Raw genomic sequence first — 57,103 nt, forward strand, 5'->3', positions numbered from 1 at the left:
CACCTGGCCCGGATGCACGAGGCCCTGGACGCGTTCCCGGTCAACGTGCTGCTGCTCGGCAAGGGCAACACGGTCTCCGCCGAGGCGCTCTGGGAGCAGTTGCGGGCCGGTGCCGGTGGGTTCAAGCTGCACGAGGACTGGGGCACCACCCCGGCGGCGATCGACGCCTGCCTGCGGGTCGCGGACGCCTCGGGCGTGCAGGTGTCCATCCACACCGACACCCTCAACGAGGCCGGGTTCGTCGCGGACACCCTGCGGGCGATCGGCGGTCGGGCGATCCACTCCTACCACACGGAGGGGGCCGGGGGCGGGCACGCACCGGACATCATCACCGTCGCCGGGGAACCGAACGTGCTGCCCTCGTCGACCAACCCGACCCGCCCGTACACCCGCAACACGCTGGCCGAGCACCTCGACATGCTGATGGTCTGCCACCACCTGAACCCGGCGGTGCCGGAGGACCTGGCGTTCGCAGAGAGCCGGATCCGACCGTCCACCATGGCCGCCGAGGACCTGCTGCACGACCTGGGCGCGATCTCCATCATCGGCTCGGACTCGCAGGCGATGGGCCGGGTCGGCGAGGTCGTGCTGCGGACCTGGCAGAGCGCCCACGTGATGAAGGCGCGGGTGGGGGCGCTCGCCGGTGACGGTGCCGCCGACAACCACCGGGCCCGGCGGTACGTGGCGAAGTACACCATCTGCGCGGCCATGGCCAACGGGCTCGACCACGAGATCGGCTCGGTCGAGCCGGGCAAGCTCGCCGATCTGGTGCTGTGGGAGCCGGCGTTCTTCGGCGTCCGACCGCACCTGGTGATCAAGGGTGGCTTCATCGCGTACGCCCAGATGGGGGACGCGAACGCCTCGATCCCGACGCCGCAGCCGATGCTGCCCCGACCCATGTTCGGCGCGTACGGCGTCGCGGCCGCCGCCACCAGCCTGGCGTTCGTGGCACCCGCCGCGCTCGACGCCGGGCTGCGCCTGGACGTGCGTCGCCGGGTGGTGCCGGTCGCCGACGTGCGCTCCCGCGGCAAGACCGACCTGCCGGAAAACGGTGCGCTGCCGCGCATCGAGGTCGACCCGGACACCTTCACCGTCCGCATCGACGGCGAGGTGGTCGACCCCGACCCGGTGACCGAGTTGCCGATGGCCCAGCGTTACTTCCTGTTCTGATGACCGCGCCGACCATGCTGTTGCTGCTCGCCGACGGGCGGTTCCCGGCCGGGGCGCACGCCCACTCGTCGGGCCTGGAGGCGGCCGTCGCAGCCGGGCGGGTGACCGACCTGGCCACGCTGGGGGAGTACCTGCGCGGACGGCTGGCCACCGCCGGGCTGGTCGCGGCGGCGTTCGCGGCGGCGTCCCGGCGGGCGGCCCGAGCGGCCGGACGCCGGGACCTGCTGGCGCGGCTCGACGCCGAACTGGACGCCCGCACCGCGTCGCCGGCCCAGCGGGCGGTGTCCCGACGGCAGGGCCGGGCACTGCTACGGGCCGGACGCGAGATCTGGCCCGGCGACACCTTCGACGACCTGCCCGCCGTGCCGCCCGGCCCGCACCAGCCGCTGGTGCTGGGGCTGGTCGGCGCCGCCGCCGGTCTGGACCCGGCGCAGGTCGCCACCGTCGCCGCCCACGCGACGGTGACCGGTTCGGCAAGCGCCGCCGTACGTCTGCTGGGCCTCGACCCCTACCGGGTGCAGGCCCTGCTGGTGCGGCTCGCGGTCGCCTGCGACGCCACCGCGGCGCGGGCGGCCCGGGCCGCCGAGGAACCACCGGAGCGGCTGCCGGCCGCCGCCGCTCCGCTCGCCGACATCCATGCCGAAGTCCATGTCACCTGGGAGGTGCGTCTCTTTGCGTCCTGAGACCGATCACGACGAGTCCGTTCCCCACACCCATCCCGAGCCCGGAGTCGACCCGCACGCCCCGCTGCCCGCCGCGTCGCGGGCGCTGCGGGTCGGCATCGGTGGCCCGGTCGGCTCCGGCAAGACGGCGCTGGTCGCCGCGCTGTGCCGGGCCTTCGCCGACGAGCTGCGGTTGGCGGTGGTGACCAACGACATCTACACCACCGAGGACGCCGACTTCCTCAAGCGGGCCGGTGTGCTCGACCCGGACCGGATCCGGGCCGTGGAGACCGGCTGCTGCCCGCACACCGCCATCCGCGACGACATCGGCGCCAACCTGGACGCGGTCGACGAGCTGGCCGAGGCGCTGGGCCCGTTGGACCTGGTGCTGGTGGAGAGCGGTGGGGACAACCTCACCGCGACCTTCAGCCGAGGTCTGGTCGACCGGCAGATCTTCGTGGTCGACGTGGCCGGCGGGGACAAGGTGCCGCGTAAGGGCGGCCCGGGCGTGACCGCCGCCGACCTGCTGGTGATCAACAAGACGGACCTGGCCCCGATGGTCGGGGCCGACCTGTCGGTGATGGACCGTGACGCGCGAGCCCGCCGGGGCGACCTGCCCACGGTGTTCCAGTCCATCACCGAGGATCCGCTGGCCACCCGGGTCGCCGGGTGGATCCGGCACGAGCTGGCCCACCATCGGGGCGCGACGGCTTCTCCCGTCGGGCCCGAGCACACCAGGCCGGTCGCCGTGGTGCCCGCCGGGCAGGCCTGATGCGCGCCACCGCCCGGCTGGTGGCCCGCGCCGACCGGCACGGCCGCACCGTGCTGGCCGAGCTGCGGGGGGAGAGCCCGCTGCTGCTGCGGCAGGTGCCGGCGTCGGGCGGTGGCGTCACGGTGTACGTCGTCGGCGGTGCGGCCGGTCCGCTCGCCGGCGACGACCTGCGGCTGGATGTCGAGGTGGGACCCGGTGCGGTGGTCGACGTCCGGACCGTGGCGGCCTCGATCGCCCTGCCCGGCCGCCCCGGCGCGGTCTCCCGGATGCTGGTCCGGGCGACCGTCGCCGCCGACGCCACGCTGCACTGGCTGCCGGAGCAACTCGTCGCGGCGGCGGGCTGCGCGCACGTGGCCGACGCCCAGGTGGACGTCGCCGAGGGTGGCACCCTGCACTGGCGCGACGAACTGATCTGCGGCCGACACCGGGAGTCACCCGGCAACGCCGAGGTCGTCACCCGGGTCGACCTCGGCGGTCGACCGCTGCTGCGACAGTCGCTGGCGGTCGGGCCGGACGCACCCGGCTGGGCCGGACCGGCGGTGCTCGGCGGCGCTCCCGCCACCGGCTCACTGCTGCTGGTCGACCCGACCGCACCGGCCGAGCCTGCGGCGGTACGGGGCACGGTCGCCCGGCTACCGCTGGCCGGCGGTCCGGCCACCCTGTGGACCGCCACCGCCCCGGACGCGCACACCCTGCGCACGTACCTCACCCCAACGCCGACGGTGTTCCCGGCCGACGACCGGATGCCCCGAGCCGGGTGAGGCCATCCCGGAGGCCGTTCCGCTCCACTCTGGAGTGAGGTCCAGCGGAGGATGGGTGGGTATGGCAGGGTGTGTCCGGTGCCGGCGATCCCGCCGGTGGCACGCCGGACCAGAGGAGTGGCAATGGCCGAGCAGATGAGTCGTCGGGCCGCGATCGGGATCGGAGCCGCTGCGGCGGCCCTGGTGGCGACACCCGCCGGTGCCGCCGCCGCGCCGAGCACGCCGGCTGCCGGGGACGCGTCTGGCCGTGGTGGAGCGCAGGCGCTGATCCGGCGTACCTATCGTCAGCAGAAGGCGCGCGCGGGCGGCGTGTGGCACTCGCACGTGGCGATGGTGGACGGCTCCGGCGCACTGCGGACCGTGGTGGCCGACGACGCCGACCGGGTCACGCACGGGTACAGCGTGCAGAAGCTGGCCGTCGCGGTGGCGGTGATGGACAAGATCGACCGGGGTGAGCTGGCACTCGGCCAGCGCCTCGACCTGACCGGCGACATCATCCTCGGCGGCAGCGGCATCTATTTCCTGCACACCGTGTGGGGCGACGAGATCACGGTGGCGAACTTCCTCACCGCGATGCTGCTGGTCTCCGACAACACGTCGGTGCGAATGTGCGGGCGGGTGGTGCCGGCGCTGGAGATCAACGAGATCCTCGCCGCCAAGGGCTTCACGCACACGCGGGTCGAGCCGGTGGCCAACCCGAACCGCTTCTTCCTCGGCGTGACCACTCCGCGTGAGACCCACGACCTGCTCTGGCGGCTGGCCAACAAGACCCTGCTGTCGACCCGGTCGTGCGACTTCCTGCTGGGCATCCTGCGCTGGGTGAACGGCTACCACGACGGGATCCGTCGCGACATGTCGTCGGCGGAACGCAGCCGGGTGGCCACCAAGTACGGCGCGGACTACGACACGCTGGGCGCGGCCCGGCACGAGGCCGGGATCATGTTCGACCCGACCGGCGCGCCGACGCTGACCTACGCCTTCTTCGCCGACTCCCTCGGCGACCTGGACAACTACGGCGGCACCCACCCCGCGGTACGCGCCCACGCGACCCTGGGCCGGGTGATGTTCGACGCCGTCGGGCCGGTCACCAACAGCGCGGCACGGGCCCGCCACTCCGTCAACCGGTTCCGCCCGGTCAACGGCGGCTGACCTGACGTCACCGGCACCGTGGCCGGCCGGCGACGGTGACCCGCCCGCCGGCCGGTGGCGGCCTCAGACCCGGGTGGAGGCCGGGCGGCGGTCCGGTTCCAGTCGTCCGATCAGGTCGTCCAGGTGCCCGGCCAGGTCCGCGTCGCCTGAGGCGCTGAGCCCGGACAGGTCGGTGTGGATCTGCGCGGCGATTCGTTCGTGCTCGCCTCGCCCTCGGTCGGTCAGGTACGCCCGGATGCGCCGCCGGTCGAACGGATCGACCCGCCGGAACACCAGGTTGCGGTCCACGAGCTGGTCGACCAGCTTGGTCAGGGTGCCCGGTGGCAGGGACGCCGCGACGGCGACCTCGCTCATCGGGTGCCCCCGACCGTCGGCGAGCAGGCAGAGCACCCGCCACGCCTCGATGGTGAGCGACTCGACGGCGAGCACCGTGCCGACCCGGCGGGCGAGCAGCCGCTCGGCGCGGGTGAGCAGGGGTAGCAGGTCGGCTGCGGAGCCGGGAAGGTCTGACATGGCACTCCCGCCTGGCGGTTGCCGGGTCATCGTACCGAGACGTCCCGTCTGCTGGGGAGGTCTGGTCATCATCCTCGGCTGCGGCCACGATGTGTTCATGTCCGCGCCGGCACCGGGGTACGGGCGTCCGCAGGCGGGGGAGAGGCTCGCCGCCGGGGCGTCCTGGCTCACCGTCGACCGGGGCGTGGTCAGCATCGCGCTGGTGTATCCGATGCGTGGCCCGGCCGGCATGTTCGGCCCGAGCTGTGAGCAGTGCGCCCAGCTCGCGGTGGAGGAGGTCAACCAGCGCGGCGGGGTGCTCGGACGCGAGCTGCGGCTGGTGCCGGTCGACGGTGGCGCGCCACCGGCCGAGGTGGCCGCCGAGGTGGAGGCGCTGGTGTCGACCGGCGCCGTGCAGGGCGTCACCGGCTGGCACATCTCCTCGGTGCGACAGGCGGTCGCGCCGCGCATCGCGCACCGGGTGCCGTACGTCTACACCGCCCTGTACGAGGGCGGGGAGCGGACCGAGGGTGTGTTCCTGACCAGCGAGACGCCGGACGCGCAACTGTGGCCGGCGATGCGGGTGCTCGCCGCCGACCTCGGAATCCGGCGGTGGTTCGTGGTCGGCAACGACTACGTCTGGCCCCGCCGGACCACCCGCGCCGCCTACCGGTACGCGCTGCGCAGCGGCGGCCGGGTGGTCGGGCACCACTTCCTGCCGTTGGAGACGCACGACTACGTCGAGGTGCTGCGGCGCATCGAGCGCAGCGACGCCGACGCGGTGCTGATGCTGCTGGTCGGGGCCGACGCGGTCCGGTTCAACCGGGCCTTCGCACGGTCCCGGTTGGACCAGCGCTGCCTGCGGTTGAGCACGCTGATGGACGAGAACATGCTGCTGGCCAGTGGCGCGACGAACACGCGGGGCCTGTTCAGCACGGCCGGCTTCTTCGCCGGGCTGGTCACGCCGGAGAATCTCGACTTCCACGGCCAGTTCGCCCGCCGCTTCGGGTTGGAGGCGCCGCCGCTGGGCAGCCTCGGTGAGTCCTGTTACGAGGGCGTGATGCTGCTGTCCGCCCTCATCGCCAAGGCCGGCACGCTGGACGTGCGGGCGGTGGAGGCGTCCGCCGACGTGGTGTCGTACGACGGGCCGCGTGGTGAACTGCGGCTGCGGCGTCGGCACGTACGCCAGCGCATCTATCTGGCCGAGGCCGACGGCCTGGACTTCACCGTCCTCGCCGAGCTCTGAAGCGGTCGGCGGCCGGCACCTGCGGGCCGAGGACCCAGCGGTCGGCGCGGTCGAGCGAACGGCGGGGGGTCGATCGGCGGCGTGACCCGACCGTGCCTTGACAGGATCGCGCACCGGCCACATAAGATACTTCCTGCGTGAAGTATCCGGCCTGCGGGCGGGATGCGACCACCCACCCGACGGTGATCGGAAATTGCCGCCGTCGCGGTCCATATTCGTGTGCCGGTGCCATTCCGCCGATTCTCGCGGCGGGGCTCCGGCATTTTCTGCATCCGCGCCTGCGATCGGCAGTAGCCTGCGGAAACAGTCTATTGAGGATCGGGAAACATTCGCGCAACGAAGCGGATCGAAGCTTTCCCTGCCCGATATCCGAATCGGTGCCCGGACCGACGTCCACCCGCCGTGCCGGGCAGCGCGACATGTTCCGACGGACCGCACCGCACCCGCAGAATCCGCACTTCTCGACCCGGGACCGACGCTCGTTCCCGGGCACTGACTCCACGCCCAGGCGCGAAGCAGGGAGCATTGATGACACTGATCCGGGGCCGCCGCATCCTGGCGGGTGCCATGACCCTGGTCGCCGCAGCCGCACTGGCCGCGTGCGGCAGCAAGACCACCGATGGGAACACCTCTGCCGGCGTCAGCGCCGACGTCTCCGGCGACACCGTCAAGGTGGGCCTGCTCAACTCCCTCTCCGGCACCATGGCCATCAGCGAGGTGACCGTCCGCGACGCGATCACGCTGGCGATCGAGGAGATCAACGGCGCCGGTGGCGTACTCGGCAAGAAGATCCAGCCGGTCGGCGAGGACGGCGCCTCGGACTGGCCGACGTTCGCCGAGAAGGCCGAGAAACTAATCCGTGAGGACCGCGTCGCCGCCGTCTTCGGATGCTGGACCTCGGCCAGTCGCAAGGCCGTCAAGCCGGTCTTCGAGAAGAACAAGGCGCTGCTGTTCTATCCCGTGCAGTACGAGGGACTGGAACAGTCGCCGTACATCTTCTACACCGGCGCGACCACGAACCAGCAGATCGTTCCCGGCCTGGAGTATCTCAAGGCGCAGGGTGCCAAGTCGCTTTATCTGGTCGGGTCCGACTACGTCTTCCCGCGCACCGCGAACAAAATCATCAAGGCGTACGCGCAGGCCAACGGAATGACCGTGCTGGGGGAGGACTACGCCCCGCTCGGGTCCACCGAGTTCGGCACGATCACCAACAAGGTGAAGTCCGCCGGGGCGGACGCGGTCTTCAACACCCTCAACGGCGACAGCAACGTGGCGTTCTTCAAGGAGTACAAGTCCGCCGGGCTGACCGCCGCCGCCATGCCGGTGGTCTCGGTCTCCATCGCCGAGGAGGAGGTCAAGAGCATCGGCACGCAGTACCTGGAGGGCCAGCTCACCGCCTGGAACTACTACCAGACCACGCCGGGCGCGGCGAACGAGAAGTTCGTGGCCGCGTACAAGGCCCGCTTCGGCGCGGACAAGCCGACCAGTGACCCGATGGAGGCCGCGTACGTCTCGGTCCACCTGTGGAAGGCGATGGTGGAGAAGGCCGGCACGTTCGACGTGGAGAAGGTCCGGGAGGCCTCCGACGGCATCACCTTCGAGGCGCCGGAGGGTCTGGTCACCGTGGACGGTGCGACCCAGCACATCGCCAAGACGGCCCGGGTCGGCAAGGTCGGCGCGGACGGGCTGATCGCCGAGGTCTGGAACTCCGGCCAGCCGATCACGCCGGACCCGTACCTCAAGAGCTACCCCTGGGCCGGCGGCCTGAGCTGACCGACGCCCCGGTCCCACGGCCCGGGCGGGACCCGTCCCGCCCGGGCCCCCATCCGCAGTTCGGAGTACCCACCGTGACAGTTCTCATCGGTCAACTCTTCACCGGCGTCAGCATCGGCGCGGTGCTGCTGCTGATCGCGCTGGGCCTGGCGCTCACCTTCGGCCAGATGGGCGTGATCAACATGGCGCACGGCGAGTTCATCATGGCCGGCGCCTACACCACCTACGTCCTGCAACAGGTCATCACCGCAGCCGGGTGGTCGCTGCTGGTGGCGCTGCCGGTCGCCTTCGCGGTGGCCGGCACGATGGGCGTCCTGCTGGAGATCCTGCTGATCCGCCGGCTCTACGCCCGGCCGCTGGACACGCTGCTGGTCACCTGGGGCGTCTCGCTGATCCTGCAACAGCTCGCCCGGGACGTCTTCGGCAGCCCCAACGTGCAGACCCGAGCCCCGGAACTGCTCACCGGCAACATCGCGCTGCCGGGCGGGATCACCGTCGCCAACAACCGGCTGTTCATCCTGGCCCTGGCCGGTGGCGCGGTGCTCGCGCTGACGCTCGCGTTGCGCCTCACCCCGCTGGGTCGCCGGATCCGCGCCGTGGTGCAGAACCGCGACCTGGCGGCCGTCTCCGGCATCGCCACCGCCCGGGTGGACCGGATGACCTTCTTCATCGGGTCCGGCCTGGCCGGCATCGCCGGAGTCGCGCTGACGCTGCTCGGCCCGATCGGTCCCACCATGGGCACCAACCTGATCATCGACGCCTTCCTGGTCGTCGTGGTCGGTGGCATCGGCCAGCTCAAGGGCACCGTGATCGTCGCCTTCGCGCTGGGCGTGCTCCAAGCCTCCGGCGAATACCTGACCACCCTCAGCGTCGCCAAGGTGATGGTGTTCGTCGCCATCGTCGCGTTCCTCCAGTGGCGACCCCAGGGCCTGTTCACGCTGCGTACCAGGAGTTTGGCATGACCACCGTGGCCAGAGATCCCGTCACCGCCGACGCACCCGTGCCTGCACCGGCCACCCCCGCCGCCGGCCCGTCCCGGCACCGGTTCCGGGCCGCCGCCGGGTTCGCGTTCGGCGCGGCCCTGCTGTTCGCCGTCGCCCCGCTGCTGCTCTCCGACTTCCGGCTGTCCCTGCTGGCCAAGTACCTCTGCGTGGCGATGGTCGCGGTCGGCATCGGCCTGGCCTGGGGACGCGGCGGCATGCTCGCCCTCGGCCAGGGCGTCTTCTTCGGTCTCGGCGGCTACGCGATGGCCATGCACCTCAAGCTCGCCGACGCGGGTCCGGGCACCATGCCCGACTTCATGATGCTGTACGGGCAACTCGACGAGTTGCCACTGTGGTGGCGACCGTTCGCCAGCCCGTGGTTCGCACTGCCCGCCACGGTGCTGCTGCCGATGGCGGTCGCCTTCGTCCTCGGGTCGCTGGTGTTCCGCCGCCGGGTCCGGGGCGCCTACTTCGCCATCCTCAGCCAGGCCCTCGCCGCCGCCATGGTGATCCTGCTGATCGGTCAGCAGGGCACCACCGGTGGCACCAACGGCCTCACCGACATCCAGGGCTTCTTCGGCTACGACCTGGACGACCCGGTCAACCAGCGGATGGTCTACTTCATCATCGCCGGCACCCTGTTGGCGCTGCTGGCCCTGACCCGGCACCTGATGCAGAGCCGCTACGGCGAACTGCTCGTCGCGGTCCGCGACGGCGAGGAACGGGTCCGCTTCCTCGGCTACGACCCGGCCACCGTCAAGCTGGTCGCGTACGTGGTGGCGGCGGGGATGGCCGGGCTGGCCGGGGCGCTGTTCGTCCCCGCGGTCGGCATCATCTCGCCGGCGCTGATCGGGATCGTGCCGTCCATCGAGTTCGTCATCGGTGTCGCCATCGGCGGTCGGGCCACCCTGCTCGGGCCGGTCCTCGGCGCGGTCGCGGTGGCGTGGGCCCGGACCGCCCTGTCGGAGCAGTTCCCGGGCACCTGGACGTACCTGCAGGGTCTGTTGTTCGTGGTGGTGGTGGCCTTCCTCCCCGGCGGCCTGGCGTCGCTGGTCGGCCTGGTCCGCCGCCGCGACGACGGCGACGAACGCCCCGGCCGGTTCGGCCGGCTGCGGCGGCGGAAGGCGGAGGCGACCTCGTGACCGGGCAACTGCACGGGCTCACCGTGCGCGACCTGCGGGTCAGTTTCGACGGCTTCACCGCCGTGGACGGCGTCAGCCTGGACGTCGCACCCGGGGACATCCGGTTCCTCATCGGACCGAACGGCGCCGGCAAGACCACCCTGGTCGACGCCGTCACCGGGCTGGTCCGGGCCGGCGGCTCGGTCCGCTTCGGCGACCGGGAACTGCTCGGGCGGCCGGTGCACCGGATCAGCCGCCTCGGCGTGGGACGCACGTTCCAGACCTCGACGGTGTTCGAGGAGCTGACCGTGGTGCAGAACCTCGACATCGCGGCCGGTGCGCGGCGGAACTGGGCGACGCTGCTGCGCCGCCGGCACGGGGTGCCCGACGAGGTGGCCGAGGCGCTCGACGTGATCGGCCTGGCCGACCGGGCCGAGCAGCTCGCCGGCACCCTCGCGCACGGGCAGAAGCAGTGGCTGGAGATCGGCATGCTGCTCGTCCAGGACGCCCGGCTGCTGCTGCTCGACGAACCGGTGGCCGGGATGAGCCACGAGGAACGCGACGCCACCGGTCGCCTGTTGGAGAAGGTCGGCCGGGACCGCACGGTGGTGGTGATCGAGCACGACATGGACTTCCTGCGCCGCTTCGCGCGGACGGTCACCGTGCTGCACGCCGGTCGGGTGCTCAGCGAGGGCACCGTGGCGCAGGTGCAGGCCGACCCGCGTGTGCAGGAGGTCTACCTCGGTCACCCGGTCGACGCCGGGGCGGCCCCGACGGCTACGGAGGCATGATGCTCAGTCTGCGCGGCGTGCACGCCGGTTACGGCCGCAGCCGGGTGCTGCACGGCGTCGACGTCGAGGTGCCCGACGACGGGGTGGCGGCGGTCCTCGGGCACAACGGCGCGGGCAAGTCCACCCTGCTGCGGGTCGCCGCCGGTCTGCTGCGTCCCCGCGCCGGTCGGGTCGAGCTGGACGGGGTGGACATCACCCGGCTGGCCCCGCACGAGCGGGTCGCCCGGGGCATCGCGTACGTGCCGCAGGGCCAGCAGTGCTTCCCGCACCTGACGGCGGCGGAGAACCTGCGGCTGGTCGCCGACGGTCGGCGTGACGGCGCGGCGGCCACGGCCGAGGTGCTGGACCTGTTCCCCGCGCTGCGACCGTTGCTGCGCCGTCGGGCGGGACTGCTCTCCGGCGGTCAGCGCCAGCAGTTGGCCATCGCGCGGGCCCTGATCACCCGGCCCCGGCTGTTGATGCTCGACGAGCCGACCGAGGGCATCCAGCCGTCGGTGGTGACCGAGATCCAGGAGCGGATCGTGGCGCTGATCGCGCAGCGTGGGTTCAGCGTGCTCCTGGTCGAGCAGCACCTCGGGTTCGCGCTGCGGGTGGCCGACCGCTACCACGTGCTGGAGTCGGGGCGGGTCACCTCGGCCGGCGAGGGTGGGGCCACGGCCGAGTCGACCGTACGGCAGGCGCTCGCGGTCTGAGCCCGCCGCAGGCTCCGGGACCCCTGCCCCACCCGCCCCCGGGTGAGGCAGGGGCCGTCCGGTGTCGCGACGCCACTCCGGACGGCCCCGCGCGGCCCGGGCCTGGAGTGGGCCGCGTCCTGGGTGTTCGCGCCGCCTAGGCCAGCCGGATGGCGTCCCCGTCGACGGAGACGTTCGCGGCGGGCAGCGGGGACCCCGCCGGTCCGCTGCGCACCGAACCGTCGGCGATGTCGAACACGCTGTTGTGGCAGGCGCAGACGATGGTGCCGTTGGTGACCGAGGTGACCGTGCAGCCCTGGTGGGTGCAGGTCGACGAGTACGCCTTGATGGTCCCCGGCGTCGGCTGGGTGATCACCACCCCGGCGTCGCCGTAGATCTGTCCACCACCCACCGGGATGTCGGCCAGGGTGGCCAGGGCCGGCGGGCCGCCACCGGCGTCCGGCGCGCCCGACGCGGACGGGTCGGCACTGGGGTTCCCGGCGGGCGGCGGTGGTGGCGGGGGCGCCGAGGTCGGCTGGCCGTACGTGGCGCATCCGGTCAGCGCGGCCACGCCCACCGCACCGGTGCCGGCCAGCATGGCCCGTCGCGACCGGCAGCAGCCGGCCTGCTCGTGGTTCATCCGAGGTGCCTTTCCGTCAGAGCTGGAAACCGAACGTGGTGAAGTACCAGACCGACGAGGTCAGGAAGACACCGATCAGGGCGACGAACACGACTCCACCGATCACCGGCAGCACCCACCCGGCGAGACCACGCTTGGGCAGGGTCAGCATCTTGGTGGCGAACACGCCGAAGAAGAAGCAGCCCAGCAGGGAGTGCATCAGCACCCGGGTGTCGAAGTCGGCGAAACCGAGCGCGTACAGGCAGTGCACCGCGACCGGCACGGTGAGCAGGAAGGCGATCCGTCCCGACCAGCGGTGCACGGCACCGGCCCAGGGCGGGGAGAACCCGCCGAGCCGGCCCCACATGGACAGCGCCGAGAGCAGTTGGACGACGGCGAAGAACGCCGCGCCCGTGCCCAGCCACACCTTCACCGTCAGCGGCGACGAGAACCCCGCCACGTTGACCGCGATGCCGGTCGGGGTGTGGGTGCGGCCGTACACCCCCAACGCCACCGCGACCCCCGCCCCAACCAGCAGCGGGACCACCATCGAGGGACGCGGCGCCGGAGCGCTCGGCGGCGGGCCGTCGAAGTCGCGCATCACCTCCATGGACGGATCCCGGGGGCGGCGGGGCACGGTCCGCACGCTGCCGTGGCGGTGCTGGGACATCACCGTGCTCCGGGGACGACCGGCGCGGCGGTGATGGTGACCCCGTTGACCTTGGTGGTGAAGAAGGCCGGGTCCAGCGGTGGTGCCGGGATGGGCTTGCCGTTCCAGGTGACGATCCCGATCTGGGTACCGTCCGGCAGCATGATCCAGCCACCGTCGATGCCGGCCGCACGGATGTCCTCGGTCGCCCGGTAGATCGCCGGGGCGGTGCCGGAGCCGGACTTGACCACCGGGCTGTCGTCGGTCTTCTGCTCGGGCCGGGCGGTGAACTTCCACCGGCGTACGCCGACGATCATCTCGCCGCTGGCCACGTCGCCCCGGATCACGCCGGAGAGCTTGGCGTCCTTGCCGGTCAGCTCGATCTTGCCGTCGCGGACCGTGCCGGAGAGCCAGACCTCCATCTCCCGACCGTCGCAGACGTACGCCTCCGCCTTGCCGTTCTTGACGGTGATCGCGATGGTGGCGCCGTTCTCCAGCTCGCCGATCCAGTTCTGCTCCACCGAGTTGACCTCGGTGCCGGCCGACGACGGGTCCCGGTCGGCCGGTGGCGAGGTCACGCCCGGCCGTGCGCCGTCCGGGGCGTCCGGGTCCACCTCCGGCTCGGCGGGGTCGTCCACCTCGTCCTCGACGTCGGCCTCGACGTCGTCCTCGATCCCGGTCGACGGTGCCGGCGCGGCGGCCGGCGGTCCGTTCCCGGCGGCGGGCTGGGTTCCCGGCGGGGATGCCTGCGCACTCATCGTGAACAGCACGGCGGCCGTCACCGCCCCCGAGAGGAGGGTGAGCAACGGGGTCATGCGCTTCATGGGCCACTCCCTTCGCCCAAGACGTACGGCCGACGGCGGTGTATCGGTTCAATCGGCGCGGGAGAACCTTTGCCGGACGGCCCGGGGCGGTGTCCGAGGTGGTCCGTTCGGACAGGTGTCGATCACCCTGAGCGGTCGGTCGGCCCACCGTCGGCGACATTTGCGCGCGGGGAGCCTGTCTCACGACATCGATAACGACTACCATTACACCGCTCGGGAGGTCCTCAACGGACCGACGACCGCCGACGAGACGGGGTGGGCGATGGCCGCCGGGACCGACACGGACGCCGGTGGTGGCGGCCGCGAACTGCTCCGATCACTGGTACGCGCACAACGAGGCCGACTCACCTCGGCCGTGCTGCTCGCCGTCGCGGCGGTGGCGTTCCAGCTCGTGCCCTACCTGATGGCCTACCGGGTCGCGGTCGAGCTGGTCACCGAGGCGGATCCCGACGGCGGTTCCCTGATCCGGTACGCCGTCGTCGCACTGGTCGCCATCGCGGCCGGCACCGCGCTGATGGGCGGAGCCCTGGCGATCAGCCACGTCTGCGCGTACTGGCTGCTGCACCGGCTGCGCCAGCGCATCGCCGAACGCGTCTCGGTGCTGCCGCTGGGCGAGGTGACCCGGCGCGGCAGCGGCGGGGTCGGCAAGCTCGCCATGGAGGACGTCGAACGCATCGAGGTCTTCGTCGCACACATGCTGCCCGACGCGGTCGCCGCGTTGACCGTGGTCGCGGCGACCACCGTCTGGCTCTTCGTCATCGACTGGCGGCTGGCGCTGGCGGCGGTGGCGGTCGTCCCGCTGGCCATGCTGGCGATGCGGCACGCCACCCGGGGCTCCGGCGCATGGGTGGCGCAGTGGCACGGCGCCGGAATGGCGATGAACCAGACGGTCACCGAGTTCCTGCACGGCATCAAGGCCGTCAAGGTGTTCAACCGGCAGACCGACACCGTGGCCCGGGCCACCGACGCGGTCCGCCGGTACGTCGACTCGGAGACCCGCTGGGGGCTGGCCTTCCTGCCCGGCGGGGCGGCGTACTTCACGATCATGGCGGCCAACGTGGCCGTCGTCGTACCGGTGGGGCTCTGGCTCTATCGCGACGGCGCGGTCGACGTGCCCACCCTGCTGCTGTTCCTGCTGCTCGCCCTCGGCTACACCGCGCCGCTGACCAAGCTCACCGGCTACAGCTCACAGTTGCGCCAGGTGCGGTTCGGCGCCGACGAGATCGCCGCCCTGCTGAACAGCCCGGCGCTGCCGGACACCGGTCGTCGGGTGCCGCTCGGTCCGGCCTCGGTCGAGCTGGCCGACGTCTCGTTCGGTTACACCCCCGACCGGCTCGCCCTCGACGGGGTGAGCATCCACGCCGAGGCGGGCCGGGTCACCGCCGTCGTCGGCCCCAGCGGCTCGGGCAAGAGCACCGTCGCCCGGCTGGTCTCCCGGTTCTTCGACGTGGATGCCGGCAGCGTACGGGTCGGCGGTGTCGACGTCCGGGAGATGGCCGTCGACCAGCTGATGGACACGGTCGCGGTGGTGTTCCAGGACCCGTTCCTGTTCCACGACACGGTCCGGGCCAACCTGACCCTGGGCCGCCCCGACCTGGACGACGAGACCGTGCACCGGGCCGCCCGTGCGGCGCGCTGCCACGACTTCATCCTCTCCCTGCCCGAGGGCTACGACACCGTGGTCGGCGAGCGGGGCGCCACCCTCTCCGGGGGCGAGCGGCAGCGCATCTCGATCGCCCGTGCCCTGCTCAAGGACGCGCCGGTGGTGGTGCTGGACGAGGCGACCGCCTCCACCGACCCGGAGAACGAGATCGCCATCCAGCAGGCGGTGGCGAACCTGGCCACCGGGCGCACCCTGCTGGTCATCGCGCACCGGCTCAGCACCATCCGGGACGCCGACCGGATCGTGGTGCTGACCGACGGCCGGGCGGTCGAGACCGGCCGCCACGACGACCTGGTGGCCGCCGACGGCACGTACGCGCGGCTCTGGGCCGACGCCACCACCAGCGCCCGATGGAGTCTCGGCGCCAGCGACGAGCGGAGCGGAGCGCGCGGATGAGCACCCTGACCTCACCCCTCGGCGGTCAGCAGGACGCCCCGCCGGTCAGCACGGTGGCCGGACGCACCGTGGCGCTGATCCGCCGGCTCTGGGAGCTGTCCGATCCCCGGCTGCGTCGTCAGCAACTGTGGGGGATCGCCGCCCGGATGGCGGCGGCGGTCTGCATCGCGGTGCCCATCTGGCTGCTCGTCGTGGTCCTGCAACGACTCCGCGAGGCCAACCTCGGCGGGCCGCCGATCAGCCAACGCGAGGTGCTCCTGTGGAGCGCCGCCGTGGTGGCGGCGACCGTCGGCCAGTTCGGCTTCGACCTGCTCGCCCAGCGGCAGAGCTGGGTGGCCTCCTTCGAACTCCTCGGCGAGCTGCGTCTGCGGGCGCTGGAACACCTGCGCCGGCTCCCGCTCGGCTACCACACCAAACGGCAGACCGGTGACCTCACCGCCCTGGTCACGCACCATCTCAGCGAGCTGGAGCCGGTGGTCTTCGGTGCCGTGCCCACCATCATCGGCGCGGCCCTGCTGCCGCTGGTGATCGCGGTGGGCCTGCTGGTCGAGGACTGGCGGATGGGCCTGGCCGCGCTGGCCACCATCCCGCTGGCGATGCTGGTCTACGCCTGGTCGCAGCGGACCTTCGCCCGGCTCGCGGCGGAACGCGCCCAGGCCAGCGGCCAGGCCGCGGCCCGTTTCCAGGAGTACGTCTCGGGCATCGCGGTGGCCCGCGCGCACGGTGCCACGGGTGAGCGCTCCAGTCGCCTCGCGCAGGCCCTGGTCCGGCACCGGGAGGCGAGCATCGGGCTGGTGAACAAGCTGGTCGTCCCGCTGGTGCTCTTCCTGACCGTGATCGAGCTGGGGCTGCCGGTGGTGCTCCTGGCCGGGGCCTTCCTGCTGATCGGCGGCGACCTGGCGCCGGCCACCTTCCTGGTGTTCGCGGTGCTGTCGCTGCGCATCCACGGGCCGCTGCGGGCGATGGGCGAGCAGACCGAGAGCCTGCGGGTCGGCGAGGCGGCCGTGGACCGGCTCGGCGCGCTGCTGGCCGAACCGGTGCCGGCGGAGGTCCGGGCCGGACCTCCGCCACAGGGCCACGACGTCGAGTTCGACCGCGTCTCCTACGCCTATCCGGGGGCGTCCCGCCCGGCGCTGCGGTCGGTCAGCTTCGAGGCCACCAGCGGCACGGTGACCGCGCTGGTCGGCAGCAGCGGCGCCGGCAAGACCACCTGTCTGCACCTGCTGGCCCAGTTCTTCGCGCCGGACTCCGGGACGATCCGGATCGGCGGGGTCGACATCCGGGAACTGGACAGCCGGACCCTCTTCGACGCGGTGACCGTGGTCTTCCAGGACAGCTATCTGTTCAGCGAGTCGGTGCGGGACAACATCCGCTTCGGTCGGCCGGAGGCCGACGACGACGAGGTGGACCGCGCGGCGGCGCAGGCCCGGGTGGACGAGATCGTGGCCCGGCTGCCGCAGGGCGCGGACACTCTGGTCGGTGAGGGCGGGGCCACGCTCTCCGGTGGGGAGCGGCAGCGGTTGTCGCTGGCCCGGGCCATCCTCAAGGACGCACCGATCGTGCTGCTCGACGAGCCGACCGCGGCGATGGACGCCACCAACGAGCGACACGTCCAGCAGGCCCTGTCCGGCCTGATCCGGGACCGTACGGTACTGGTGGTCGCGCACCGGCTCGGCACGGTGCGGCACGCCGACCGGATCGTGGTTCTCGACGGCGGCGAGGTCGTCGAGGTGGGACGGCACGACGAACTCCTGGCCCGCGACGGGCGGTACGCGCGGATGTGGGCCGAGCAGGAGGCGACCCGCTCCTGGCGGCTGTAGTCGCCGGACGGGCGGCCGACGGCCGCCCGTCCGGCGGGTGACGCTCTCCGGGGGTCCCGGCCGGAGCCGGGACAACCTCAGGCGGCGATCCAGACGTTCTTCGGCCGCAGGAACTCCCGGACGCCGGCCTCGCCGCCGATCCGGCCCCAGCCGCTCTGCCGCATCCCGCCGAACGGGGCCGACGGCAGCACGCCGGGCACCCCGTTGACCCAAACGCTGCCCGCCGCCACCGCGCGACTGACCCGGTGCGCCGTGCGCAGGTCGGTGGTGTGCAGGTACGCCCCGAGCCCGTAGCGGGTGCCGTTGGCCAGCCGGATCGCCTCCTCCTCCGTGTCGAAGGAGGTGAACGCCAGCACCGGCCCGAAGATCTCCTCCTGCGCCAGCTCGCTGTCCGGGTCGACCTCCCCGAACACCGTCGGCGCGATGAAGTACCCGTCGCCCAGATCGCCGCCGAGCCGTTCACCGCCGGTCACCAGCCGCCCCTGGCCCTTGTCCCGGGCCCGGTCCACCACGCCCAGGATCCGGTGGCACGCCTGCTCGCTGACGACCGGGCCCATCATGGTGCGCTCCTGCGCGGGATCGCCGAGCGGCACCCGGGCCAGCCGGGCGGCGACGGTCCGCAGCACCTCGTCGTAGACGGACGAGTGCACCAACACCCGGGTGCCGTTGGCGCAGCCCTGGCCGCTGAGCGCGACGACGCCGCTCATCGCCAGCCGGGCCGCCATCCGCACGTCGGCGTCGGCGAAGACGACGTGGGCCGACTTGCCGCCCAGCTCCAGGCCCACCGGCAGGAGCCGCTCGGCGGCGGTGGCGAGGATCCGCCGGGCGGTGCTGCCGCCGCCGGTGAAGTGCACCTTGTCCACGCCCGGGTGCCGGACCAACGCCTCGCCGCCGGCCGCCCCGCCGGGCACCACGTTGAGCACGCCGGGTGGGAAACCCGCCTCCAGCGCCAGCTCACCGATGCGCAACGCGGTGAACGGCGCCAGCTCGGAGGGTTTGAGCACGATGGTGTTGCCGGCCGCGAGCGCCGGGCCGAGCATCTGCGCGACCGACACGAGCGGGCCGTTCCAGGGAATGATCAGGGCCACCACGCCGTACGGCTCGTCAAGCGTGTAGTCGACGGCCCGGATCGGCCACGTCGGGACGACCTCGCCGCCGACCTTGTCCGCCCATCCGGCGTTGTACCGCAGGTGGTCCACGGCGACGCGGGGCATCACCGAGGCGAACTGTCGAGGGCAGCCGTTCTCCAGCGTCTGCAACGCACTCAGCTCGGTGGCGTGTCGCTCGACCAGGTCGGCCAGGGCGAGCAGCAGGTCCCGGCGTACGTTGCCGGCAGTGGCCCGCCAGCCGTCGAGGGCCTCGCCTGCGGCACGGACCGCCGCGTCCATCTCGGCGGCGCCGCCCAGCGGCACGGCGGCGGTGACGCGTCCGTCGGCGGCGTACACGTGCTCGTGCACGCCGCCGGTGGTGGTGGCCGTGCGAACGGCGCCGATCAGGGCGGCGGTGTCCGGGATCAGTTCGGTCGGAGCGGCGGTGACGGGCACGTGGTGACACCTCTTCCGGCTCGGCGCGCCATCCGATGGCGACGGTCAGCGGAGTATGTTGGGTCGAATCCTAGTGTAGTTTGTTGCGTTAGATAGCCCCCGTCCGGACGGTCGGTCGGGTGGCGCACCGGATCGTTGGACCGAGGAGGCCGGTCGTGTCAGGACAGCTGTCGTACTTCGAGTTCGGGGTGCCGGACGTCGCGGTGGCCAGCAGCTTCTATGCCGAGTTGTTCGGCTGGAAGGTGCAGGCGCAGGAACACGGTGGGTCGATCGACACCGGGGAGGCGGCGGTGCCGGGCGGCTTCCACCGCGACCCCGGGCCGCCGCAGCACTACCTCTACTTCCGGGTGGACGACATCGACGCCGCCATCAAGCGGGTGCAGGAACTCGGCGGCGAGGTCGAGCCGATGCGCCCGGCCACCGAGGAGTGGGGTGCGTTCGCGGAGTGCCGGGACAACCAGGGGCTCGCCTTCGGCCTGCACGTACCGCCCAAGCCGAAGGGCTGACCACGGCGCGGGGGCCGGCTGTCCGATCGGACACCCGGCCCCCGCGCGGTCTCCGGCGGGTCACCCCGCCGCGTCACTGCTCGTCGGTGAGGAACCGGCCCGGCACGTATCCGGTCCGAGCGGTGGAGAGCCCGCCGTCGACCGTGACCACCGCACCGGTCACGTACGACCCGGCGCGGCTGCACAGGTAGATGGCGGTGCCGACGATGTCGTCCGGTCGCCCGATGCGCTGCAACGGCGTCACCGCGGCGATCTCCTCACCCATCGCCTCCAGCACGCCGGCCATCATCCGGGACGGGAAGCTGCCCGGCGCGATCACGTTCGCGGTCACCGTGGGCGCGAAGTCGTGCGCCAGCATCCGGGTGATGTGGTGGATCGCCGCCTTGGCCGCGGCGGCCGAGTAGGTCGGCATCTCCGGCACCCGCTGGGCGTCCGCGCTGCCGATGTTGACGATGCGGGCCGGATCCTCGGCGGTGCCCGCCGCCCGCAGCAGTCCGGCCAGTTCCCGCACCAGGAACAGCGGTGCCTTCAGGCCCAGGTCGAGCACGCTGTCCCAGGCGTTGGCGGGGAACTGCTCCACCGGCGCGGTCCAGGCGGTACCGGCGTTGTTGACCAGGATGTGCAGCGCGGACTCCCGCTCGCCGATCTCCCGCGCCAGCCGGACGCACTCGGCCTCGTCGGAGAGGTCGGCGGGGATCGCCACGCACGTCCCACCGCCGGCCGAGAGCTCCTGGGCCACGTCCTCGCAGTCGGACTTGGTCCGCGCGGTCAGATAGACCCGCACACCGGCGGCGACGAAACCCTCCGCGATCATCCGGCCGATGCCCTGGGTGCCGCCGGTGACCAGTGCCGTCTTGCCGGCGACCGAGAACAACTCACTCATTGGAACCTCCACAGACGATGTGCTCTCCACGGCGCCGGTCCACGGCCGGCCCCGCGACGACTCGGGTCAGCGCGGCCCGGCGGACGTCTCCTCGTCCACCGCGAGCGCGCCCAACGTGGCGTACGAGTCGCGACCCGCCACGAAGTGCTGGGTGGCGGTACGCATGTCCCGCATCCGCCGTTGCAGCGGCGAGGTGTCGTACACCCCGGTACCGCCGGACAGCGTGTACGTGGCGTCGACGACCTGTGCGCAGAGGCTGGTCACCTGGGCCGCCGCCGCGCGCAGTCGGGCCCGGCCACCCGGCGACGCGGAGTCGGGTGCCGTCGTGGCCTCGGCCGCCTCCGCGTACAGCAGCGCCCGGGCCGCGCGGTGCATGGTTTGCGCCTCGCCCAGCCGGTCGAGGAAGACCGGCGAGTCGGCGAGCCGCCGCGCGCTCAGCGCCGGACGTTTGCCGTCGGCGGCCAGGCGCACCAGGTCGGTCAGCGCGCCGTCGGCCAGACCGACCGCCACCGCGCCGATGATCAGGCTGGACTGCGCGATGCGGTGTGCGGCGTCATCGTCCTGCGGGGCGACCGCGAGATGCTCCGGCACCCGCGCGTCGTCGACCGTCACGTCGTGGCTGGCGGTGCCGCGTAGGCCCAGCACCTGCCAGGTGTCGAGGACGCGCACGTCGCGGGCCGGGACGAACAGGATGCGGGTGGCGGGTGCGCCGTCCGGGCCGACCGGCACGCTGCGCCCGGACACCAGCACGCAGTTCAGATAGAACCAGGCGGCCCGGGGACACCCGGTGACGAAGGGCCAGCGGCCGGTCACCCGCCAGCCGTCGTCGCCGGTACGGGCCCGGCCCTTGGGCGCCACGGCACCGGCGACCAGGGTGTCCGCGCCGTCGGCGAAGACCTCGTCCAGCGCGGCGGCCGGACCGCACCGCACGATCAGGTGCGACAGCGCCACCTGACCCACCGTCCACGAGGTGGCCGCGTCGGCACGGGCGAGTTCCTCCAGCACGGCGAGCACGTCGGGCAGGTCGAGCTGGTCGCCGCCGTGACTGGCGGGGGCGAACATCCGGAAGCAGCCGGCCGCGCGGAGGTCGTCCACGAGGTCGTCGGGGAGGCCGCGCCGCTGCTCGATCTCCTCGGCGTGCTTCGCCACTCGGGACGCCAGCTCGCGTACCCGGGACAGCGTTGGGTTCACGTCGGCCCCCTCCTGTGTTCGGTGTGTCGTGTTCGGACGCTATCTCCCGCCGCCGGGTGCTGTCCATGGCGCGCCCGCGTGGATAGAGTGTGTCGAGAAAACAACACACACATATGTCGCCGGAGGGGATACCGATGACGACTCCCGTCGACCCGCAGGCTCGGGTCTTCGCGGTCCGGATGTGGACCTCGCTGCTGGCCACCCAGGAACTGCTCGCCACCTATCTCGGTGTCCGCCTCGGGCTCTACGACGACCTCGCGGCCAAGGGGCCCGGCACGGTGGGGGAGATCGCCGCGCGGGTCGGGGTCGACCCTCGGTACGCCCGCGAGTGGCTGGAACAGCAGGCGGTGGCCGGTGTCCTGACCGTCGACGACGCCTCGGCCCCGGCCGACGAGCGGGTGTTCACGCTGCCCGCCGCGCACGCCGAGGTGCTGACCGTCTCGGACAGCCCGCTGTCCATGTCGGCGTTGGCCGTGCTGCCGCTGGGCGGGGTGGCGGCGGCGCTGCCGGCGCTGCTCGACGCGTACCGCAGCGGCGCCGGCGTGGCCGACGCGGTCTACGGCGTCGACTGGCGGGAGGGGCACGCCGGGGCGAACCGGGCGATGTTCACCCACCAGATGGCCGGCTGGCTGCGCCGGCACGCTCCGGACATCCACACCCGACTGGTCGGCACCCCGGCCCGGGTCGCGGACGTGGCCTGCGGTGCGGGCTGGGCGGGCATCGGGTTGGCCCGGTCCTTCCCCGGGATCACCGTTAACGGGTACGACATCGACCCCGAGGTGATCGCGGACGCCACCGGGCACGCCGCCGACGCCGGGTTGAGCGACCGGGTCTCCTTCGCCGCCCGGGACGCCGCCGATCCCGACCTGGCCGGCACGTACGACCTGGTCTGCCTCTTCGACGCGCTGCACGAGATCGCGCGCCCGGTGGAGGTGCTGCGGGCCTGCCGGCGGCTGTGCGCCGACGGCGGCAGCGTGCTGGTGCTCGACGCCCGGGTGGCGGAGCGGTTCGCCGCACCGGCCGACGAGATCGAACGCTTCCAGTACGCCACCAGCGTGCTGCACTGCCTGCCGGCGAGCCGCAGTCAGCAGCCCTCGGCCGGCACCGGCACGGTGCTGCGCCCGGACGTCGTCCGGGACCTCGCGACCGAGGCCGGGTTCGTGGCGGTCACCCAACTGCCCATCGACGACCGCTTCCACCGGCTGTACCGGCTGATCGGCTGAGGACGCCGCCCGCCGACGTCTGGTGCGGCGGGTCGGACGAGAACGGCCGGCCACCCCGAAGGGTTGCCGGCCGTTCTCGTCCTCCGAGGATCAGGCCCCGGCGTCACGCTCCGCGATCCGGCGTAGCACGTGCTCCTGCACCGCGCCGAGGGAGGTGATCGACCGGGCCGTCTTCTCGTCGATCGGTTCCAGGTCGAACTCGTCCTCCAGCGCGAAGGCGAGTTCCATCAGGGCCAGCGAGTGGAAGCCGAGGTCCTGGACCAGGGCCGTCTCCTCCCCACGCAGGCCGTCGGGGTTGGGCGCCAGGTCGAGCACGATGGCCTGGACCTGAGCGCGGATCTGCTCGTCGGACTGCTTCGGCCCCACGACCGTCGGGGTCTGCTCACTCATGGTCGCTACTTCCTTCCGGATCGCCCGGCTCACCGGAGCTGTGCGGGTTGATGGACGGGAACGGGTTCCGCGGGTCGGTGCGGTCCCACAGACGGGGGCTGGCAACTACGCAGCACGGCGGCGAGCACCGGCACCGCGGCCGTGGTCCATCCGGCGACCGCCGCGTCGAGGTCGCCGAACTCCTCCTCGAGCACCGCCAGACCGCGGACCGGCACCACGGCGCCCAACTCCACCAGCAGTGGTCGAAGCTGGGCGTCGGCGACGTACCGGTGCTGCGCCCAGCCGGCGGTCGTCACCGGTACGGCGACCGTGCCCGGACGCAGGCCCTCGCGGGGGAGCATGTCGAGGAAGAGCTTCAGCAGGCCGGTGTAGGAACCCTTGAAGGTCGGGCTCACCACCACCAGCAGGCCGGGTCCGCGGACCCGGGCGACCACCCGTTCCAGGGGCGCGTGGGCGGCGGTGCCGGCGATCAGCCGGGACGGCAGGTCCGCGCCGAGCTCGGCCAGGTCGACCAGGTGCGGCTCGCCGAGGTGTACGCCGAGGTCGGCCAGACCGTCACGCAGCGCGCCGGTCACGTGCCGGGCGACGGTGAGGGTGCGCGAGCCCCGGCGCGGGTTGCCGATCAGGACGGTGGTCGGTACGGACCGGGGATCCGTCGGAGGGATCATCCGCTCGGGCGCGTGCTGCCGCAGGTCGGTCACCGGTCTCCTTCCGGTTCGGCCAGCAGTCCCCGCCTGCGGAGGATCGGCAGCACACCCTCGCCGAAGGTGTACGCCTCCTCCAGATGCGGCTGGCCGGAGAGGATCAGATGGTCCAGTCCGAGGGTGTGGTACTCCTCGATCCGGTCGGCCACCTCGACGTGGCTGCCGACCAGCGCGGCACCGGCGCCCGGGCGGACCAGCCCGTAGCCGGCCCACACGTTCGGATAGACCTCGAGGCTCTCGGTGCGGCCCTGGTGCAGGGCGGCCATCCGGCGTTGCCCCTCGGACTCGGTACGCGCGAAGCGCCGCTGGGCGGCGGCGATGGTGTCCGGGTGCATCCCGGCCACCAGGCGGTGCGCGACGTCCCACGCCTCCTCGGCGGTGTCCCGGCTGATCACGTGGAACCGGGAGCCGTAGGACAGCTCGCGGCCCTGCGCGTCGGCCCGGTCCCGGACCTTCTTCACCAGGGCGGCGAGTTGCTCGGGCGGCTCGCCCCAGGCCAGGTAGACGTCGGCGTGCCGGGCGGCCACGTCGTGCGCGGCGGCCGAGGAACCGCCGAGGAAGACCGGCGGGGTGACCGGGTGTCCCCGGGTCAGCCGCCCGGCGCGGACCCGGTAGTGGGTGCCCTCGAAGTCGTACGTGCCGCCGGACCAGGCGCGGCCGAACACGTCGAGGAACTCCTCGGCCCGGGCGTAGCGCTGGTCGTGGTCGAGCCAGTCGCCGTAGCGCAACTGCTCGTCGCGGTCGCCGCCGGTGACCACGTTGAGCAGCAGCCGACCGCCGGAGAGGCGTTGCAGGGTGGCGGCCATCTGCGCGGCGATCGTCGGGGCCATCGACCCGGGGCGTACCGCGACCATGAAGTGCAACCGGCGGGTCCGGTCCGCCAGGGCGGCCGACACCAGCCACGGGTCCTCGCAGAACAGCCCGGTCGGCACCAGGGCGCCGGTGAAACCGAACCGGTCGGCGGCCATCGCCACCTGCGCCAGGTAGTCGATGTCCGGCGCGCGCCGGACGTTGTCCGCCGGGTCGACGGGCGCGCCCTGCGGGGTCTTCGCCACCTCACGGCCGTCACCGTGGGACGGGAGGAACCAGTGCAGGTGAAGTGGCATGTGGACCTTCCTGTCACAGCAGTGGTCGTGTGAGCGGTCGCGTCCGGCGGGTACAGGCACCCCCGCTTCCTGCGCGCTACCAGGTAGGGCTGGTCGAAGCCTCTCAGCACCCGGATGCGGTGTCAAGAGTGTGTGACGCCAGTGTCGTGTTGTGTGGCGCTTGTTCGTGCTGCCGTCAGCCGCCGCGCCTGGTCCGCAGCGGTGCGGTCGGTTCGGCGGCCAAGCGGGCGGCCAGGTCCGCGTAGCCGGTCAGGAACGCCTGCGCCTCGGCGGGCGGGTACGCGGCGGTGCTGTGGTAGAAGACCGCACGCAGGTCCGCCGTGCCGACCGGGGCCACCGCCAGCTCGAACTGGAACCGGCTGCCCAGCCCGGGCGGCACCAGCAGCTCGAAGCCGACGCCCGCCGACACCGTCTGGTGCTGCACCTCGGCCATCACGTTGAACAGCACGTCGTCGGCGCGCCGGCCGCCGGTCTGCACCACGTCCAGCGGCAGCATCTGGTAGGGCAGGTCCTGATAGGTGAAGGCGCCGATGGCCGCCCCATGCGCCTGCCCGACCAGGTCGGCGAAGGTCTCGGCCTGCCCGACCTTCGCCCGCAGCAGCACCATGTTGGCCAGCAGGCCGACGGTCTCCCGCAGCTCCGGACGGGACCGGTTGGCGAACATCGAGGCCACCGCCAGGTCGTCCTGACCGGTGATGCGGTGCAGGTGGTGATAGAAGACCGCCAGCAGCACCGCGAACAGGGTGCTCCGCTGGGTACGCGCCAGCGCGCGCAGCCGGGCCACCGCCTCCCGGTCCAGGTCGACCGCCACGTCCGCGGTGGCCGGACCGTCCGACGGCGGATCGACGACCGCGGTCGTGCCCACTGCCGGCAGTTCGCTGCCGGTCAGCTGCCGCCGCCAGTACTCCCGGTGCCGGCGCAGCCCGTCGCCGTCGAGCAGCTCCTGCTGCCAGCGGACGAACGACGCGTACTGCCAACCGGTGGCGGGCAACCGCGCCGGCACCCCGATGGCCTGCGCGTAGAGCACGCCGAGGTCCCGGAAGAGGATGCCGGTGGACCAGGCGTCGGTGACCAGGTGGTGCAGGTTCAGGCAGAGCACGTGCTCGTCCGGCCCGAGCCGCCACAGCGTGCTGCGCGACGGCCACTCGGTCGGGTCGATCGCGGTCCGCAGCTCGGCGCGTACCGCCTGGTCGAGGGCGGCGGCCGGGTCCGGCCGGTCGGACAGGTCCACCCGGCGGGCGGCGGCCGGTGCCGGCGGGTGCACCACCTGGGCCAGCCGCGCACCCCGACCGGTGAAGGTGGTGCGCAGCGACTCGTGCCGGGCGGTGAGGGCGGACAACGCGGCGTCCAGCGCGTCGGCGTCGACCCGACCGGTGAGCCGACACAGCAGCGGGCAGCTCAGCGCACCGAAGTCGGTGCGGTAGTGCTTGATCATCCAGAGGAGTCGTTGGGCCACGGAAGCTGGTGTCTGTTGTGTCTCCACGCACGGACCATAGCGTCACCGCATTGGCATCGGTGAGGTCTCTGGGTACCTTGTGTCGTATGAGCTTTGTTGTGCCGGCCCGCGTCGACACCACACTCACCTGGGACTACGAAGCCTCCGATCCACGGCTCGTGGCGCTCTACGAGCGGGCCAAGGAAGCCCAGTGGAAGGTCTCCGACGTCGACTGGTCGGTGCCGGTGCCGTTCGGCGAACCGCTGCCGGACGACTCCGCCTTCGCGATGGCCGCGTTCGCCGAGTCGCCGCTCGCGCCGCGTGGCCCCCGGGCCTGGGACGCGTTCCGGTGGGAGTTCCAGTCCTGGATGGTCAGTCAGTTCCTGCACGGTGAGCAGGCCGCGATGATCGTCGCGGCCCGGCTGGTGGAGACCGTGCCGGACCTGGACAGCAAGTTCTATGCCGCCACCCAGGCCGTGGACGAGGCCCGACACGTGGAGGTCTTCTCCCGGTACCTGCGGGAGAAGATCCCCGAACCGTACCCGGTCTCCGAGCCGCTGCGGGAGCTGCTCACCGACATCCTGTCCGACTCGCGCTGGGACGTCACCGCGCTCGGCATGCAGATCATGGTCGAGGCGATCGCGATGGCCTCGTTCCGGCTCTCCAACAGCAGCTTCCACGATCCGCTGATCAAGGAGCTGACCCATCTCGTGGCCCGGGACGAGGCCCGGCACGTCACCTTCGGCGTGCTCTCCCTCTCCGGGCTCTACGACCAGCTCACCACGGCCGAGCGGGCGGAGCGGGAGGAACTGGTCCTGGACGCCGCGGCCCTGATCCGTCGGCGGTTCCTGCTCGACGACATCTGGGAGCGGCTGGAGGTCAACCGCGCCGAGGGCGTCGCCTTCGCCACCAACCACGACCTGATGATCAAGTACCGGCAGGCGGTGTTCTCGCGGGTGGCGGTGGCGCTCGGACAGATCGGCCTGATGACCGAACCGGTCCGCACCGGACTGGACAAGCTGGGTCTGTTGCAGTTCGCCGGTGAGCGGCTGCGTATCCGAAGGGGGAGACTGGCATGACGGCCACCCGACGCAATCTCGACCTGACCGCCGTGGTCCGGCTCGGCGAGTTGGGGGACCAGATCACCCCGTTCGCCCTGCGGGCCGCCTGTGACCTGCGTATCGCCGACCTGCTGGTCGACGGTCCGCGACCCGTGTCGGAGCTGGCCGCCTCGGCCGGCGCGCACGCCGGGGCGCTGCTGCGCCTGCTACGGGCACTGGCCGCCCGGGGCGTGTTCAGCGAGGTCGCCGACGCCACCTTCGCGCTCACCCCGCTGGCCGAGCCGTTGCGCGGCGACCACCCGATGTCGCTGCGCGACAGCTTCACGCTGCTCGAATCCGACGTGCGGGCCTGGGCCGCGATCGGGCACACGCTGCGCACCGGGGAACCGGCCTTCGGGCACGTGCACGGCCAGGACTACTGGAGCTACCTCGCCGACCACCCGCAGGAGAGCGCCCGCGTCGACGACTGGATGCGCAGCGTCAACCACCTGCACCTGCGGACCGTGCTCGGGGCGTACCCGTGGCGTCGGTTCGGCACGCTGGTGGACGTCGGCGGTGGGACCGGGGGGTTCCTGGCCGGTCTGCTCACCCGCTTCCCCGGCGTACGCGGGGTGCTGTTCGACCTGCCGCACGTGGTGGCCGGTGCGCCGAAGGTGCTGGCCGAGGCCGGTGTGGCCGACCGCTGCGAGGTGGTGCCCGGCGACGCCTTCGGCACCGTGCCCGCCGGTGGGGACGGCTACCTGCTCAAGACCGTGCTGCCGGGCTTCGACGACGACGGCGCGGCGCGCATCCTCGGCAACGTGCGCGCCGCGATGCGACCCGACTCGCGGCTGGTCCTGCTGGAGGCGGTGCTCCCGCCCGGGGACGCCTTCGACATGGCGAAGCTCTTCGACGTGCACGCGATGGTGCTCACCGGTGGCGCGCACCGCAGCGCCGAGGAGACCGGTCGGTTGCTGGAGCGGGCCGGGCTGCGACTGACCCAGGTCATCGGTACGCCCACGCTGACCGCGATCGAGGCCCTGCCGGCCGACTGAGCCGGCCGGCAGGGGACCTCGGACGCACCGGCCCGCTGCGGCGGGCCGGTCAGCCGAGCCGGATCGGCACCGAGGCGTACGCGCGGAACGGCGTGTCGCGTTCGCGTACGGTCGGGCCGTCCGGTTCGAGCACCGCCAGGCGGGCCAGCCGGTCGAACACCACGGCACCCTCCATCCGGGCCAGGAAGGCACCGAGGCACAGGTGGGCGCCGCCACCGAAGGCGAGGTGCGGGTTGTCGGTGCGGCCCACGTCCAGCCGGTCCGGCCGGGTGAACCGGCGCTCGTCGTGGTTCGCCGAGCCGATCATGAGCACCAGGACCCGTCCCTTGCGGACCGTGCGCCCGCCGATCTCGATCGGCTCGTGCACGTAGCGGGCCGTGCCCTGGATCGGGGCGTCCCAGCGCAGGAACTCGTCGACCGCGGTGGTCGCCAGGGCCGGGTCGGCCCGTAGCCGGTCGAGCTGGTCCGGGTGGGCCAGCAGCGCGGCGGTGCCGGTGGTGATCATGTGCACGGTGGTCTCGAAGCCGGCGAAGAACGAGAAGACGGTGTTGTCCACGATCTCGTCGTGGCTCAGGCTGTCGCCGGACTCCTCAACGTCGAGTAGCCGGGAGAGCAGGTCGTCGCCCCGGCGGGAGCGGCGCTGGTCGAGCAGGTCGCCGATGTGCTCGCGCAGCCAGCGTACGGCCACGTCGGCGTCGGCGCGGGCGTGCTCGGGGACCACGGCGGTGAAGGCGCGACCGAGGTTCATCGCGTGCCGACGGACGTCGTCGGTGGACTCCGGCGGAATGCCCATCAACCGGCAGACCACCCGCACCGGCAGCGGGTAGGCCAGCTCGGGGACCAGGTCCATCCGGCCCGCCGCCACGGCCGGCGTGAGCATCTCGTCGACCAGTTCCTCGACGTAGGACCGCAGTTGACGGACGACCGCGGGGCTGAACGCGCGGCTCATCAGCCGGCGTAGCCGGACGTGGTCCGGCGGGTCGCGGTAGAGCATGATGCGCTGGAAGAAGGCACTGGCGGGGCCGTCGCCCACGGACACCTCGTGGTAGCCGGCGGGGAACTCGCTGCCCAGTCGGGGGTCGTGTTGCAGGGCCACCACGTCGGCGAAGCGGGTGACACCCCAACTGCCCGGCCCGATCCGGCACAGCGGGCCTGCGGCGCGCAGCCGGGCGTACTCGGGGTAGGGGTCCTCGACGACGTTCGGGTCCAGGGCGTCGAACCGGGGTGCGAGGGTCGGTGCGCTCATCTGCCTAGTGTCTGTCGGGTTGCCGCCGTCGGGCAAGGGTGATGACGACACACCACACACTCCGTCGGTCCGGTAGGGACGTCCGATCCGTGCCGGTCAGGGACTCCGTCGACTTTTGTCGGATGTTCGGCCCGGCGGTCCGGGTGCGATCACGTGCGGTGACCGGTGCGCCCGAACGGGCATCGGCTCCGCCGTGCCGCATGCGCGGGACGGGTGTCCGGTTCCCCAGGTCGTAGCCGCTGCTCACCAACGAGGCGTCAGTCCGGTGCCCGGGACCGGGGTCGGGCGGCCGGAGATCTTCCTGTGTGGGCACGGAAAGTGACGTGCATTGTGGTCCATCAGAATCATCAGCCGGAGATAGCACGCGGATGTCCCAGTATTGAAGCCGATCGGTTATTCCCATGCCGCGCGAGTGCGTTCTATGGTGTGAGATCAGCAGGAGGGGGGAATTGTGTTGCCTATGGTCAAGGCTCGGAGGGTGAGTCGAACCGCCGTAGCGATTTCCGTCAGCGGCAGCGTGGATCAGAGCACGGCGGGGTACGTCACCCGCGTCGCCGAGTACATGTTGGACCACGGTGACCTGCTGCCCGACCAGGTGGAACTGGACCTGACCGACGTCACCGGCGTGGACGAGGTGGGCTTCACCTCGCTCGTCGACGTCGCGGCCGGTGCGAGCGCGGCGGGGGCCGCGGTGGTCGTGCGCTGCGGGGCGGAGCGGGCGATGCTGGAGGGGCGGCGCAGCGGGCGCGGCGTGGCGTCCGAGCAGATCGGCCGCATGCTGCGGCTGCACCTGCAGTTCCTGGTGCGTCGGCGCAGGTCGCGACCGGCGGTGGCGGAGGCACGGGTGGTGCGCTGGTGCCCCGGTCCACTCGCCGGGCGCAATCGGGGCTGACCGGATCTGCGGGGGTGCGGGTCGGTCGGTCCGAAAGTTTATGTGTGTCGTTTCGGTCCGATTCAGAAAGACTTAACCGGATTATCCGTGCGGCGAGATCTGCAATTTGCATAAGTGGTCGACGGCGTCACGTCGGTGGGGAATAGCTCGATTCGTGCGATGTCGATAATTGCGGGTTCAATCAATTGTGTTGTCGGATGTCGCCTGTTCCGGTCGGCCGGGCGAGCCCACTACCCGACACCACCCTCGCCCGGACGCCCCGAGTCGAACGCCGCCACCAGACGTCGGGGCGCCCGCCGTCGCCAGGCTTCGGTGAGCAGCTCGGACAACTGCCCGGGATCGACCCGGTCCAGCCGGGCACTGGTCCAGCCCTGGCGTCCCCAGTGGTTGTCCGGGGCGCCGAAGGTGGCCGGGTCCTCGGCGAGCAGCGCGGCCTGCTCCTGCGGGTCGAGCCGCAGCATGACGGTGCCCGCGCCGGCCGGGAAGGCGGCGAAGATCTTGTTGCGGACCCGCAGGTCGGCGTTGTCGAAGTGGGCGCTGGCCTGCGCCTCGGGCAGGCGCAGCGCGATCCGCCGGACCTCGTCCTCAGTGATCATCTCGGCCCTCTCCGGGTCGTGCCGGCCCGGAGCGGACCGGCGGGCTCAGGTCACCGGCGCGCCGCGCAGCCGGGCGAGCGGGACGTCGGCATCGGCGACCGCGCGTCGCACCAGGGTGACATAGTCGCGGACGAAGGCGTCCGCCCACAGTGGGTCGAACTCCGCCCGCGAACACAACAGCAGGGCGGAGAGCTGGTCGCCCTGCGGCACCACGACGAACTCCAGCGCGAAGCGCCGCCGTTCGAGCTGGGCCTCCATGTCGTCGAGCTCCTCGCCGGCCATGTCCGCCCGGGTCATCAGGCTGCCGAGCAGCTGGAACAGCACGTCGTCGGTGCGTCCGGTGCCGCCCGCCACGGTGTCCGGCGGGAGCAGCTGGTGCGGCAGGTCCTGGTGCCGCATCGCGTCCATCACGGTGGTCCGGGCCTGGGCGATCAGCTCGCTCAGTGTGGTGTCCGACGTGAAGCGTTCCCGAAGCAACACCATGCTGGCGAAGAAGCCCACCGTGTCGCGTACCTGCGGCTGCCCACGGTTGGCGAACAGCGAGGCCACGGTGAGGTCGTCGCCGCCGGTCTCGGCGTAGAGCAGGGCGTAGAACACCGCCAGCGTAACCGGGAACAGCGTGGTGCGGTGCCGACGGGCGAGCTGGCGCAGGGCGGCGGTGGTCTCGGCGTCCACATAGTGCTCGACCGAGATCCACGGCGGTTCGCCCTCGGGCACCGGACGCCGTCTGCGGGCCGGCAGCTCCACCAGGCGCGCGCCGCTCAGCTTGCCGGTCCAGTAGTCGGTGAGCCGCTGAAGGTTCGCACCGGAGAGCTGCTCGGCCTGCCAGCGGGCCCACTGCGCGTACTGCCACTGCGGGGCGGGCAGGTCGACCGTCTCGCCGGTCTCGGCCGCGTACAGCGCCCGCAGGTCGCGGGCGAGCAACGCGTTGGAGTAGTCGTCGGAGCAGTAGTGGTGCAGGGTGAGCACCACCAGGTGGTGCTCCGGGTCGAGCCGGACCACCCGTGGTCGCAGCGGCCAAACTGAGGCGTCGACCCCGCCTGCCACCTCGGTGGCGACGATCTCCCGGGCGGCGGCGGCCGGGTCGGCCTCGGCCGACACGTCGGTCACCGGCACCGGCACCGGGCGCGGCTCGTGGATCTGCTGGCGCATCCGGCGACCCCGTGGGTATGTGGTCCGCAGTGGCTCGTGCCGGGCGGTCAGGGCGGCCACCGCCCGCGTCATCGCCTCGTGGTCGTACGGACCACGCAAGCGCCACAGCACCTGTTCGTTGAGAGCGCTGTCCCGTCCCCGGTAGTGGTCCATCAGGGCCAGGAGGCGTTGACCGACGGAAGCGGGTTCCTCACGCACGAGCTGAGCCACGGACCGAGCCTAGAACAGCCCGTGGACCTTGTCGACTGTGACGATAGATGTATGTAGGGTCTTGCCGCCCGCCAGGCTCTCCCGGATAGTGCTCTGTATGCGAGCCGAGACCGCGCGTCCTCACCTGTCCGCGGCGTTCCTGGCGACCCAGGACGACCCGTACCCGGCCTACGCGCAACTGCGGGAACGCGGCCCGCTGTCCCGGGCCGAGCTGGGTCAGTGGCTGGTCACCGGCCACTCCCTGGTGTCCACGCTGCTGCGCGAGGGCCGGCTGGAGAGCCGGATGCCACCGGAGTACACGCGGATCACCCTCGGCGACGGGCCGGGCGCGGAGTTCCTGGACCGGATCGTGCTGACCCGCACCCCGCCGGACCACACCCGACTGCGGCGGTTCATCGGTCGGGCGCTCGGTACCCCGGTGGCGCGCCGGCTGACCGGACACATCGGTGCGGCGGCCGACGCGCTGCTCGACCCCGCCCTGGAACGCGGCACCCTCGACGTGGTGACCGACCTCGCGGTGCCGTTGCCGGTCGGGGTGGTGTGCGACCTGATCGGGATTCCGGCCGTGGACCGGCCGGAGGTGCTGACCCGGGTGATCTCGCTGGCCAAGGTGTTCGACGCGGCCAACCTCACCCCAGCCGACCTGCACGACATCAACGCCGCGCTGCCGTGGCTGCACGACTACCTCGGCGAGCTGCTCGCCACCCGCCGCGACGAGCCCGGCGGACCGACGCTGGCCGGGATGTACTGGGAGGAGTCGGCCACCGACCGGCTGTCCGTGGCCGACTTCGTGGACAACATGCTCTTCCTGTTCCACGCCGGCTTCGAGACCACCATGGGCCTGGTCTCCAACGGCGTCGCGGCGCTGCTCGCGCACCCGGACCAGCTGCGCCGGCTGCGCGCCGACCCGGGTCTGGTGCCCACCGCGGTGGAGGAGTTCCTGCGGTACGACGCGCCGATCCAGAACGTCATCCGGGTGGCCCGCGAACCGGTGGAGGTGGAGGGGGTGAAGATCCGGGCGGGTCGGACCGTCCTGCTGCTGCTCGGCGCTGCCAACCGGGACGCCACCGTGTTCGCCGACGCCGAGCGCCTGGACGTCGGTCGTGACCCCAACCCGCATCTCGGGTTCGGCGGCGGGTTGCACCACTGTCTCGGCACCGCGATGGCCCGGTTGATGTCGGTGATCGTGTTCGAGCGGTTGGTGCGGACGGTGGAGATCCTCGGTCCGGCGGGTCCGCCGGTCCGGCGCCGACACGCCAGCCTGCGCTCGTACGACCAGCTACCGTTGCTGGTACGACCGCGCTGACCCGGGTGTGTCGGCTGTCTGCGCCGGAGGCGGCTGGGTAGGGTGGATGTCGTCTGTCGACATCAGGAGGATCCACACATGTCCGATGTGGTCGCACCGGTGATCCCTTTCCTTCGCTACCGGGACCCGGGTGCCGCCATCGACTGGCTCTGCTCCGCCTTCGGGTTCACGCTGCTGGAGAAGACCACCGGTGGCGAGGGTCAGGTGGTGCACGCCGAGCTGCGGTGGGGCATCGGGACGTTCCAACTCGGTCCGGCCGGCTCGTCCAGCCTGCCCATGGCCAGCCCCCGGGACCTGCCGATGACCAGCCAGGGCGTCTACGTCTACGTCGGTGACGCCGTCGACGCCCACCACGACCGGGCGGTGGCGGCGGGCGCCGAGGTGGTCATGCCGCTCACCGACACCGACTACGGCTCGCGGGAGTACGTGGTCCGCGACCTGGAGGGCCACCTGTGGGGTTTCGGCAGCTACGCCCCGAAGCTCGACTGACCGTCGACGACAGAACGTCGGCTTCTTGTCGTCCGCCGGACGCAAAGAGCACATAGAGTGATTGTTCGTCCTGACAGGCTCGCCGTATCGACTCCGAGGAGTGACCCATGGCCGATTCCTCCGTGCCGCCCACCGTCGCCCCGTACATCGCCTACGAGAACCCGGCCAAGGCCATCGAATGGCTGGTGAACACGTTCGGTTTCACCACGCTCGGGGTCTTCGACGACGGGCAGGGCAACGTCTACCACGCCGAACTCAAGATCGGTGACCACGGTCTGATCATGATCAACCCGGCCAACGGCGGGCTCCGTCTCGGCGAGCCGCGGGCGCTCGGTGCCGCCACCGCCGGCACGTTCGTCCGGGTCGAGACCGACACCGAGGTGGACGCGCTGCACGCCAAGGCCGTCGCCGGTGGCGCCGAGATCCTGCTCGCGCCGGAGAGCAAGCCGCACGACTCGTACGAGTTCACCTGCCAGGACCCGCAGGGCCACGTGTGGACCATCGCGACCTACCGGACCGCGCTCGGCTGATCCGACCCGCGACACACCGCGGCCCCGGTACCCTCCGCGACGGAGGTACCGGGGCCGCTGTCCGTGTCGGCCGAACCTGATCAGCGGCGAGGCAGCAGGAAGCTACCCAGCAGGGCCAGCGCGAAGCTGATCACGCTGAACCAGAGCGTGCCGACCATGGCCCGCTGGAAGCTGATCTGGCTGGCCTCGAACGACCGCTGATCGATCACCTCGACGGCCCGGTCACCGCCGCCGGCCGCCACGGTCGCGCTGTCGCAACCGGCCGGAGGCAGTGTCGGGTCGGCGGCGCCGAGCTGGGCGCTCACGCAGTCCCGGAAGCGTTGCCCGATCTGCTCGGCCTGGCCCTCGGCGACACCGACGGCGACCAGGTCCGCGCGCAGACGCGGTCCCACGTCGTCGGTGGCGGTGGGCGCGTTGGCGGCGATCAGGCTGAAGAAGAGCGTGCCGCAGGCGGCGATGCCCAGCGTCACACCGATCTGGTAGTTGGCGTTCACCACCCCGGAGGCCGATCCGGCCTGATGCCCGGGCACGTCGTGCAGGGAGTACCCCATCAGCGGCGGGAACGTCATACCCATGCCGGCGCCGCCGATGAACATCGGCACGAGCAACTGCCAGATGGTCACCTGCGGGGTGCTGTCGATCACCCACATGAACCAGAACATGCTGGCGATCAGCAGCACCAACCCGAACTGGAGGCCCACCCGACCGAGCTTCGGCGTGATCCAGCGGGCGGAGAGCCAGCCGAGCAGCGGCACCGCGATGTCCCAGGGCAGACCGGCCAGCCCGGCGCGCAGGATGCTGTAGCCCACCCCGATCTGCACGTAGATCGTGATGACCAGGAAGAACGACATCACCGCGCCCTGGAAGAGGAAGACCACCACCAGGCCGGAGCTGAACGAGCGGTGCCGGAACAGCGACAGCGGCACCAGCGGCGACTCGGTGCGGGAGCGCTGGTGCAGCACGAACAGCGCGAACACCACCAGACCGGCGACCATCATGGCGTACGTCCACAGCGGCCAGCCGTGCTCGCGACCCTGCACCAGCGGGTAGACGATCAGCATCACCGCCGCCGTGATCAGCGTCGCGCCGACCACGTCGAGCCGTTCCCCACGGTTGCGCTCGGACTCGGGCAGCAGCGCCCGCGCGGCGAAGAACGCCGCGATGCCGATCGGGACGTTGACCAGGAAGATCATGCGCCAGCCGAGGCCGCCGACGTTCGCGGTGGTCAGCAGCGCGCCGACCAGCGGACCGCCGACCGTACCGAAGGCGAGCGCGGCGCTGAGCGCGGCGAACGCCCGGCCGCGTTCCTTGGGGGCGTAGAGCAACTGGATCAGCGTGTAGACCTGCGGCACCATCACCGCGCCCATCGCGCCCTGGAGGAAGCGCAGCACGATGAGCTGCTCGGGCGACTGGGCCATGCCGGCGAGCAACGAGGTGAAGGTGAAGCCGGCGACACCGATCAGGAACATCCGGCGTACGCCGACGATGTCGCCGAGCCGACCGGAAATGATCAGCATCGAGGCGAAGGCGAGCGCGTAGCCGGCCACCAGCCACTGCATGGTGGAGGCGGTGGCGTTGATGCCGTCCCGGATCGACGGCAGCGCCACGTTGACGATGGTGATGTCGAGCAGGTCCAGCACGAACCCGGTGAGCACCACGATCAGGGCGAGGGTGCGCTTGCGACCGGTGACCGGTGGTACGAACTCGTCGGGTGGCGTCGCGGCCGGCGCAGGCGCCGACACCGTGTCGGTGTCGGTTCCTGGCGACGTGCGAGTGTCGTCAGACATCAGATCCCTCTCCTGGGGGGTTCGGTGGACGTGACGGTGCGGGTGCGTCCCCGGTCTCGGGCACGGAAGGAGATCACCCGGTCGCGCTAGGTCAGCAACTTATTGGAAATGTGTGTCGATGCGAAACCCGCCACACCGGAGCGGATCGGGTCGAGCAGTGAATTGCCGTCGTGAGTGGACACGACAAGGGTTCTGCCGAGGCTCGCCAGTGCGGCGGCGTACCCGGTGGGGGCGGCCAGGTCGGCGAGGTGCGGTCGGGCGACCGGGGTGGGTGTGCCCGTCCAGCGCAGCATCCGGGCCGGTTGGTCCGGCGTGGACACCGTGATCGTGGCCGGGTCGACGGTCAGGCCGTCTCCGGTCGCCTTGACCAGTGCCTCCTTCCTGGTCCAGTAGCGGATGAAGGCGGCCGTGCGGTCCCGGTCGGCGGTGGCCGCGACCACCGCGCGCTCGACCGGGGACAGGGCTCGCCACGGGAGGTCCCGTCCGCGTACCGCGATCCGTTCGACGTCCACCCCGACCTCGGTGCGACCGGCGAACGCCACCGCACACCACCGCCCGGAGTGCGCGACGGAGAACGTCACCGGTGCGGCGGGTACGCGCAGCACCGGCTTGCCGTGTGGACCGCCGCACTGTCGGCACACCGCCTCGAAACGCAACCCGGTGGCCGGGGTGTCGAGCATCCCGGCGAGCACCAGCCGGGTCAGCGCCCGGGCGGTGAGGTGTGTCGCGCGCGAGTGCGGGTCGGTGAACCCGGCGTGCCGGTCGCGTTCGGGCGCGGACAGCAGGGCGAGCAGGCGCTCGTCGTCCGGTGACCCGACCTCGGCCCACCAGACCTGGCAGGTGCCCTCCACGGGCGGGCCGGTCACCATCGCGGGTGCCACCTCTCCGCCGGTCACCACCGGGGTCTGACCGGCCGTCATGCCGTCGTATGTGGAGCCTATTGCAAGTAGCATGTTCTTTCTACTGTACGTATCCGTGTCGGCTTGTTACCTTGGCGTCGGCACGGACTCGTGTGGCGGTGCCGGACAACTCCGTCGAACAGGGGAGACCCAGATTGGGCGTCGAGGCCGAACACACACGACCCTTCACCCGGGACGGCATGCGGGACGACATCGCGGCCGTCCTCGGTGAACCACCCGGCACTGTCGCGGACGACGCCGACCTGCTTCAGCTCGGTCTCGACTCGATCGGTGTGATGCGACTGGTGGCCCGCTGGCACCAGCGGGGCGTGACGGTGAGCTTCGCGGAGCTGGTCGAGGGACGCACACTGGACGACTGGTGGACAATGGTCGCCGGGCGGGCTCCCGCCGCCGCGGTGACGCCCGACGCGCCGCCGCTGACCGTTGTCGACGCGGACGAACCCTTCGACCTCGCCGCGATGCAACACGCGTACTGGGTGGGGCGGGGCGACGGCCAGGCCCTCGGCGGCGTCGGCGCGCACTTCTACAACGAGTTCGACGGCCGCGGCGTGGACCCGGCCCGGCTCGACGCCGCGGTCCGTGCCCTGCTGCGCCGACACGGGATGCTGCGGGCCCGCTTCGACGACGACGGTCGGCAGCGCATCCTGCCGGAGAGCCCCTGGCCCGGCCTGACCGTGCACGACCTGCGGGCACACGACCACGCCGAGGCCGAGCGGACCCTGCTCGACCTGCGCGACCGGCTGTCGCACCGGCGGCTGGAGGTGGGCCGGGGCGAGGTCTTCGACGTGCAGCTCTCGCTGCTGCCCGACGGCGGTACGCGCTGCCACGTGCACATCGAGATGCTGGTGGCCGACGCGCACAGCTTCCGGATCCTGATGTCGGAACTCGCCCGCCTCTATCGGGACCCGGACGCCGAACTGCCCCCGATCGCGCTGGACTATCCGAGCTACCTGGCGACCCTGCGTGAGCGCCGGGTCGGCGAACGGGACGCGGACCAGGCGTACTGGCAGGCGCGGCTGCCCGAGCTGCCCGGCCCGCCGGAGCTGCCGCTGGCCGTGGACCCGCAGCAGGTCAGCGGCCAGCGGGTGGTCCGGCACCACCACTGGGTCGCCGCCGACCAGGTCGAGCGACTGACCCGGCGCGCCCGCACCTACGGGCTGACCCTGCCGGTGCTGTTCCTGGCCGCCTTCGGGCACGTGCTGGGCCGGTGGAGCGCCGCCGGCCGGTTCCTGCTCAACCTGCCGCTCTACGACCGGCAGCCGGTGCACCCGGACGTCGCCCACCTGGTCGGCGACTTCACCAACCTGCTGCTGCTGGAGGTGGACACCACCGCCGAGCGCGACTTCGCCGCCTTCGCCCGCGCCGTGCAGGAGCGGCTGCGCGCCGACGCCGCCCACCCCGGCTACACCGGAGTGGACGTGCTGCGGGACCTGACCCGGCTGCGCGGCGGTACGCCCGTCGGCGCCCCGGTGGTCTTCACCAGCGCGCTCAGCCTCGGTGAACTGTTCGACGGCGAGGTGCGGGAGAGCTTCGGCGTACCCGGCTGGACCATGTCGCAGACCCCGCAGGTCTGGCTGGACGTGCAGGTCACCGAGCGCGAGCACGGGCTGTTCGTGAACTGGGACTGCGTCGAGGAACTCTTCCCGGCCGGGCTGGTCGGCGAGATGTTCGACGCGTACCTGCGGATCCTCGGCTGGCTGCTCGACGACGACGCCGACTGGGCCGCGTACCCGCCGGAGCTCCTGCCGGAGCGGACCCGGCAGGTCCGCGCGGCGGCCAACGACACGGCCCGTCCGGTCCGTCGCCGGCGGCTGCACGACGATTTCTTCGCCCGGGCCGCCGCCGAGCCGGACCGCCCGGCGCTGCTCTGGGGCACCGACGGCCGGCTCGACTACGGCGACCTGGCCGCGCAGGCCGACCGCATCGCCGGAGCGCTGGTCGCCAACGGGCTGCGCCCCGGCGACCCGGTGGCGGTCACCGTCGAGAAGGGACCCCGACAGGTCGTCGCGGTGCTCGGCGTGCTGCGGGCCGGCGGGGTGTACGTGCCGGTCGGCGTCGACCAGCCGGCCGCCCGCCGGGCCCGGATCCACGCGGTGGCCGGGGTGCGGCACGTGGTGACCGGAGTGCCTCTGCCGGAGCTGCCCGCCGACCTGTGCGTGCTCGACGTGGCGGACCGCTCCTACCCGCCGGCCGGCCCGATCCCCGGCACCGACGACGACCCGGCCTACCTGCTGTTCACCTCAGGCTCCACGGGTGAGCCGAAGGGCGTGCAGGTGCCGCACCGGGCGGCGGTCAACACGATCGACGACATCGACCGGCGCTTCGACGTCGGCCCGGACGACCGGGTGCTCGCGGTCTCGGCGCTCGACTTCGACCTCTCCGTGTACGACATGTTCGGCATGCTGAGCGTCGGTGCGGCGCTGGTCTGCGTCGGCGAGGACGAGCGGCGTGACGCCGACCGGTGGGTGGAACTGGTCCGGCGACACCGGGTGACGATCTGGCAGTCCGTGCCGGCGTTGCTGGACATGCTGCTGACCACCGGCACCGACGGGGACCTGCCGCTGCGACTGGCCCTGCTCGGCGGCGACTGGGTCGGGCTTGACCTGGCCGGACGGCTGGCCACGCACGCGCCGGGCGCGGTCCTGGTGGCGCTCGGCGGCACCACGGAGACCGCGATCCACTCCACCGTCCAGGTGGTGCCGGTGCCGGTGCCCGACGACTGGCGCTCGGTGCCGTACGGCGTGCCCCTGGCCAACCAGCTCATGCGGGTGACCGATCCGGAGGGCCGGGACCGGCCCGACTGGGTCACCGGCGAACTCTGGATCGGTGGCCTCTCGGTGGCCGACGGCTACCGCGGCGACCCCGCCCGCACCGCCGCGCAGTTCCGTGAGATCGACGGGGTGCGCTGGTACCGCAGCGGTGACCTGGCCCGCTACCACCCGGACGGCACCGTGGAGTTCCTCGGCCGGGCCGACGCCCAGGTGAAGATCCGGGGTCACCGGATCGAGCTGGGGGAGATCGAGACCGCGTTGGAACGGCACCCCGCCGTCCGCCGCGCGGTCGCGGTCGCCCTCGGTACGCCCCGACGACTCGCCGTCGCCGTCACCACCGACACCGACCTGGACCCGGCCGCGTTGCGTGACTGGCTGGCCGAGCAGGTGCCCGGGTACATGGTGCCCGAGCGGGTGGTGCTCACCGACGACCTGCCGCTGTCGGCCAACGCCAAGATCGACCGACGGGCGGTGACCCGGCTGGTCGAGGCCGCCGGCCCCGGCCCCGAGCAGCTCGATCCGCCGGTCGGCGACATCGAGCGTGAGGTGGCCCGGATCTGGGCCGACCTGCTCGGGGTGCCCGCCGTCGGGCGGCGGCAGAGCTTCTTCACGGCGGGCGGCGACAGCCTGGTCGCCACCCGGTCGATGGCCCTGCTCACCGCCGCCGGGTTGGACGGTGCGAACCTGCGCCAACTCTTCGCCACCCCGGTGCTGGCCGACTTCGCCGCCACCCTGCGCCGCGCCGAGGGGAGCCGCCCGGTCGTCGCCGAGCTGCGATCCGACCCGGCCAACCGGTACGCGCCCTTCCCGCCCACCGACGTGCAGCGGGCGTACTGGCTGGGGCGCAGCAGCGAGTTCGCGCTCGGTGGCGTCGGCTCGCACTGGTACTGGGAGTTCGACGGCGCCGACGTCGACCTGGACCGGCTGGAGGACGCGGTCGACCTGCTGGTCACCCGGCACGACATGCTCCGCGCGATCTTCGACGACGACGGCGACCAGCGGGTGCTGGCCGAGGTCGACCGGTTCCGGATCACCGTCCACGACGGCGGTGACGCCGAACTGCGCGACCTGCGGGAGCGGATGGCCCACCGGGTCCCCGACCCGAGCCGCTGGCCGCTGCTGGCGATCGCCGCCGTCCGGTACGCCGACGGCCGGGTCCGCATCGGGTTCAGCTTCGACTACATCGTGCTCGACGCGCTCAGCATCGTGATCTTCTTCGACGAGCTGACCACGCTCTACACCGACCCGGCGGCATCGCTGCGGCCGGTCGGGGTGACCTTCCGCGACTACGTGCTGGCCGACTCGTCGGCCGTGGAGGACGACCAGCGGTACTGGCGGGAGCGGCTGGACAGCCTCCCGCCCGCGCCGCCGCTGCCGCTGGCCGTGGACCCGGAGACCGTGGTCGCCCCGCGCTTCGTCCGCCGGGAGGACCGGCTCGACCCGACCCAGTGGGCCCGGCTGACCGAGCAGGCCCGCCGGCACGGGGTGACCCCGGCCAGCGTCCTGGCCGCCGCCTTCGCCGAGGTGCTGTCGGCCTGGTGCGGTCGCGGGGAGCTGACCCTCAACCTCACCCTGTTCAACCGCCGTGACGTGCACCCCGACATCAACAACATCCTCGGCGACTTCACCTCCCTGCTGCTGCTGGCGCACCGGGCGGGGGAGGGGGACACCTGGCTGGACGTGGTCCGACGGACCCAGGAGCAGGTCTGGGAGGGGATGGCCCACGACTCGGTCTCCGCGCTGTGGGTGCTGCGCGAACTCGCCCGCCGTCAGCAGGGCGGCGCGGTGAGCATGCCGGTGGTGTTCACCAGCGCCCTCGGCGTCGCCGGTGGCATGAGCGAGATGTCGTTCCCCTTCGGCGAGCTGGTCTGGGGCATCTCGCAGACCCCGCAGGTCTGGCTCGACAACCAGGTGATGGAGCGCGACGGCGGACTGGTCTACAACTGGGACTCGGTCGACGAACTGTTCCCGCCCGGACTGCTCGACGCCATGTTCGACGCGTACCGGGAGCTGCTGCTGCGGCTGACCACGGCGGACTGGGACGCGGTGCCCCCGGCGCCACTGCCGGCGGCGCAGCGGCGGGTCCGGGACGCGGTCAACGACACCGCCGGCCCGCTGCCGACCGGCCTGCTGCACACCGGCTTCTTCACGCACGCCACCGCCACGCCCGACGCCACGGCCGTGGTGACCGCCGACGGCGTGGCGGTCGACTACCGCGAACTCGCCGTGCGGGCGCTGCGCCTCGGCGGGGCGTTGCGCGCGCACGGCGTCCGGCCCGGCGACGCCGTCGCGGTCACCCTGCCGCGCGGCGTCGACCAGGTCGCCGCAGTGCTCGGCGTGCTCGCGGCGGGCGGCCACTACGTCCCGGTCGGCGTCGACCAGCCGGCCGAACGCCGCGACCGGATCTACTCCCGGGCCGGGGTACGCGCCGTCGTCGCCCGACCCGACCTGGACACCGGTCACCCGGTGGTGGCGCCGGACACGCCCGCCGCCCCGTTGCCCGCACCGGTCGAGGTGGACCCGGACCGGCTCGCCTACGTCATCTTCACCTCCGGCTCCACCGGCGAGCCGAAGGGCGTGGAGATCACCCACCGGGCGGCGTTGAACACGGTCGACGACATCAACACCCGCTACGGCGTCGGCCCCGACGACCGGGTGCTGGCCATCTCGGCGCTCGACTTCGACCTGTCCGTGTACGACCTGTTCGGGCTGCTCGGCGTCGGCGGTGCGGTGGTCTGCGTCGCCGACGAGGACCGGCGGGAGGCCCGCCGGTGGGCCGCTGCCGCCCGCAGCGCCGGTGTCACGGTCTGGAACTCGGTGCCCGCGCTGCTGGACATGCTGCTGGTCGCGGCCGACACCGACGGCCTGCCCGACCGGCTGCGGCTGGCCCTGCTCTCCGGCGACTGGGTCGGGCTCGACCTGCCCGGACGGCTGCGCGACCGGTGCCCCGAGGCCCGGTTCGTCGCACTCGGCGGGGCGACCGAGGCGGCCATCTGGTCCAACGCCTGCGAGGTCGACGTGGTGCCCGCGCACTGGCGGTCCGTGCCGTACGGGCTGCCGTTGCGCAACCAGCGCTACCGGGTGGTCGATCCCCGCGGCCGGGACTGCCCGGACTGGGTCCCCGGTGAGCTGTGGATCGGCGGCGTCGGGGTGGCCCGGGGCTACCGGGGCGACCCGGAGACCACCGCACGGCAGTTCGTCACCGTGGACGGAGCGCGGTGGTACCGCACCGGGGACCTCGGCCGGTACTGGCCCGACGGCACGCTGGAGTTCCTCGGCCGGGTCGACTTCCAGGTCAAGATCCGTGGGCACCGGATCGAGCTGGGCGAGATCGAGGCGGCGGCGGAGGCGTACGCCGGGGTGACCCGCGCCGTCGGGCTGACCGTCGGCGAGGGTACGCACCGGCGGCTGGCGCTGGCCGTGGTGGCCGCCGACGAGCCGGTCGACGAGGCGGCCCTGGTCGGCTTCCTGGCGACTCGGCTGCCCAGCTACATGGTGCCGGAACGGGTGGTCGGCGTACCCGGGCTGCCGCTGACCGCCAACGGCAAGGTGGACCGTCGGGCGTTGACCGCCCAGGTGGACACCGAACCCGACGACGCGGCCGACGAGAGCCCGCGCGGGGACAGCGAGAAGCTGATCGCCGAGATCTGGGCCGAGGTGCTCGACTGCGAGCGGATCGGCCGGCAGCAGAGCTTCTTCGCCCTGGGCGGGGACAGCCTGCTGGCCACCCGGCTGGTGGAGACGCTGCGGCTGCGCCACGGGGTGGAGCTGTCGCTGCGGCAACTGTTCCTGGCGCCGACCGTGGCGCAGTTGGCAGACGTCTTCGACGCCCACCGCGGCGCGGTGGAACCCGGTGACTTCGAGGAGGGCACGATATGAGTCAGTCGTCCGCCGGTGACCTGCTCGCCGAGCTGGAGAGCGTGGGGGTACGGGTCTGGTTGGAGGCCGGTCAACTGCGCTTCCGGGCACCGCAGGGGGCGATGACGCCGGATCGCCGCGAGGCGTTGCGCGCCCGCCGCGACGAGATCGTCGCGCACCTCGACAACGCCGCCGGCACCGGCACCCTGGTCCCCGACCGGGCGCACCGGCACGACCCGTTCCCGGTCACCGACGTGCAGGCGGCGTACCTGCTCGGGCGGGGCGAGACGTTCGCGTACGGCGGCGTCGCCTGCCACGGCTACGGCGAACTGGTCTACCCCGAGCTGGACCCGGAGCGGATGACCGCCGCCTGGCGGGCCCTGATCGCCCGGCACGACATGCTCCGCGCGGTGGTGGAGGCCGACGGCGCGCAGCGCGTCCTCGCCGAGGTGCCGCCGTTCGAGGTGCCGGTGATCGACCTGACCGGCCGCCCCGAGGCGGTGGTCGAGGCGGCGGTCAGCGCGGTCCGCGCCGAGATGGACCACCTGGTGCACACGCCCGACCGGTGGCCGCTGTTCGCCGCCCGGATCACCCGCGCCGACCACCGGACCGTGCTGCACGTGTCGATCGACTTCCTGATCGCCGACTTCATCAGCGTCCAGGTGGTCCTCGACGAGCTGCACCGGCTCTATCACCGGCCGGACGAGCCGCTGCCGCCCCTGGAGATCACCTTCCGGGACTACCAGCTCGCCGAGCGCGCGGTGCGGGAGAGCCCGCGCCACGAGCGGGACAAGCAGTGGTGGCTGGCCCGGGTCGACGACCTGCCGGCCGCGCCGGAACTGCCCACGGTGGCCCGTCCCGCCGACAGCGAGGGCCGCTTCCGCCGCTGGGAGACCCGGCTGTCGCCGCAGGTCTGGGAGGGGCTGCGGCAGCGCGCCGGCCGACACGGGGTGAGCCCGTCCGGTGCGGTGCTGGCCGCGTTCTCGGACACCATCGCCGCGTACAGCCGGCGGTCCCGGTTCACCCTCGACATCACCCTGCTCAACCGGGCACCGGTGCACGAGCAGGTCAACGCGCTGGTCGGCGACTTCACCTCGGTGGACCTGCTGGCCGTGGACGCCGACCCGACCCGCCGGTTCGACGAGCGGGCCCGGGACCTGCAGGCCCAGCTCTGGGAGGACCTGGACCACCGCTCGTTCAGCGGCATCGAGGTGATGCGGGAGATCGCCCGCCGGCAGGGCGCCGAGGCGGCGCTGTTCCCGGTGGTCTTCACCAGCGCCATCGGCATCACCTCGGCCGGGGCCGCCGCCGACGGCGCGCCGCTGGGCGAGCTGGGCTACGGGATCAGCCAGACGCCGCAGGTCTGGATCGACTGCCAGAACATCGAGCGCGACGGCGGCCTGGTGTCCAACTGGGACGTCCGGGAGGAGGTCTTCCCGCCCGGCGTGGTCGACGACATGTTCGCCGCGTACGACGCGTTGCTGCACCGGCTGGCCGGTGACGATGCGGCCTGGACCGGGACCGGGCACCCGGACCCGCCCGAGGCGACGCGGGACCGCCGCGCCGAGACCAACCGGACGCAGGCGCCGGTCCCCGCCGGGATGCTGCACGACCGGGTGGTGTTGCAGGCGCTGAGCACCCCGGACCGACCCGCCGTCGTCGCCGCCGACCGCACGCTGGACTACGCCGAACTGCTCGGCCGGGCCGCCGGGGTGGCCGAGGCGCTGACCGCCGCCGGCTGCCGCCGCCAGGAACTGGTCGCGGTGGTCATGGACCGGGGCTGGGAGCAGGTCGTCGCGGTGCTCGGCACGTTGCTGGCCGGCTGCGTCTACGTACCGGTGGACACCTCGCAACCGGCGGCGCGCCGCCGGACCATCCTGACCAACGCCGGGGTCCGCTGCGCACTCACCCAGTCCGCAGTGGATCGGGACGGCTGGGCCGAGGGGCTGCGCCTGCTCGACGTGGACCTGCTGGGCACCGGGCAGCCGCAGCCGGTCGAGGGCTCCGGCGACCCGGAGGAGTTGGCGTACGTCATCCACACCTCGGGCTCCACCGGCACCCCCAAGGGCGTCATGATCAATCACCGGGGCGCGGTGAACACGGTGCTCGACATCAACGACCGCTTCGGCGTCGGCCCCGACGACCGGGTGCTCGGCCTCTCCAACCTCGGCTTCGACCTGTCGGTGTACGACATCTTCGGGCCGCTGTCGGTGGGCGGTGCGGTGGTGCTGCCCGACCCGCAGCGCCGGGGCGACCCGTCGCACTGGGCCGACCTGGTCGGCACGCACGGCGTCACGGTGTGGAACTCGGTGCCCGCCCAGTTGCAGATGCTGCACGACTACCTCGTCTCGGCCACGGACACCGTGCCGGCCGGGCTGCGGCTGGCGATGCTCTCCGGCGACTGGATCCCGGTGGCGCTGCCGGACCAGATCCGCGCCCGGGTGCCCGGACTGCGGATCGTCAGCCTCGGCGGGGCGACCGAGGCGTCCATCTGGTCGATCTGGTACCCGATCGAGCAGGTCGACCCCCAGTGGCGCAGCATCCCGTACGGTCGTCCGCTGACCAACCAGAGCTTCCACGTGCTCGACGCGGCCCTGCGGCCCCGCCCGGACCTGGTCAGCGGTGAGTTGTACATCGGCGGCGTGGGGCTGGCGGTGGGCTACCTCAACGACCGCGAGCGCACCGCCGAGCGCTTCGTCGTGCACCCGCAGACCGGTGAGCGGCTGTACCGCACCGGTGACCTGGGCCGGTACCTGCCCGACGGCACCATCGAGTTCCTCGGCCGGGAGGACCTCCAGGTCAAGATCCGGGGCTACCGGATCGAGCTGGCCGAGATCGAGGCGGCGCTGGGCGGACACCCGGCGGTCGCCGGGGCGGTCGTGGTGGTCGACGGGGACACCCCGCTGGAGCGCCGGCTGGCCGCGTTCGTCGAACCGGCCGGACGTGCGGTCACCGCTGCCCAGGCCGAGCACGACCAGGCGACCGTCGGGCAACTCGGCGAGGACGCCTGCGCCGACGCGGACAGCACGCTCGCCGGTGTCGACCGGGACCGCTACCTCGCGTACGCGCACCGGCTGGACGACGTCGCGCTGCCGGCCATGGTGGACGCGTTCCGCGCCGCCGGGCTGTTCGCCGCCGGCCGTCGGCACCCGCTGGCGGACCTGCTGGAGACCGCGCACGTCGCGCCCCGCCACCACCGGCTGGTCCGGCGCTGGCTGCGCGCGCTCACCGGCGCCGGCCTGCTGGACCAGGACGCCGACGGCCGGTACGGGCTGACCGCGGCGGGTGCGGCGGCGGACACCGACGCCGGATGGCGGGAGGTCGCGGAGCTCGCCGACGCCGAGGACCGGGACCTGCTGGACTACTTCCGGGCCAGCACGGCGCAACTGCCCGCCCTGCTGCGCGGCGAGGACGACCCGCTGGCGCTGCTGTTCCCGCAGGGCCGGGTGGACGTCTCGCAGGGCCTCTACGAACGCACACTGTTCAACAGGTGGGCCAACGAGGCGGCGGCGGCCCTGGTGCGGCGGATCGCCGAGCAGCGGATCGAACCCGGGGCGCTGCGGGTGCTGGAGGTGGGCGCCGGGGCCGGCGGCACCACCGCCGCCGTGCTCGCCGCGCTGGACGGGCACGAGGTGGACTACCTGGCCACCGACCTGTCCCCGTTCTTCCTGGGCGAACTGCGGACCCGGTTCGGCGACCGGCCCGGCCTGCGCCTGGAGGCGGTCGACATCGACCGGGACCTGGCCGGGCAGGGGCTCTCCCCGAACTCCTTCGACGTGATCGTGGCCGGCGACGTGCTGCACGCCAGCGCCGACGTGGGCCGGGCGCTGGACCGGCTGCGCGAGGTGCTCGCCCCGCAGGGCTGGCTGGTGGCCTGCGAGATGACCCGCGACCACCACCAGATCATGACGTCGCTGGAACTGCTGGTCCGGGTGGACGAGGCGACCGCCGACTTCACCGACCTGCGTCAGGGCACCGAGCAGGTGTTCCTCGACCGGCGCTCCTGGCTGGACGTGCTGGGCGCGGCGGGCGCGACCCAGCCGCTGTGCCTGCCCGAGCCGGACGGCTTCATCGCCGAGCTGGGCATGTGCGTGCTGGCCGCCCGGTTCAAGACCGACCGGGTGCGGATCTCCCGCGACGACCTGATCGAGCATCTGGCCGGGCGGCTGCCGCAGTACATGGTGCCGTCGGTGGTCCAGGTCGTCGACGCCCTGCCGCTCAACGCCAACGGCAAGGTCGACCGGGCGGCGCTGCGCCGTCGACTGCCCCGACGGGGTACGGCGACCGCCGCCGGGTCGTCCGGTGCCCTCGGCAGCGACCTGGAACGCCGAATTGCGGCGGTCTGGGCCGAGGCGCTGCGGCTGCCCCGGGTCGGCCGGGACGAGAACCTCTTCGAACTCGGCGGGGACTCCCTGGTCGCGGCGCAGATCACCGGCCGGATCCTGGAGGAGGTCCCGCAGGCCGCCGGTCTCTTCTTCGACCAGCTGCTGCGGCAGGTGCTGGAGCAGCCCACGGTGGCCGCGCTCGCCGGGCACATCGAGGCGGAGTCGGCGGCCACTTCGGTCACCGCGTCGCCGTCGGAGCCGACCACGTCCAGCGGGGACGGACTGTCCGTGCTGCACGAGGGAACCGAGGGGACGCCCTGGGTGCTGGTGTCCGCTGGCGCGGGTGTCGACCCGTACGCGGGTCTGGTGCCGCACCTGGCGGCGACCGGTCTGGTGCTCGGGTTGGCCCCGGGCGCGGCCGACGACCTGCTTCGGGTCGCCGCCGCGCAGGCCCGGCTGGTCACGGCGGCCGGACACCCGGCGGTACGGCTGGTCGGGTTCGGCCTTGGTGCCACCGCCACGCTGGAGGTGGCCCGGTCGCTGATCGAGGCCGGCGGGCAGGTCGACGCGGTGGTGCTGATCTCGCCGTGGCGGCCGACCCCCGGCGGTGACCCGGCGGCGGCGTACCGGGCGGAGACCGGCTCCGGGGAGCCCGGCGAGGACTTCGCCGCGCGACTGGCGGCCGTCGCCCGACACGAGCCGACGCTCTACGCCGGTGACCTCGTCGTGCTGCGGCCCACCGGCGCGGTGCCCTACGACGCGCAGAGCCTGGAGTTCTGGGCCGACCTGTGCCTGGGTGACGTCCGCACGGTCGACGTGGACGCCGACCATCTGACGGTGCTGGGTCCGGCGGCCGGGACCGCGCTGGCGGCCCTCGACCCGGAGCCGGCGCGGTGACCGCTGTCGCCGTGCTCGGTGCCTCCGGGGCGGTCGGTCGGGCGGCGGTGGCGCTGCTGCGGTCCTGGGACGTGGGCCCGCTGCGGGTCGGTGCCCGGCGACCGCCGCAGGTCGACGGTGCCGAACCGATGGTCGTGGACGCCCGTGACCCGGCCGACCTCGCCCGGTTCTGCGCGGGTGCCCGGGTGGTGCTCAACTGCGCAGGCCCGGCCGTGGAACTGGTCGACCAGGTGGCCCGGGCGGCGGTGGCGGCCGGTGCCGACTACGTCGACGCGGCCGGTGACGACGCGCTGCACGCCGCGGTGGCGGCGGCGGCCGACGGCAGCGGTCGGGCGGCGGTGGTGTCGGCCGGGATGATGCCCGGACTGACCGGGCTGCTGCCCCGGCTGTTGGCCGCCCACCTGCCCGACGGCGAGCGGCTGGCCGGCTACGTCGGTGGGCGGGACCGGTTCACCCTGACCGCCGCCGTGGACTACGTCGCCGCCGACGAGAGTTTCGGCTGGCCCGCCGCGGCCTGGCGGGACGGCCGGGTGGTGCGCAACGCGCTACGCCCGGTGCCGGAGCTGACCCTGCCGTGGTTCCCCGAGCCGGTCACCGCGCAGCCCTACCTGGGCACCGAGACCGCCCGGGTGGCCGCCGCGCTGGGGCTGCGACACGCCGACTGGTTCTCGGTGTTCGCCGGTGAACGGGTGCTGGCCGCGCTGCGGGCCGTCCCCGGGGCCGCCGAGGGCGGGCACCGGGAGTCCGGCGAGCGACTGTGCCGGGCGGCGGAGCTGGACCTGTTCGGCCACCCGGCGTACCAGAACCTGGTGGTCACCCTCGCCGGGCCGACTGGGGAGCGCACCGCCGTGGTCCGCAGCACCGGCGCCAGCGAACTCACCGGCAGCATGGCCGCGCTGACGGCCCGGGCGGTGCTGGCCGGCGCGGTGCCGCCGGGCGTCTGGCACGCCGACGAGGTCCTCGACCCGATCGCCACCGTCACCGAACTGGCGGCGGTGCCGGCGGTACCGCTGGCCACCGTGGTGGCGGACGTCTCCGCCGTCGAGCAGTACGAGGAGGACGTGATATGAAGCGACCCACCCGGGTGGTCGTCTGCGGCACCCGGTTCGGCCAGGTCTATCTGGAGTCCTTCCGCGAGGCGGACCCGAGCTTCCAGCTCGCCGGTGTCCTCGCCGGTGGCAGCGACCGGTCCCGGGCCTGCGCCGCGCACTACGGCGTGCCGCTGTACACGGCGGTGGACCAGTTGCCCGACGACATCGACATCGCCTGCGTGGTCATCCGGGGCGGGCTGCTCGGTGGTCGTGGCTCCGAGCTGGCCATGGAGTTGATGGCGCGGGGCGTACACGTGCTCCAGGAGCACCCGCTGCACCACGACGAGCTGGCCCGCTGCCTGCGCCAGGCCCGCCGGCACAAGGTGGTGTACCAGCTCAACCCGTTCTACCGGCACATCACCCCGGTCCGCCGGTTCCTCGGCGCGGCGGGCGAGTTGCTGCGTCGCCAGCCACCGCGCTACCTCGACGTGGCCTGCGGCTTCCAGTTGGCGTACTCGCTGCTGGACCTGCTCGGTCAGGCGCTCGGCGGGGTACGACCGTGGCGGTTCTCCGAGCTGCCGGCGCTGCCCCCGACGGTCACCTCGGCGACCGAACTGGACCTGCCGTTCCGCAGCCTGGACGGGGTGCTGGCCGGAGTGCCGGTGACGCTGCGGGTGCAGAACCAGATGGACCCGGCCGACCCGGACAACTACGCCCACCTGATGCACCGCATCACCATCGGCACCGAGGCCGGCAACCTCACGCTCGTCGGCACGCACGGCCCGACGGTGTGGACCGCCCGGCCCGACTTCCCCCGCGAGGTCGCCGGCATCGGCGCCGACCCGCACTTCGCCGCCGACCGGGACACCAGCACCCCGAGCGCGATCACCTTCGGCCCGAGCGAGGTGCCGCACTACGACACGGTCTTCGGCACCACCTGGCCGCAGGGCGTACGCCGGGCACTGTGGACCCTGCGGGACACCGTCGAGCGGGGCGAGGACCCGCTGCGGCAGGGGCAGTACCACCTGACGCTGTGCCAACTGTGGCAGGAGCTGACCGCGATCCTCGGCCCACCGGAGCTGGTCTCCGCCGAGCCGCCCCGGATGCTCGGCGCGGAGGACCTGGCGGCCCTGGCGGCGGCCGGTGAGGCGGCGGTGGCCGACCCGGCGCAGACGCGGCAACCGGCGGGAGTGGGCGGGTGACCTCGGTGGAGACCAGCGCGCGACGGTGGCTGCGCTGCTACCGGCCCCGGCCGGCGGCCACCGTGCGCCTGGTCTGCTTCCCGCACGCCACCGGCAGCGCCCCGTTCTATCGGAGCTGGGCCCGGGAGTTGCCGGACGACGTCGAGGTGCTGGCGGTGCAGTACCCGGGTCGGCTGGACCGGATCGCCGAACCCGCGCTGACCGCCATGCCGGTGCTGGCAGACATGGTCACCGACGTGCTCGCGCCCCGGCGTGACCTGCCGATCGCCCTGTTCGGGCACAGCATGGGCGCCGCCGTCGCGTACGAGGTGGCGCGCCGGCTGGAGCGGCGGCACGCCGCGCCGCTGGCGCACCTGTTCGTCTCGGGACGTCCCGCGCCGTGCCACCACCGGCCGGGCAGCAAGCACCTCGGCCCGGACGACGACCTCTGGGACGAGCTGCGCCGGTTGGGCGGCACCGACCCGGCGGCGCTGGAGAACCCGCAGCTCCGGTCGGCGCTGATGCCGACGCTGCGGGCGGACTACCGGCTGATCGAGAGCTACCGCCCGGTCGACGCCGCGCCGTTGGCCACGCCCATCTCGGCGCTGGTCGGCGACGTGGACACCGAGGCGGCGGTGGACGAGGTGGCGGCCTGGGCCGGTTACACCCGGGCCGCCTTCGACCTGACCGTCTTCGACGGCGACCACTTCTATCTGGTGCCGCACCGGACGAAGGTGCTGGCCGGCGTCATCCGGAGCCTCGGCCTGACCTGACCGTGCCCGCCGCATCGTGCGGCGGGTGCGCGGACCCGTCCAGGTGCCGCCGCCACAGCTGACGCCGTCTCGGCTTGCCGCTGGTGGTACGCGGGATGGTGCCGGACGGCACCGGCACCACGTGCACGTCGGCCCCCGGCACCAGCGGCGCGACCAGGGCGGGGATCCGGGGCAGCCAGTCCGGCCGGGGATGTTCCAGATAAGCCACCACGGTCGGGGCGCCCGCCACCAGGCCGAGCACGGTGGCCAGCCGTCCGGGCGGCGCGTCCAGGGCCGCGCCGAGCACCGCGTCGACGTCCTCGGCGAAGACGGTCCGCCCGTGGACCTTCAGGCTGTCGCCGAGGCGGCCCAGCACGAAGAGTTGCCCGTCCCGCAGGAAGCCGGCGTCGCCGGTGCGGACCGTGCCGTCGAAGGACGGGCCGCCCGCGTAACCGTCGGCGAGCGACGCGCCGCCGACCACGATCTCACCGACCGTCCCGTCGTCGACCGGTCGGGCGTCGTCGTCGACCACCGCGATCCGGGCCCCGGTCACCGGCCCACCGCAGCCCACCACGGGTACGCCGTCCGGGCCGGGCATTTGCCGCCACCCGGTCCGCAGCGGCAGCCCGGTCACCGCCAGCGTCGCCTCCGCCAGCCCGTACGCGGGCAGCAGCGCCTCGCGGCGCAGCCCGTGCGGGGCGAGCAGGTCGGCGAAGGCGGCCAGGGTGGCCGGTGGGATCCGTTCGGCGCCGACGATGACCGCCCGCCACTGCCGGAAGTCCAGCCCGGCGAGCTGCTCGGGGCGGACCCGCCGCAGCACGTGTGCCAGTCCGAAGCCGGGCATCGCGGTCAGCCGGGCTCCGGCGCGGCCGAAGCACTCCAGATAGCGGCTGGGTCGCCGGACGAACTCCGCCGGGGTGAGCAGCCACAGGTCGGCGCCGGTGACCACGGGTGCCAGCAGGCACCCGACCAGACCCATGTCGTGGTGCACCGGCAGCCACGAGGCGGTCGCGTCGTCGGGCGTCATCTCCAGCCAGTCCCGGACCGCCGCGATGTTGGCCTCCAGGGCGGTACGCGGCACCTGCACCCCGCGTACCGCGCCGGTGGTGCCGGAGGTGAACTGGAGCAGCGCCACCCGGGCCGACGCCACCTCCACCGGCTCCGCCGCCTCGGCGGGCAGGTCCGCGACGTCGACGGTGGACACCCCGGCGTCGGCCGCCGCGCGGGCCACCGAGGGCGCGGACGCGGCGTCGACCACCAGCAGCCGGGGCCGCATCGCCGCCAGAGCCGCGCTCAGGTGCCCGGCGTACCGGTCGGGATCGCCGAAGGCGGCGGGCGGGGCGAGCGGGGACACCGTCGCCCCGGCCAGCAGCGCGCCGAACAGGGTGCCGACGAATCCGGGCCCGGAGGGCAGCACCACCCCGACCACGTCGTCCGGGCGTACGCCACGCGCGGCCAGCCCGGCGGCGTGTCCGTGGGCCAGCCGGGCCAGCCGCGCGTACGACCACCGGTCCCAGTCCCCGTCGGGGCGGGAGAACCGGATGCCCCGGTCGGCGCGCGGCTGCGCCAGCCAGGACAGCAGACCGGTCATACCGGTCGGGCCTCGATCACCGGGAACATCGGGGTCTGCGTCGCCTCGACCAGTTCCAACCCGGCCCCGGCCAGGATCGCCCGTTGCTCGTCCAGGCTGCGCGCGCCGCCCGCGCTCAACGTCAGCATCAGCATGTCCATCCGGCGGGCCAGCGGGGTGCTCTCCGCCTCGGACTGCCGTCCGGCCTCGAGGATGAACACCCGGCCCTGCGGGGACATCGCGGCCCGGATGCGGCGCAGCACCCCGGTCGCCTCCTCGTCGCTCCAGCTGTAGAGGATCCGCTTGAGCACGTACGCGTCGCCGCCCGCGGGGATGTCGTCGGTGAGGAAGCTGCCGGGCACCACGCGTACCCGGTCGGTGACGCCGGCCGTGGCGAAGGTCTCCGGCGCGTTCGCCACCACGCCGGGCTTGTCGAACAGCACACCGCGCATCCGGGGGAAGCGACCCAGCAGGTCGGCGAGGAAACGGCCGTTGCCGCCGCCGACGTCGACCACGGTGCCGAATCGGGACCAGTCCGAGGCGCGCAGGATGGCCTCCAACTCCATCCCGGTGACCCCGCTCATCACCTTGTCGAACGCCTCGCCGTCGCCGGGGTGCTGCCCGAAGTGGTCCCACATGCCGACGCCGTGCACCGCGTCGAAGGCGCCCTCACCGGTGCGCAGGGTGTGGTCCAGGCCCTCCATCGCCCGGGTGCACACCACGGGGGAGAGGAAGATGTCCCGGGCCGAGTACGGGTGGTCGGCGCGCAGCAGGTCGGCCATCGGGGTCAGCCCGAACTCGCCCGGCGTGACCTCGGCGAACAAATCCCGGGAGGCCAGGTACCGCAGCGCCTTGGTCAGCGAGGGCTCGTGGGCGTCGCAGGCGCGGGCCAGGTCGGCGGCGGCCATCGGCCCGTCCGCGAGCTGGTCGGCCACCCGCAGCAGGCAGACCGCCCGGATCGTGTACGGCAGCAGGTAGTCGCCCACCTCCATCAGCCGCAGGATGGCCGGTACGTCGATGCGGGGACGTCGTCTCGTCAGCATCGCTGCTCCTTGTCAGTCTCGGTCGGTGCGCCGTCGGCCGGTGGGGTCACGCGGCCGGCCGTGCCGGTTGCGCCCGCCCGTTCAGCAGGTGACCGGCGAGGGTGGCGAGGTGGTGGTCGGTGGGGGTGTCGAAGCTGTCCAGCCAGAGCGCCCGGCGGTACCACCAGTGCAGCGGGTACTCCCAGGTCGCGCCGAGTCCGCCGGTGACCTGGAGGGCGTCCTCGCAGGCGCGGACGGCGGCCCGGCGGGCCGCGACGACGGCTTCGGCGTACGCCTGGGCGGTCTCGTCCGGTGCCGCGTCGTCCGGCCCGGCGCCGACCAGCCAGCAGGCCCGCAGGGCGAGCGAGGTGGCCAGTTCCAGTGCCACGTAGCCGTCGGCGAGCCGGTGCGCCACCGCCTGGTACGCGCCGATCGGTCGGCCGAACTGCACCCGGTCCAGGGCGTGTCGACGGGCCAGGTCCAGGGCCCGGCGGGCGACGCCGACGGCCTCGCAGGCCAGCAACGTGCCGCCGTGCCGGCGCGCGTCGGCCAGCACCCGCTCGGCGTGCTCCGGCCCGATCAGCATCTCGGCCGGGGTGTCGACGAGGTCCAGCCGGGCGGCGCCGCGCAGCCGGTCCAGGGCGGGCTGCGGCGCGACGGTGAGCCCGTCGGCCGAGGAGTCCACCAGGAACAGGGCCGGTCCGGTGTCGGTGTCGGCGGCGACCACCAGCGCGGTGGCCCCCGCCACCTCGGTGACCAGGCCACGTCGACCGGTCACCCGCCAGGTGCCGGAGCGCTGCTCGGCGCGGGCGCCCTGGCCGGTGTCCGGGTCGTCCTGCCAGGCCAGGGTGAGCGGGCCCGTCGGCAGCTCACGCCCGGCCGCCGCGAGGACCGGGTGGGCCAGGCCGACCGTGCTCCACCAGCCGGTGGCGGCCAGCGCGTACCCGGCCTCCTGGGCCAGCAGGCCCTTCTCCACCACGCCCAGCTCCGGGTCGCACCAGCCCTGCCGGCGCAGGTGCGGCCATCCGTCCGGGTCGGCGTCGCCCGCCTCGGCGAGCGCGGCCACCCGGTCGACCGGGTACCGGTCGGCGTGCAGCCGGGCGGCGGCCGACGCCAGGTCACGCTGGTCGTCGGTGAGGGCGAAGTCCATGGTCATCCTCTCCGGGTCACCGGGTGCGGGGCAGACCGAGCACGCGCTCGGCGATGATGCCGCGCAGGATCTCGGAGGTGCCGCCCTCGATCGAGTTGGCGCGGCTGCGCAACCGCAGGTGCTGCCAGTGACCGGCGGCGTGACTGTCCGGACCGGCGAGCACCGCCGCCGGGCCGAGCAGACGCAGCGCGAACGCGGCCAGCCGCTGGTTGGTGACCGACCAGTGCAGCTTGAGCACCGAGCTCTCCGGACCGGGCTTGCCGGTCCGCGCCAGCGTCGCCATCGTCCGGTGACCGGTCCAGCGCAGGGCCTGCAACTGCACGTGCAACTCGGCCACCTCGGCACGGACCGTCGGGTCGTCGGCCAGCCCGAGGTCGCGTACGGTGCGCAGCAGCCGGTCGAACTCGACGGTCAGCCGGGCGGTGAGCGTGATGCCGAAGGTGCCGCGTTCGTGGGCGAGGGTGGTCATCGCGATCCGCCAGCCCTCGCCGACCGGCCCCAACACGCAGTCGCGGGGCACCAGCACGTCGTCGAGCACGATCTGGTTGAAGTCGGCGTCGCCGGTGCTCTGCCGCAGCGGCAGCACCTGCACCCCGGGGCTGCGCATGTCGACCAGCAGGCAGGTCAGGCCGGTGTGCGCGGTGGAGTCGGGCTGGGTGCGGGCCAGCAGCAGACACCAGTCGGCCTGGTGCGCGTAGGACGACCAGACCTTCTCGCCGGTGACCCGCCAACCGTCGGCGGTGGCCGTCGCGCGGGTCCGCACCGCGGCCAGGTCACTG

Annotated in this window: 46 protein-coding genes (2 of these 46 only partly in view); 26 read left to right on the forward strand and 20 right to left on the reverse strand. The window is 72.9% G+C overall.

Annotated features, from left to right (window positions below; translation table 11 throughout):
* The 5 genes from ACZ31C_RS12325 to ACZ31C_RS12345 form a co-directional block, all read left to right on the forward strand.
* Positions 1-1,170 carry the 3' portion of an urease subunit alpha gene (locus tag ACZ31C_RS12325; RefSeq protein WP_465795322.1) on the forward strand. The gene continues 534 nt to the left of window position 1, outside the view, so the window shows 1,170 of its 1,704 coding nt (coding positions 535-1,704); the start codon falls outside the window, past its left edge; it ends in the stop codon at positions 1,168-1,170.
* On the forward strand, positions 1,170-1,853 hold the full coding sequence (locus ACZ31C_RS12330) for an urease accessory protein UreF (RefSeq protein WP_465795323.1): 684 nt from the start codon (positions 1,170-1,172) through the stop codon (positions 1,851-1,853). The genes ACZ31C_RS12325 and ACZ31C_RS12330 overlap by 1 nt, the downstream gene beginning before the upstream one ends.
* Positions 1,843-2,604 carry an urease accessory protein UreG gene (ureG, locus tag ACZ31C_RS12335; RefSeq protein ID WP_465795324.1) on the forward strand — a complete coding sequence of 254 codons (762 nt, stop codon included), beginning with the start codon at positions 1,843-1,845 and terminating at the stop codon, positions 2,602-2,604. The genes ACZ31C_RS12330 and ureG overlap by 11 nt, the downstream gene beginning before the upstream one ends.
* Complete coding sequence (locus ACZ31C_RS12340; RefSeq protein ID WP_465795325.1) at positions 2,604-3,365, forward strand: urease accessory protein UreD; 762 nt, start codon at positions 2,604-2,606, stop codon at positions 3,363-3,365. The genes ureG and ACZ31C_RS12340 overlap by 1 nt, the downstream gene beginning before the upstream one ends.
* A gap of 123 nt (positions 3,366-3,488) precedes the next feature.
* Positions 3,489-4,514 carry a serine hydrolase gene (locus ACZ31C_RS12345; RefSeq protein WP_465795326.1) on the forward strand — a complete coding sequence of 342 codons (1,026 nt, stop codon included), beginning with the start codon at positions 3,489-3,491 and terminating at the stop codon, positions 4,512-4,514.
* 63 nt (positions 4,515-4,577) lie between these two features.
* Here ACZ31C_RS12345 and ACZ31C_RS12350 read toward each other — a convergent pair whose 3' ends face one another.
* Positions 4,578-5,027, reverse strand: coding sequence for a MarR family winged helix-turn-helix transcriptional regulator (locus ACZ31C_RS12350; RefSeq protein ID WP_465795327.1), 450 nt, complete (start codon positions 5,025-5,027; stop codon positions 4,578-4,580).
* Between the two features lie 97 nt (positions 5,028-5,124).
* Here ACZ31C_RS12350 and ACZ31C_RS12355 point away from each other — a divergent pair, with 97 nt between their 5' ends.
* The 6 genes from ACZ31C_RS12355 (at position 5,125) to urtE (ending at position 11,612) form a co-directional block, all read left to right on the forward strand.
* On the forward strand, positions 5,125-6,252 hold the full coding sequence (locus tag ACZ31C_RS12355; protein ID WP_350694712.1) for a substrate-binding domain-containing protein: 1,128 nt from the start codon (positions 5,125-5,127) through the stop codon (positions 6,250-6,252).
* Between the two features lie 528 nt (positions 6,253-6,780).
* On the forward strand, positions 6,781-8,025 hold the full coding sequence (urtA, locus tag ACZ31C_RS12360; protein ID WP_465795328.1) for an urea ABC transporter substrate-binding protein: 1,245 nt from the start codon (positions 6,781-6,783) through the stop codon (positions 8,023-8,025).
* 74 nt (positions 8,026-8,099) lie between these two features.
* Positions 8,100-8,987, forward strand: a complete 888-nt coding sequence (gene urtB, locus ACZ31C_RS12365) for an urea ABC transporter permease subunit UrtB (protein ID WP_465795329.1) — start codon at positions 8,100-8,102, stop codon at positions 8,985-8,987.
* Positions 8,984-10,150, forward strand: a complete 1,167-nt coding sequence (urtC, locus tag ACZ31C_RS12370) for an urea ABC transporter permease subunit UrtC (protein ID WP_465795330.1) — start codon at positions 8,984-8,986, stop codon at positions 10,148-10,150. The genes urtB and urtC overlap by 4 nt, the downstream gene beginning before the upstream one ends.
* Complete coding sequence (gene urtD, locus ACZ31C_RS12375; protein WP_396750846.1) at positions 10,147-10,920, forward strand: urea ABC transporter ATP-binding protein UrtD; 774 nt, start codon at positions 10,147-10,149, stop codon at positions 10,918-10,920. Before urtC ends, urtD begins: the two co-directional genes overlap by 4 nt.
* Positions 10,920-11,612: an urea ABC transporter ATP-binding subunit UrtE gene (urtE, locus tag ACZ31C_RS12380; protein WP_465795331.1), complete on the forward strand. Its 693-nt coding sequence runs from the start codon at positions 10,920-10,922 to the stop codon at positions 11,610-11,612. Before urtD ends, urtE begins: the two co-directional genes overlap by 1 nt.
* A gap of 136 nt (positions 11,613-11,748) precedes the next feature.
* Here the strand turns inward: urtE and ACZ31C_RS12385 are convergent, their stop codons facing one another.
* The 3 genes from ACZ31C_RS12385 to ACZ31C_RS12395 form a co-directional block, all read right to left on the reverse strand.
* Positions 11,749-12,231: a Rieske (2Fe-2S) protein gene (locus ACZ31C_RS12385; protein ID WP_465795332.1), complete on the reverse strand. Its 483-nt coding sequence runs from the start codon at positions 12,229-12,231 to the stop codon at positions 11,749-11,751.
* 16 nt (positions 12,232-12,247) lie between these two features.
* Positions 12,248-12,811 (reverse strand): DUF6529 family protein, encoded by a 564-nt coding sequence (locus ACZ31C_RS12390; protein ID WP_465795490.1) that lies wholly within the window; start codon positions 12,809-12,811, stop codon positions 12,248-12,250.
* Positions 12,812-12,879: 68 nt separating this feature from the next.
* A complete protein-coding gene (locus ACZ31C_RS12395; RefSeq protein WP_465795333.1) occupies positions 12,880-13,683 on the reverse strand; it encodes a hypothetical protein in 804 nt (267 codons plus the stop codon).
* A 262-nt stretch (positions 13,684-13,945) separates the two neighbouring features.
* On the opposite strand from ACZ31C_RS12395, the gene ACZ31C_RS12400 reads away from it, so the two are divergent.
* Positions 13,946-15,742 (forward strand): ABC transporter ATP-binding protein, encoded by a 1,797-nt coding sequence (locus ACZ31C_RS12400; protein WP_465795334.1) that lies wholly within the window; start codon positions 13,946-13,948, stop codon positions 15,740-15,742.
* A complete protein-coding gene (locus tag ACZ31C_RS12405) occupies positions 15,739-17,562 on the forward strand; it encodes an ABC transporter ATP-binding protein (protein WP_465795335.1) in 1,824 nt (607 codons plus the stop codon). Before ACZ31C_RS12400 ends, ACZ31C_RS12405 begins: the two co-directional genes overlap by 4 nt.
* A gap of 77 nt (positions 17,563-17,639) precedes the next feature.
* Here the strand turns inward: ACZ31C_RS12405 and ACZ31C_RS12410 are convergent, their stop codons facing one another.
* A complete protein-coding gene (locus ACZ31C_RS12410; RefSeq protein ID WP_465795336.1) occupies positions 17,640-19,106 on the reverse strand; it encodes an aldehyde dehydrogenase family protein in 1,467 nt (488 codons plus the stop codon).
* Positions 19,107-19,261: 155 nt separating this feature from the next.
* Here ACZ31C_RS12410 and ACZ31C_RS12415 point away from each other — a divergent pair, with 155 nt between their 5' ends.
* Positions 19,262-19,612, forward strand: coding sequence for a VOC family protein (locus ACZ31C_RS12415; protein ID WP_449945229.1), 351 nt, complete (start codon positions 19,262-19,264; stop codon positions 19,610-19,612).
* 73 nt (positions 19,613-19,685) lie between these two features.
* Here ACZ31C_RS12415 and ACZ31C_RS12420 read toward each other — a convergent pair whose 3' ends face one another.
* Both ACZ31C_RS12420 and ACZ31C_RS12425 read right to left on the reverse strand, forming a co-directional pair.
* Positions 19,686-20,495, reverse strand: a complete 810-nt coding sequence (locus ACZ31C_RS12420) for an SDR family oxidoreductase (RefSeq protein WP_396750935.1) — start codon at positions 20,493-20,495, stop codon at positions 19,686-19,688.
* 66 nt (positions 20,496-20,561) lie between these two features.
* Positions 20,562-21,686: an acyl-CoA dehydrogenase family protein gene (locus ACZ31C_RS12425; RefSeq protein ID WP_465795337.1), complete on the reverse strand. Its 1,125-nt coding sequence runs from the start codon at positions 21,684-21,686 to the stop codon at positions 20,562-20,564.
* A gap of 134 nt (positions 21,687-21,820) precedes the next feature.
* Here ACZ31C_RS12425 and ACZ31C_RS12430 point away from each other — a divergent pair, with 134 nt between their 5' ends.
* Positions 21,821-22,909 (forward strand): class I SAM-dependent methyltransferase, encoded by a 1,089-nt coding sequence (locus ACZ31C_RS12430; protein ID WP_465795338.1) that lies wholly within the window; start codon positions 21,821-21,823, stop codon positions 22,907-22,909.
* Between the two features lie 90 nt (positions 22,910-22,999).
* Here the strand turns inward: ACZ31C_RS12430 and ACZ31C_RS12435 are convergent, their stop codons facing one another.
* The 4 genes from ACZ31C_RS12435 to ACZ31C_RS12450 all read right to left on the reverse strand — a co-directional run bounded on the left by ACZ31C_RS12435 (position 23,000) and on the right by ACZ31C_RS12450 (position 26,592).
* Positions 23,000-23,299, reverse strand: coding sequence for an acyl carrier protein (locus ACZ31C_RS12435; protein ID WP_131057237.1), 300 nt, complete (start codon positions 23,297-23,299; stop codon positions 23,000-23,002).
* Positions 23,300-23,328: 29 nt separating this feature from the next.
* Complete coding sequence (locus ACZ31C_RS12440; RefSeq protein ID WP_465795339.1) at positions 23,329-24,000, reverse strand: NADPH-dependent FMN reductase; 672 nt, start codon at positions 23,998-24,000, stop codon at positions 23,329-23,331.
* Positions 23,997-25,109, reverse strand: coding sequence for an LLM class flavin-dependent oxidoreductase (locus tag ACZ31C_RS12445; protein ID WP_465795340.1), 1,113 nt, complete (start codon positions 25,107-25,109; stop codon positions 23,997-23,999). Before ACZ31C_RS12445 ends, ACZ31C_RS12440 begins: the two co-directional genes overlap by 4 nt.
* Positions 25,110-25,284: 175 nt before the next feature.
* On the reverse strand, positions 25,285-26,592 hold the full coding sequence (locus ACZ31C_RS12450; protein WP_465795341.1) for a condensation domain-containing protein: 1,308 nt from the start codon (positions 26,590-26,592) through the stop codon (positions 25,285-25,287).
* A 59-nt stretch (positions 26,593-26,651) separates the two neighbouring features.
* Between ACZ31C_RS12450 and ACZ31C_RS12455 the strand changes: the two genes are divergently transcribed.
* Both ACZ31C_RS12455 and ACZ31C_RS12460 read left to right on the forward strand, forming a co-directional pair.
* Positions 26,652-27,623, forward strand: coding sequence for a ferritin-like domain-containing protein (locus ACZ31C_RS12455; RefSeq protein ID WP_396750947.1), 972 nt, complete (start codon positions 26,652-26,654; stop codon positions 27,621-27,623).
* Positions 27,620-28,639, forward strand: a complete 1,020-nt coding sequence (locus ACZ31C_RS12460; protein ID WP_465795342.1) for a methyltransferase — start codon at positions 27,620-27,622, stop codon at positions 28,637-28,639. The genes ACZ31C_RS12455 and ACZ31C_RS12460 overlap by 4 nt, the downstream gene beginning before the upstream one ends.
* A gap of 49 nt (positions 28,640-28,688) precedes the next feature.
* Here ACZ31C_RS12460 and ACZ31C_RS12465 read toward each other — a convergent pair whose 3' ends face one another.
* Positions 28,689-29,885, reverse strand: coding sequence for a cytochrome P450 (locus ACZ31C_RS12465; protein ID WP_396750951.1), 1,197 nt, complete (start codon positions 29,883-29,885; stop codon positions 28,689-28,691).
* A gap of 517 nt (positions 29,886-30,402) precedes the next feature.
* Between ACZ31C_RS12465 and ACZ31C_RS12470 the strand changes: the two genes are divergently transcribed.
* Positions 30,403-30,777 carry a hypothetical protein gene (locus ACZ31C_RS12470; protein ID WP_396750953.1) on the forward strand — a complete coding sequence of 125 codons (375 nt, stop codon included), beginning with the start codon at positions 30,403-30,405 and terminating at the stop codon, positions 30,775-30,777.
* Between the two features lie 230 nt (positions 30,778-31,007).
* Here ACZ31C_RS12470 and ACZ31C_RS12475 read toward each other — a convergent pair whose 3' ends face one another.
* Both ACZ31C_RS12475 and ACZ31C_RS12480 read right to left on the reverse strand, forming a co-directional pair.
* Complete coding sequence (locus ACZ31C_RS12475) at positions 31,008-31,373, reverse strand: MmcQ/YjbR family DNA-binding protein (RefSeq protein WP_465795343.1); 366 nt, start codon at positions 31,371-31,373, stop codon at positions 31,008-31,010.
* Between the two features lie 45 nt (positions 31,374-31,418).
* Positions 31,419-32,678, reverse strand: coding sequence for a condensation domain-containing protein (locus ACZ31C_RS12480; protein WP_465795491.1), 1,260 nt, complete (start codon positions 32,676-32,678; stop codon positions 31,419-31,421).
* 154 nt (positions 32,679-32,832) lie between these two features.
* On the opposite strand from ACZ31C_RS12480, the gene ACZ31C_RS12485 reads away from it, so the two are divergent.
* From ACZ31C_RS12485 to ACZ31C_RS12495, 3 genes are all read left to right on the forward strand, one after another.
* Positions 32,833-34,041 carry a cytochrome P450 gene (locus ACZ31C_RS12485; protein ID WP_465795344.1) on the forward strand — a complete coding sequence of 403 codons (1,209 nt, stop codon included), beginning with the start codon at positions 32,833-32,835 and terminating at the stop codon, positions 34,039-34,041.
* 78 nt (positions 34,042-34,119) lie between these two features.
* A complete protein-coding gene (locus ACZ31C_RS12490; protein WP_350694674.1) occupies positions 34,120-34,530 on the forward strand; it encodes a VOC family protein in 411 nt (136 codons plus the stop codon).
* Positions 34,531-34,637: 107 nt separating this feature from the next.
* Positions 34,638-35,060: a VOC family protein gene (locus ACZ31C_RS12495; RefSeq protein WP_449945262.1), complete on the forward strand. Its 423-nt coding sequence runs from the start codon at positions 34,638-34,640 to the stop codon at positions 35,058-35,060.
* An 80-nt stretch (positions 35,061-35,140) separates the two neighbouring features.
* Here ACZ31C_RS12495 and ACZ31C_RS12500 read toward each other — a convergent pair whose 3' ends face one another.
* Both ACZ31C_RS12500 and ACZ31C_RS12505 read right to left on the reverse strand, forming a co-directional pair.
* Positions 35,141-36,847: an MFS transporter gene (locus ACZ31C_RS12500; RefSeq protein WP_465795345.1), complete on the reverse strand. Its 1,707-nt coding sequence runs from the start codon at positions 36,845-36,847 to the stop codon at positions 35,141-35,143.
* Between the two features lie 86 nt (positions 36,848-36,933).
* Positions 36,934-37,767 carry a 4'-phosphopantetheinyl transferase family protein gene (locus tag ACZ31C_RS12505; RefSeq protein ID WP_465795346.1) on the reverse strand — a complete coding sequence of 278 codons (834 nt, stop codon included), beginning with the start codon at positions 37,765-37,767 and terminating at the stop codon, positions 36,934-36,936.
* Positions 37,768-37,946: 179 nt separating this feature from the next.
* Here ACZ31C_RS12505 and ACZ31C_RS12510 point away from each other — a divergent pair, with 179 nt between their 5' ends.
* Genes ACZ31C_RS12510 through ACZ31C_RS12530 form a run of 5 tightly spaced genes read left to right on the forward strand, consistent with a single transcriptional unit; the run spans position 37,947 to position 52,603 of the window.
* On the forward strand, positions 37,947-44,417 hold the full coding sequence (locus ACZ31C_RS12510; protein ID WP_465795347.1) for an amino acid adenylation domain-containing protein: 6,471 nt from the start codon (positions 37,947-37,949) through the stop codon (positions 44,415-44,417).
* Entirely contained in the window at positions 44,414-49,618 is a 5,205-nt protein-coding gene (locus ACZ31C_RS12515) for a non-ribosomal peptide synthetase (protein WP_465795348.1), read from the forward strand. The genes ACZ31C_RS12510 and ACZ31C_RS12515 overlap by 4 nt, the downstream gene beginning before the upstream one ends.
* A complete protein-coding gene (locus ACZ31C_RS12520) occupies positions 49,615-50,688 on the forward strand; it encodes a saccharopine dehydrogenase NADP-binding domain-containing protein (RefSeq protein WP_465795349.1) in 1,074 nt (357 codons plus the stop codon). Before ACZ31C_RS12515 ends, ACZ31C_RS12520 begins: the two co-directional genes overlap by 4 nt.
* A complete protein-coding gene (locus tag ACZ31C_RS12525) occupies positions 50,685-51,851 on the forward strand; it encodes a Gfo/Idh/MocA family oxidoreductase (protein WP_465795350.1) in 1,167 nt (388 codons plus the stop codon). Before ACZ31C_RS12520 ends, ACZ31C_RS12525 begins: the two co-directional genes overlap by 4 nt.
* The gene (locus ACZ31C_RS12530; protein WP_350694659.1) at positions 51,848-52,603 is read left to right on the forward strand and encodes a thioesterase II family protein; all 756 of its coding nucleotides are present in this window, start codon (positions 51,848-51,850) and stop codon (positions 52,601-52,603) included. Before ACZ31C_RS12525 ends, ACZ31C_RS12530 begins: the two co-directional genes overlap by 4 nt.
* On the opposite strand, the gene ACZ31C_RS12535 is transcribed toward ACZ31C_RS12530, so the two are convergent.
* The 4 genes in view from ACZ31C_RS12535 to ACZ31C_RS12550 are tightly spaced (at most 46 nt apart) and all read right to left on the reverse strand, a layout consistent with a single transcriptional unit that may run on beyond the window.
* The gene (locus ACZ31C_RS12535) at positions 52,578-54,173 is read right to left on the reverse strand and encodes an AMP-binding protein (RefSeq protein ID WP_465795351.1); all 1,596 of its coding nucleotides are present in this window, start codon (positions 54,171-54,173) and stop codon (positions 52,578-52,580) included. The two genes, ACZ31C_RS12530 and ACZ31C_RS12535, sit on opposite strands and share 26 nt — an antisense overlap.
* Positions 54,170-55,195 (reverse strand): methyltransferase, encoded by a 1,026-nt coding sequence (locus ACZ31C_RS12540; protein WP_396750975.1) that lies wholly within the window; start codon positions 55,193-55,195, stop codon positions 54,170-54,172. Before ACZ31C_RS12540 ends, ACZ31C_RS12535 begins: the two co-directional genes overlap by 4 nt.
* A 46-nt stretch (positions 55,196-55,241) precedes the next feature.
* The gene (locus ACZ31C_RS12545; protein WP_465795352.1) at positions 55,242-56,324 is read right to left on the reverse strand and encodes an acyl-CoA dehydrogenase family protein; all 1,083 of its coding nucleotides are present in this window, start codon (positions 56,322-56,324) and stop codon (positions 55,242-55,244) included.
* Between the two features lie 16 nt (positions 56,325-56,340).
* Positions 56,341-57,103: the 3' portion of an acyl-CoA dehydrogenase family protein gene (locus ACZ31C_RS12550; RefSeq protein ID WP_465795353.1), read on the reverse strand. The gene runs 374 nt beyond the window's last position; the window shows 763 of its 1,137 coding nt (coding positions 375-1,137); the start codon falls outside the window, past its right edge; it ends in the stop codon at positions 56,341-56,343.

The organism is Micromonospora sp. NPDC023869 (assembly GCF_055559695.1).

Coding starts and splice junctions, on each gene's coding strand:
- ACZ31C_RS12330 (WP_465795323.1), top strand. CDS start 1,170: ATGACCGCGCCGACCATGCTGTTGCTGCTCGCCGACGGGCGGTTCCCG.
- ACZ31C_RS12340 (WP_465795325.1), top strand. CDS start 2,604: ATGCGCGCCACCGCCCGGCTGGTGGCCCGCGCCGACCGGCACGGCCGC.
- ACZ31C_RS12345 (WP_465795326.1), top strand. CDS start 3,489: ATGGCCGAGCAGATGAGTCGTCGGGCCGCGATCGGGATCGGAGCCGCT.
- ACZ31C_RS12350 (WP_465795327.1), bottom strand. CDS start 5,027: ATGTCAGACCTTCCCGGCTCCGCAGCCGACCTGCTACCCCTGCTCACC.
- ACZ31C_RS12355 (WP_350694712.1), top strand. CDS start 5,125: ATGTCCGCGCCGGCACCGGGGTACGGGCGTCCGCAGGCGGGGGAGAGG.
- urtA (WP_465795328.1), top strand. CDS start 6,781: ATGACACTGATCCGGGGCCGCCGCATCCTGGCGGGTGCCATGACCCTG.
- urtC (WP_465795330.1), top strand. CDS start 8,984: ATGACCACCGTGGCCAGAGATCCCGTCACCGCCGACGCACCCGTGCCT.
- urtE (WP_465795331.1), top strand. CDS start 10,920: ATGCTCAGTCTGCGCGGCGTGCACGCCGGTTACGGCCGCAGCCGGGTG.
- ACZ31C_RS12385 (WP_465795332.1), bottom strand. CDS start 12,231: ATGAACCACGAGCAGGCCGGCTGCTGCCGGTCGCGACGGGCCATGCTG.
- ACZ31C_RS12390 (WP_465795490.1), bottom strand. CDS start 12,811: ATGCGCGACTTCGACGGCCCGCCGCCGAGCGCTCCGGCGCCGCGTCCC.
- ACZ31C_RS12395 (WP_465795333.1), bottom strand. CDS start 13,683: ATGAAGCGCATGACCCCGTTGCTCACCCTCCTCTCGGGGGCGGTGACG.
- ACZ31C_RS12400 (WP_465795334.1), top strand. CDS start 13,946: ATGGCCGCCGGGACCGACACGGACGCCGGTGGTGGCGGCCGCGAACTG.
- ACZ31C_RS12405 (WP_465795335.1), top strand. CDS start 15,739: ATGAGCACCCTGACCTCACCCCTCGGCGGTCAGCAGGACGCCCCGCCG.
- ACZ31C_RS12420 (WP_396750935.1), bottom strand. CDS start 20,495: ATGAGTGAGTTGTTCTCGGTCGCCGGCAAGACGGCACTGGTCACCGGC.
- ACZ31C_RS12430 (WP_465795338.1), top strand. CDS start 21,821: ATGACGACTCCCGTCGACCCGCAGGCTCGGGTCTTCGCGGTCCGGATG.
- ACZ31C_RS12435 (WP_131057237.1), bottom strand. CDS start 23,299: ATGAGTGAGCAGACCCCGACGGTCGTGGGGCCGAAGCAGTCCGACGAG.
- ACZ31C_RS12445 (WP_465795340.1), bottom strand. CDS start 25,109: ATGCCACTTCACCTGCACTGGTTCCTCCCGTCCCACGGTGACGGCCGT.
- ACZ31C_RS12455 (WP_396750947.1), top strand. CDS start 26,652: ATGAGCTTTGTTGTGCCGGCCCGCGTCGACACCACACTCACCTGGGAC.
- ACZ31C_RS12460 (WP_465795342.1), top strand. CDS start 27,620: ATGACGGCCACCCGACGCAATCTCGACCTGACCGCCGTGGTCCGGCTC.
- ACZ31C_RS12465 (WP_396750951.1), bottom strand. CDS start 29,885: ATGAGCGCACCGACCCTCGCACCCCGGTTCGACGCCCTGGACCCGAAC.
- ACZ31C_RS12475 (WP_465795343.1), bottom strand. CDS start 31,373: ATGATCACTGAGGACGAGGTCCGGCGGATCGCGCTGCGCCTGCCCGAG.
- ACZ31C_RS12480 (WP_465795491.1), bottom strand. CDS start 32,678: ATGGACCACTACCGGGGACGGGACAGCGCTCTCAACGAACAGGTGCTG.
- ACZ31C_RS12485 (WP_465795344.1), top strand. CDS start 32,833: ATGCGAGCCGAGACCGCGCGTCCTCACCTGTCCGCGGCGTTCCTGGCG.
- ACZ31C_RS12490 (WP_350694674.1), top strand. CDS start 34,120: ATGTCCGATGTGGTCGCACCGGTGATCCCTTTCCTTCGCTACCGGGAC.
- ACZ31C_RS12495 (WP_449945262.1), top strand. CDS start 34,638: ATGGCCGATTCCTCCGTGCCGCCCACCGTCGCCCCGTACATCGCCTAC.
- ACZ31C_RS12500 (WP_465795345.1), bottom strand. CDS start 36,847: ATGTCTGACGACACTCGCACGTCGCCAGGAACCGACACCGACACGGTG.
- ACZ31C_RS12505 (WP_465795346.1), bottom strand. CDS start 37,767: ATGACGGCCGGTCAGACCCCGGTGGTGACCGGCGGAGAGGTGGCACCC.
- ACZ31C_RS12510 (WP_465795347.1), top strand. CDS start 37,947: ATGCGGGACGACATCGCGGCCGTCCTCGGTGAACCACCCGGCACTGTC.
- ACZ31C_RS12515 (WP_465795348.1), top strand. CDS start 44,414: ATGAGTCAGTCGTCCGCCGGTGACCTGCTCGCCGAGCTGGAGAGCGTG.
- ACZ31C_RS12525 (WP_465795350.1), top strand. CDS start 50,685: ATGAAGCGACCCACCCGGGTGGTCGTCTGCGGCACCCGGTTCGGCCAG.
- ACZ31C_RS12535 (WP_465795351.1), bottom strand. CDS start 54,173: ATGACCGGTCTGCTGTCCTGGCTGGCGCAGCCGCGCGCCGACCGGGGC.
- ACZ31C_RS12540 (WP_396750975.1), bottom strand. CDS start 55,195: ATGCTGACGAGACGACGTCCCCGCATCGACGTACCGGCCATCCTGCGG.
- ACZ31C_RS12545 (WP_465795352.1), bottom strand. CDS start 56,324: ATGGACTTCGCCCTCACCGACGACCAGCGTGACCTGGCGTCGGCCGCC.